Here is a 43,451-nt window from a genome sequence, read left to right on the forward strand (position 1 = left end):
TCCATGGTTTGTTATAACACATTTTTCTATGTTTTTGGTAACAGTTAACCACTCCTCATTGACCTTGATCACATATCCAGCTCATCTTATGCTAAACTATATACCTTTTGACACCTAGCTTGCAACAAAAAAAGCCGCAGTCAATCGACCACGGCTTTTAAGCGACAAACTTATTCTTATAATGAGTTTGTGTCAAGTGTAACACTTGGTCCAAATGTTGATGCCAAGGAAACATGCTTGATGTATGTTCCTTTAACAGCAGCTGGACGTAATTTAGCAATTGTATCGTAGATTGCTTGGAAGTTGCCAACTAAAGCAGCTTCGTCAAATGATACTTTACCAACTGGCACGTGTACGTTACCGTCACGGTCTGTACGGTATGTTACTTGACCGCTCTTAGCGTCAGAAACAGCTTTAGCAACGTCCATTGTAACTGTACCAGTCTTAGGGTTTGGCATTAAGCCTTTAGGTCCAAGTACACGACCTAAACGACCAACTTGTGCCATCATGTCTGGTGTTGCAATCGCAACGTCAAAGTCCAACCAGCCATCTTGGATACGTGCAACTAAGTCATCGTCACCGACAACGTCTGCACCTGCATCCTTAGCTTCTTGAGCTTTAGGACCTTTAGCAAAGACAACAACTGTTTGTTCTTTACCTGTACCGTTTGGTAAAACTAAAGCACCACGTAATTGTTGGTCTGCTTGTTTTGTATCTAAGTTTAAGTTAAATGCAACTTCAACTGTTGCGTCGAAGTTTGCAAAGTCGATTTCTTTAACCAAAGCAACTGCTTCGTTAGCTGTGTAAGCTTTGTCTGCTTCGACTTTTTTAGCAGCTTCTAAATATTTCTTGCTTTTCTTTTTAGCCATTAGTGAGTTCCTCCTTGCAAAATGTGGTCTATCGGATATACCTCCCACTTGACAGATCTGCTTTCACAGAAGTGTCCGTCTGAGAAGCATGGCCGTAGAAAATTAGTCTTCTACAACAAAGCCCATGCTTCGTGCAGTACCTTCAATCATGCGCATAGCAGCTTCTACGTCTGCAGCGTTTAGATCTTGCATTTTTGATTCAGCGATTTCCTTAACTTGTGCTTTTGTAACTGTAGCAACTTTGTTTGTGTTAGGTTCGCCGGAGCCTTTTTCTACACCAGCAGCTTTCTTAAGTAAAACTGCAGCAGGCGGTGTCTTTGTAATGAAGTCAAATGAACGATCTTCATAAACACTGATAACAACTGGGATGATCATACCAGCTTGGTCAGCTGTACGAGCGTTAAATTCTTTTGTGAATCCCATGATGTTGATACCTGCTTGACCTAAAGCAGGACCTACTGGTGGAGCTGGAGTTGCTTTACCAGCAGGAATTTGTAATTTAACAACGTTGATTACGTTTTTTGCCACGGGTCATTCCTCCTTATTCCGTGTGTGGTACGGATGGTCAGCATATTTGACCTCCCACTTCAATATGCTAAAAGCATACTTATAAAATATAACACGCTTTTTTTCAAAAAACAATATTTTGCCCGAAATTTTTTCTGAACTGAGATCTACTTATCCGCAAATGCCTGTAAAGCTTGCTTACCAAATAAAAATTGGCCGATCATCTTATCGACTTGACGATTTTCATGGAGACGTGAATGCGATGCCTTTTTATCCTTCACGATCACTTCATGGTAGACTTGGCGTGGTAACAAATAGCGCAAACTCAAGACTGAATCTAAAGAGACCGAACCATCTGAAGCCGTCCCATTTTCCAGATCACCCGCGATATTCAAAAATTTCGTATCGGGTGAAATGATATAACGATGCTTTTTGATCTTACTAAATAGCGGTGCCATCGTAAGCGGCCCGTACTGAGTCAACGGGCGATATTCGATCTCCTTACCATCCTTGCCGACTTCAGTATCGTTGAAAGGCACACCTAAAGTCACGACTTTTTCCACATGTGGAACACGATCCGAGATCCCAAACTTGCTCAAAAAGTTCAAAACGGTCACGCCTCCCATCGAATGAGCAATGATATTTATCTTTTCGATGCCATAGTTATTTTTCAAATAACTCATCAAACGCCATAACCAGTCAGTCTGATGAATGATCGACATCCGATTTTTATCAAATAATACTTGGATAAAACCACCAGGGATACTAGGGTCGCCCTTGATCTTTAAACGGCCATCGGCTTTTACCACGATCACTGTACTTTTTTGCCCCCACCCATAGTGTTCGAACCGTTTGATCATCAAGCCTGAGGACAAGCGGGTCCCAGCATAGCCGTGAATAAATAATGTCGGGATCTGATTTTGAAGCGTCACTTCTCGATTTTTACTCGGTTCAGCTAATTTATACCACTCAAGCGCCGCTCCCAAAGCTAGACCGCCCGCCGCTATAACTGTTGTCTGGACCAATTTATTAGCATCTTTAAGCATCTCGCATTCACCCCATTTTGAAAAAAGACTACAGTAATTATAACTGTAGTCCTAGATCCTAAACTAAACGCTCAACTTGGTCAAAGTCCAATTCGGCCATTGTTTCACGGCCAAACATATCGATCATAACTTTGACTTTTGACTTTTCAGCATCGATCTCAGTGATCTTACCGACCATGCTTGCAAACGCACCTTCGATGATCGTCACTGCATCGCCTACTTCAGCATCAAAATCAGCTTGATGTTCACTACCTTGAAGTTGGTTCAAGATGTGATCGATCTCTTCATCAAGCAATGGAGCTGGCTTACTACCAGCACCGTGTGACCCAACAAAGCCTGTTACGCCTGGTGTGTTACGTACAACGTACCATGATTGGTCAGTCATCACCATTTCAACTAGCACATAACCTGGGAAAGTTTTCAAAGTTTCAACTTTTTCCTTACCGGTCTTAGTTGTTTCAACTTTTTCTTCTTCTGGAACGACTACGCGGAAAATATAGTCTTCCATCCCCATTGATTGTGCCCGTGATTCCAAGTTAGTTTTGACTTTATTTTCATAACCTGCGTATGTATGTAATACATACCATTTCTTTTCAAATGATTCTGCCATGTTTTTCTCCTTAATTATGCTTATCATTTAACTGCAAAATAAAAACCCCCGAATGCGTTCGAAGGTCCTGTCCTTACTTAATTGTAACAAAAAAAGGCCGGTAATACCAGCCCTTTAAAAACTAGACTAACAAATTGATCACAGCTTGAGCCGCATAATCAACTAAACCAAAGAAGACTGCAAATGCTAATGACATGACTACTACTGTGGTCGTATCACGTCTGGTCTCCTTAGCTGTTAACCAAGTCGTATCCTTCATTGTTTTGATAACACTTTTAATGAATTTCATCTATATTACGCCTCCATGAACTACTTGGTTTCACGATGGATCGTATGTTTGCCACAGTACTTGCAAAACTTTTTAACTTCTAAGCGTTCTGCGCGGTTAACATTTTCGGTGATCGAATAGTTTCGTGAACCACATTCTGAGCAAGCAAGTGCCACTTTTTTCTTCGACATTCTTTTACTCCTTAGATCTTTATCAGTATAACTCTATCAGTAAAGTAAGTTGCTGTCAATTAGTTGAAATACTTAAGATTTTCCTTTGTTGCATCCAAAACTTCAGCTAATTCACCTTGAATGATCGTACGATCGACTTCGCCATCATCACCCGAAGCACAGGTCACCAAAGTTATCATCTTTTTGCCCGGTTCATCATAAATATATTGAACTTCACTCTTGTTAACAACTGTTTTAACAGTAGTCGTGTAAACATATACTTTCTTTTCATCGGTCACATAGATCTTGTCTCCCAGCTTGGCATCAGCTAGCGGACCAAAAAGTAATTTGGCATCTTTCATATGGTGCCCAGCTAAGGCATAGTTGCCTTCTGCCCCCATTTGTTCGCCTTGCTTCATCGTTCCCGCACCACGTACCAGATCTTCATTGTTCAAGCCTTCAAAGATCGGTAATTTTAACCCTACACTTGGCATAGCGATCTTCCCGATGGCATCATTTTTAGCACTCGTGGCCGCACTAACGACCATTTGATTATCGACAGCTTTGATCTTTTTAAAGTTAAAATTTGCCTTTTTGGAGTTTTGATCAGCTTTAACAACTGTCGTGCTGACAGCTGAATTAGTCATATGGTTGACTAAGGCATTTTTGATCTGTTGGTTAAAGATAAGCGCCAATCCTACAACAAGCAAGACTACGATCAAACAATACTTTAAAAATTTTTTCATTAGTATTTAGCCACCTCACTAAAAATTCAACTTGATATAAAACGGTGCAAAGTCACGCTTAGCTCGCTCACCCGCCAATTCAGCGGTCGTTCCGATCAAAAGCTCGGTCCCATCTGGTAGTAATGGAGTCACTTGAGCTGCGATCTGTTGCGCTAAACGCTCTTTTTCAGCACTAGCTACAGTAGAAGCATATTCTAGGGTCACCATATATTCATAGTCACTCTTTCCTGGTAATAAGATCCCCAATAGCCAAGCACTGAGAACATCAGGTTTTGTCTTGACTACCCGTCTGATCTCATTTTCCAACGTCAAAGAAAGCTGTTCGGGCATTGTCTTTAATTTAAAGTCAGCTGCCTTCTTCTTTAAAGCTTGGACCTGAAAAACATTCTCAGCTGGAATGATGACATCACGTTCACCTTCATCAACTAACATTCCCGCTGCTCCAAGCGTTTTTAATTCTTGAGCTAGCCGTTCGAGTCCTAAAGCGACCGTGCTTAACCCTGAGCTTTCAAGGAGCTTAGTCGGTTCTGTCGTATAGACTAAAAGCTCTTTTTTACCATCATTTTCTTTTGTCTTAGGATAGCCGTATTCCAAGATAACATAGAGCTTCACATTGCCCAAACAAGTATAAAAGCGCAACGCTTTAGCTTGATCAGTAACATCTGCCACAAACTCATCTAATGCATCTAGAAATTCGGCTACTTTTTGTTCATTCATCTCATTTGTCATCTGCTTTGCCTCGTTTCTTACTTACATGTCGTGTTGCTTCTGTCACAAAATTCTCAGGTTGGTTAAAGTATGGATAAAAGAAGAAGTCAGAGACCTTTAATTCATCTACTGTGACCTCTTTTTGGATCGCAAGTGAAAGCATATGCAGTGTACCCGCTTGATCTGACCGGCTTGCGATCTGGGCTCCTAAAAGGCGATGATCTTCTTTATGGTAGACCAAACGCAATTTGATCTTGCTATTTTCAAGCATGAATTTTGGTCTTTGCCAAGTCTCATAGTCAACGTATTCATGGGGGATACTATAACGGATGGCTTCATTGACTGTCACACCCGTTGAAAATAGATTCAACCCGTAGACCCGCACCGCATTTGAAGCTTGGGTCCCACTTGAGGAAATATTTTCCCCCGCAATATTTTTGGCTGCAACATAGGCCCCCCGCAAGGCATCCGAGACTGAAAAGTTAACGACTAATTCTTTTAGGATATTTGAATACGAGGTCGAACAATCGCCTACCGCGTAGATATCTGGATCAGAAGTCTGTTGATACTCATTTACAATATAGGCACCATTAGTGTATAGCTCTAAATGGAAACGTCCTAGGGAAGTATTTGGTAAGAATCCCATCGTCAAAATGGCCATATCAGTCGAGTATTTCCCACGGTCAGTAATGATCTGATCGATCCTACCAGATTTACCGACATAGCTTTGGACCTCTTCTTCTAAACATAGATCGATCCCTTTTTCACGCAAGCGTTCTTCGACTAGGCGGCCAAATGGTTCATCATAGTGCGACATCATTAAATGCGGGTTGGCATCATAGATCGTTACATGCTTTCCACGTTTTTGGATCGCTTCAGCCACTTCGATCCCGATATAGCCACCACCGATGATCGCAACATTTTTGACATTATTCAGATCCAAACGCTGATTTACTTCGAGTCCCTCATTTAAATTCTTGATACGATAGATCCCACGTAGATCATTACCATTGATCCCTAGACTAACTTGTGACGCCCCCGTTGCTAAAACTAGCTTATCATACTTGACTCCTTGTAATCCTTGTTTATCCCTAAAGATCACTTTTTTGTTCCTAAAATCGATCGATTCGACAAGTGCTTCTGTGTAAAGGGCTGCAAGCTGCTTGCGTAAAGTTTCATTATCGACATAGAAGAAATTTCGATAATAATTGATCTCGTTTGATAAAAGTAATGGTGTACCACAACTAAGATAGCCTAAATTATCACTCTTATCGATCATAGTGATCTCAAATTCTTTTCCACTATCCATTAAATTCCGAGCAACCGCCAACCCAGCATGGTTAGCTCCCACAATAACGATTTTTTCTGCCGACATTTTTCTTATCCTTTCTTTTTTATCGTTCGAGCCATAATGGTACTAGCTTCATTTATTTTGCCCCCAGTTTAATAACAAAATTTTTATTCTATTCTCATATACTTAATTATACTAAAATCAGCATACGCTGACTACTACATCAGCCCAGAAATATCTTGTTCAAAACAAAAAAGAAGGAGAATAATTCCTTCTTTCTTGTATTCTATTCACTTAAAAATTTAGAAGTTTTTTTCATCCTTCTTTTTAACACCAAAGCCAACTAAGCCTAAAGTAGCTGCAACAATTGCGGCACCGACCGCAGCCATCGTTGTTTCATTTGCATCACCCATTTGTGGTAATTCAGCAGCAGCTTGTGGGGCTTCTTTAGCTAGTGCTGGCGTTGTTGGAACTTCAACTGGTGTATCTTCACCTGGAACACCTGGGGTCACACTCACGATACCTGTTGTGTAACCTGGAACATTTGCCTTATCAGCATAGTAACCTGTGATCACAGGAACTTTGACATCTTTAACGATCTCATCAGGAATGTCTAAGTTAGCCTTGACTGTATCAGCCGCACTACCAACTGTTACACCATTGGCATTTGTTGATTTGATCTGTACTTCATAACCATCGATCTTTGGTATATTTACCGCATCGTAAGCTGTCTTAGTATTGACACCCTCAGCGATCTGCCGACCAGTGATCGCACCACCAGCTGAATAACATTGTAAGTTGATATACAATGGATCTTGAATATCGATCTTAGAGTCAGCAGCCCCAATGGGAAAGAGATCAATTCAGCATAGAAGTTTGTGTTATCATCGCGAATATCGATGATCGCACCTTTTTTAGAAACAAAGCTAGCTGAAGTATTGCTACCACGTGAATCAAGTGAGATCACGTCATCCCAAGGGTTATCGCCACGGTTAGTCAAGATAACACGGAAAGTGGCAAATTCATCAATTAAGATATTCCCGCCTTCATTGACCCCGATGTAATTGTAACCATCGTAAGAACCAGATGTACCAGTTTTACCGTTTGATTCAAATAAAGTATCTGAATGTTTAGAGATCGTAATGTTAGAATCGTTTGCCAAGTCTAAAGCGCCCCCACGACCTTTGTTTTGGAAGTGGACCTTAGAATATTCACCTGAGACAAAGCTTGAGTTATTGCCTAAGATGATCCCGTCACGACCAGTAAAGTTAAAGGTCGAGTTTTCACCCAATTCAACTTTACTTGGGCCAGCATTACGTGATTGACCTGTACCGTAACGTTATGACCATTGCTTCCGATATTTCCATTGCTGGAAGGCGTGATCGCGCCATTAACATTGATCGTTTGGTAATTAGAATACCCATAGCGCTGATCAATTCTTGCCAACTAGAAACATCAGCGATCGTATTGTCTGTATTAGCAGCTAAAGCACAGGCTGAAGTATCGACATTAGCACGTCGGAAACCTGCTGTATCTTGAGGTGTTGCAGCGGTTTCTTCATTGGCTTTTGCTTGACTTTCAGCCGAATTTGCTACATTATTATTGGATAATACCGAATCATTATTTGATTCAGCTTGATCAGTGGTTGTCGCTTCTTGTTTATTGTTTTCTACCTGCGTATTTGTCTGGTTGATTTCATCTGCGGAGGAATCTTGGGCATCGTTGGTGGAAGTTGTGGAAGTCGATGCTTGAGTACTTGTAGCATTTCCAGCTGCTTGCGCTTGATCGGCATCTGTGGTGGAAGTTGATGCTTGATCTTGGCTAGCTTCTTGAACTTTGAGTCGGGAAGAATCATTAGTACTACTTGTATCGGAAGCTTTAACTGCTGTGTCAGACTGTTGCGTTGTTTCTTGTTCTGAATCATTTGCTTGACTAGTAGAACCGATGAAAAAAGTCGTACCTACTAAAACAGAAGTTACACCTACACTAAGCTTTTTGATCGTATATTTGGAGACCTTGTTGGCGGATCTTCTCAAATACAGATCTCGATTATTTTTTGAGACCATTTGTCCTTATTTCTCTCCTTTAAATAAACATTAATGATGTATAGTCTTTGTTGAATTTTTCGAGAATGAATAATTCAACAAGAATTGTAAAAAACGTCATATTTTTTATCTAAATAATTGTATTTTTCAATAAAAATTGCAAAATCGTTGAATTTGTTAACTAGATTAAACGAAAAAAAGTTATAATGTTAATTGGATTAGCCAATTATTAAAAGATCTATATATCAATTTTAATTTATATATGTAAAGAGGTCACGATTTATATGAAAAGGCTAAAAATGATCAAATCTCTGCATATTTGTCTCAGACTTCCAATTATTGTCTTTGACGAAAATTTAGAGATCATCGAAGAGTATCGTTCCAATCAGACAACGGTGCTCTTTAACGACTATGAAAATATTCTAAAAGGAGCTTTGAACTCACACGAGTTGTTCAGCTTCATCAGTGGGGAACTAAACGACATGTTTTTACTCTATAATTTTGAGAATTTTCATATCCTATTTGGTCCCTTCAAATGCAATATCGTTGATAAAACCTTCTTCTATAAGGGAATGAAAGATTTAAAGATCAGCGCTAAAGATCAAGAGTTCCTCTATAGTTATTTAAATGACCTACCGTTATTTTCAACTAGTGAGCTGCGTGATATTTTGATCATGGTCCACTACTTCTTTTCCGGTGAGATAAAAGATCTAATGTCTGATAAGATCCACCTTGAAACAAAGAAATATTCAGCTGAGATCACCGATGAACGGATCGAATATTTAGTTTCTCAAAACTTCGATTCAAATATGTATCTCTATCTCTATGAACATAAGATCTTAGACTATGTGCGCAGTGGTGATGTCAACAAATTACGCGATATGGTCTTCAAGCTAAGCAATGGGGTCATCCCTGCAGTTACAGGCGATACCTTACGTTCAGAAAAAAATTATTCGATCGTGGTCTTTGAAAAACTCTCTCAGGCTGGGATCGAATTAGGGATGGATATCATCACTGCTTATGGTAGTCGTGATCTTTTCATCAAAAAGACTGAACTAAGCAATACTTTAGATGAGATCTTGCAAGTCCGTGATTCGGCGATCGTGTATTACACCAGCGAAGTAAATAAGGTCATCACCTTACACCTATCGCCACTTACAACTTCGATCATTCAATATATCAACACTAATATGTATCGACCTTTGAAAGTCAAAGAGTTAGCGAGTTATTTTAACATCAGTGAATCTAAACTGCGAACACTCTTTAAGACTGAATTAGGTTCAACGGTCCAAGATTACATCATCGATCGTAGAATCGAAGAAGCAAAACTCATGCTCAAGTCAAATGTTACAACCAATGAAGCAGCTTATACCCTTGGTTTTGCAGATGCATCTCACTTCTCTAGGGTCTTTAAAAAGATCGTCGGTAAAACGCCTAAGCATTATCAGCAATCAGCTACTTTAGTCGACTGATCAAAATCAATATCAAAACGAGGTCCCCCTTGCGATGTAAATATATCGCAAGGGGGACCTCGTTATTTATACAACTTTAAAAGTGGATCCTCCGTCAGTACCCACACTCTATGTACTAAAAAAGAGGAGAAAATTCTCCTCTTTTTTAGGCTCTAGAAATTAGATGTTTTCTTCATCTTTTTTCTTTTTGCTGGCAAATCCGAACAAGCTAAGTAAGCTTGTGATCATTACCGCACCAAGCGCTGCGATAGAATTGTTGTCTGCGTCACCCATTTGAGGAAGTTCAGCAGCAGGCTTGTCTGCCTTAGGTTGTTCCTTAGCAGCTGGTTGTGGTTTAGCCTCTGGGGTCGTTGGGGCTGGAGCTGGTGTGCTTGGTCGACCTGGTGTCTTTTCAGGATCTTTTGGTGTTTCTACCTTGTTGTAGACAACTGGTGTGTCTTCACCTGGTATGTTTGGTGTCACACTTACAGTATCAGTTGTGTAACCTGGAACATCTGGGATATCAGTTACGACGACCTTCGTTGGATCGTTAGGATCGTTCTTGTATTGAAGTGTTGGTACACCCGGAATTGGGTTACCTTCTGGATCAACTGGAACGATCTTACCGATTTCGTTGTAAACCACATTTGTTTCGATGTTTTCTTGAGTAGCCTTAGGACCTGGTACATTTGCTTTATCAGCATAGTAACCTTCGATCACAGGAACTTTAACATCGTTGTAGTTGCCCTTATCACTTGTCCATACAGCATCTGGGTTCTTGACCTTACCTGTAACTGTGTCAACAATCAATGTCCGTGTCCATGTTGATGTTTGAACGTCATCATCACGTAACTTGTTGCCGTCTTTATCAACGAAGTGCACTGTAGAAGTAAATTCCTTGGTGTATTCGTCTTTAGCTGGCCATTTTGGTCCATTTGGATCGTTAGGGTTGATCGGTGTACCTGGTTCGTGTGGATCATTTGGTCCAACTGGTGCTTCACCGTGTTTGAATGTTACATAGTAAGTTTGATCCACATCATTGTCACTATTAAAGGCTGCGTCACTTGGGAAACAGTCATTCACTAGAACATAACCTTTAGCAAGCAATTCCTTGATCTTATCAGCTGTGCTGTATGTGATCTTAGAACCTGACTTACCAGTGAATTTCTCTGTTGCTAAGTCCGTATCTGTTGTCACATCACGGAAGATGATCTTAGCATTTTGATCACGTTCATTTGAAATATCTGGTTTCTTAGGATCTTCATTCTTTTCGTAAACGACTGGTGTATCCTTGCCTGGATCTTCTGGCTTAACGCTTGGTACGCGTGGAGTGTAACCCGGAATTTCAGGAACTGGTGTGATACCACCCTTAGTTGGGTCTTTTGGATCATTGTTGTAACCTGGTGTTGGTGCACCTGGAATTGGGTTACCATTTGGATCTTGTGGTGTGATCTTACCTAATGGAGTATAGGTGATCTTTTCAACCAGATTTTCTTGTACCGTTGTCGGGTGTACACTTTCTGGTATGGATAAAAATTCCATACCAGTTTTTTGCGTAAAAAAACACTTCCCACATTTCTGTAGGAAGTGCCGTACGGGTCTATCCATATCGGTTGACGGACACCCATAAAATAAAAATCGTATAAAACCACATCATCATTCTTTTGGTTTCATACGATTTTTTCTAATACATATATTTATTTAGAGAGCTCATCCCGTAATTTAGCTAATGCATTTAATTGTTTATCGCTAAACGGTGAGCGTCTGACCAAGGCTTGGTCTTGATATTGTCTAGCTGCTGCATGGACTTCGCGTTTTGCCCGTTTTATATCTTGGTACAATTCCCAAGCTGGTTTACGCAGGGCACCTTGAGAAAAAACAGTCCATTGTTCTGCTCCATCACTTGTCGCCACTTCAACTTGGGTCAAACGTGTCTGCAATTTTTTAGCCAAGGCTTCGATATAGCTATCTGCAGTTTGGCCTTCATCGGTCCAGACGACTTGGATCCCATATTGCTCATAGCTCTTTGACAAACCTGGCACATACATGGCATCAAAGACAACGATGATCTCCGCGTTACTTTGCTTATAGTAATCTGAGAGAATATATAATAGTTTATCGCGAGCTTCTTCTAGGCGATCAGCCTTTTTCAACTTCTCTAATTCTGGCCAATGCCCGATCATATTGTAGGCATCAACGATCAAAATTCGCTTCTTCATCGTTAATTGCCCCGTGAAGTAAAGCCTTGATAGATCAAAAGACTAGCAGCAACACTAGCATTTAAACTTTGAACATGGCCAACCATCGGGATCGTCAACATCTCATCACAATTTTTCTTAAGTAATGGGGCGATCCCTTTGCCTTCATTACCGATCACCAAAGCAGTCGGTCCCTTGGCACTCCATTTTCTAAAATCAGTCCCATGCATATCAGTTCCAAAGACCCAAACGCCACGTTTTTTAAGCTCCTCAACTGTTTGAACGAGATTCGTTACCCGACATACCGGCACATATTCGATCGCCCCAGTTGAAGTCTTCGCTACTGTTGACGTCAATTGTACGGCGCGGCGCTTAGGAATAATGATTCCATGGACTCCCGCAGCATCAGCCGTTCGCATGATCGAGCCTAAATTGTGCGGGTCTTCGATACCATCTAAGATGATAAAGAATGGATCTTCATCTTTAGCCTGAGCTTTAGCAAATAGATCATCTAAACTCGCATATTCATAAGCCGCTACAGCCAAGACGACCCCTTGGTGGTTTTGACCATCAGCTAATAGATCTAACTTAGCTTTTGGAACTTGATTGACGATCACACCTTTTTTCTTGGCTAAACTAGCCACTTCTTTTAAGGCATCAGCTTTTAGCCCCGATTGTAAAAACACTTTATTGACCGCTTGCTTGCTCTTCAAAGCTGCCACAGCTGGGTGGCGTCCGATCACAAAATCTTCATTTGTTGCCATTATTTTCCCTCCGCTTCAACCGTTTTGATGCACCAAGCTGCCAATTCATCTAGGCGCTCAGTCTGTCCACTTAGGTAAAGATAACCGAACAAAGCTTCAAAACCAGTCGAGATCCGATAAGTCACAACTGATGTGTTCTTCGCCGAAGTATAACTCTTCGCATTTCTACCGCGGCGGAAATACTCTTGTTCTTCTGGTGTCAACAGTTCTTGTTCTTCCATTTTCTTGATCAGCATTGCTTGGGCTTTAGCCGACACATAGTGCGTCGCGCGATGATGCAAACGTGTTGGTTTGGTCATTCCTTCATCTAATAAATGCTTTCTGATATAAACTTCATAGATCGCATCCCCCATATAAGCAAGTGCGATCCCATTTACTTGTTTGTAATCTGCCATTTTACCCTCTCTTCCAGCGTGTCCCTTGTGGGGTATCTTCTAAAATGATACCTTGCTCTTTCAAAGTATCTCTGATCTCATCACTTGTAGCAAAATCACGATTTGCACGCGCCTCATCCCGTTTTTTGATCAATGCTTCGATCTTTTCATCACCGAGCTCTTCATTTTCAAACTCGATCCCAAAAATTTCCGCTAAAGTTGCAAAATTTTGTAAAAGGTATTCTAAAGTTGCACGGTTGACCGCTTCTCTAGCTGCATAAATGTTTAATTCACGCGCTAATTCGTAGACCACTGTGATCCCATTTTGCGTATTAAAGTCATCATCCATCGCTACTTTGAATTTCACCACTAATTCTTCAACTTTTTCTTGGACCTCAGCTTCGAGCGCACCATCACCGGCATCTTCTAAACGGTAACGCACATTTTGAACAGCTGTCTTTAATTTGTTCAAGTTAGCCTTAGCATCATCTAAATTAGCTTGGCTATAGCGGATCGGATGGCGATATTGTGTCGTTGCCATCAGGAAACGAACGATCTGTGGATCGATCTCTTTAACTAATTCATGAACTGTCACGAAGTTGCCTAGTGACTTGCTCATCTTTTCATCGTCTTGACCGATCGTCACAAAACCATTGTGCATCCAATAGTTGGCAAATTTTTGTCCATTTTTAGCTTCACTTTGAGCGATCTCATTTTCATGGTGTGGGAATTCCAAGTCTTGACCGCCAGCATGGATATCGATCGTTTTTCCAAGATATTTTCCAGCCATCACTGAACATTCGATGTGCCACCCAGGACGACCTTGGCCCCAAGGAGAATCCCACGCGATCTCTTCCGGTTTAGCACTCTTCCAAAGTGCAAAATCTAACGGATCTTCTTTTTTGCCTTGGTCACTTGCTTGGACACGTTCACTCGCCCCTTGTTCTAAGGCATCGATCGATTGCCCCGAAAGTTTCCCGTAATCTTTAAATTTACGTGCACGATAATACACGTCTCCTTGCGCCTCATAGGCATAGCCCTTATCTACTAAAGCAGCGATAAAATCAATTATCTCGGGCATATTTTCCATGACCCGCGGATTTTTGCTTGCCTTTTTGATGTTCAAAGCAGCGATATCTTCATAAAAGGCTGCAATGAATTTAGTTGTCACTTCTTGAACCGACAGCCCCGTTTCTTGACTAGCTTTGATGATCTTATCATCAACGTCGGTAAAGTTAGAAATATAATTTACTTCATAGCCACGATATTCAAGATAGCGTCGAACAGTATCAAAAGCGATCGCTGAGCGGGCATTACCGATATGAATATAATTGTAGACAGTTGGCCCGCAGACATACATGCTGACCTTACCATTGACAAGCGGTTTAAAGTCTTCTTTTTCTTTAGTCAAAGTATTATAGATCTGGATCATATTGTAAACCCCCTTTTATTTTTTGAGTGTGGAGCAAAGCGGGGTGCTCCGTACGGATAGCCTAGCAGATCAGATGATGCGCTTTTGGCAGCATTTGATCTGTGTAGCTATACGCTAGGAGCAGCTTTGCGTAGCACGTTATTTTGAGTGTGGAGCAAGGCGTCTTGCTCCGTACGGATGTAAAATAAAAGGGCTGCAACTTTTGTCACAGCCCTGATTAAGCTGCCTTTGCGCAGACTAATGTCTTTTTTATCGCAGCTTGTTATTATATTCTAAGCTTTCATTTCAGCTAAAGTCTTATCCAAATGTTCCAAAACTTTTTGGCGACCTAAAAGCTCGATCGAAGGAGCTAATTCTGGCCCGTGCATTTCACGCGTCGTTGCGATCCGGATAGGCATGTAAAGCTTGCGCCCACGTACACCAGTATCTTTTTGGATCTGACGGATCATGTTTTGGATAGATACAGCATCAAAGATCGGTAATTCTTTTGCTTGCTTAGCAAATTCTTCCAACACGATCGTTGCTGACTCATCTGCTAATTCAGCCTTAGCTTCTTCATCTAACATTGGTGGTTCAGTGAAGAAGATCTCAGCCATTTCAGCTAATTGACCCGTATAAGACATTTGACGCTTATACAAGTTAACTAATTGACGGACCCATTGGATCTTCATCGTATCTGGATCTGCTTCGATCTTGCCCGCCTTGATCAATTGCTTCAAGGATGAATCTGTGATCTCATCACTATCAGCTGATTTGACATATTGGTTGTTGATCCATTCAAGTTTCTTACCATCAAAGGCTGCTGGTGATTTACTCAAACGTTTTGGATCAAACATCTTGACAAAATCTTTTTGTGAGAAGATCTCAGATTCACCCACTGGCGACCAGCCAAGCAAGGTGATGAAGTTAAACATTGCTTCTGGCAAGTAACCTAATGAACGGTATTGTTCGATAAATTGCAAGACAGATTCATCGCGCTTGGAAAGCTTCTTACCTGTTTCGGAGTTGATGATAAGTGACATATGCCCAAAGACTGGAGCTTCCCAGCCAAAAGCATCGTAAACAGCCAATTGTTTTGGTGTGTTAGCCACGTGATCATCCCCACGTAAAACGTGTGTGATATTCATCAAATGATCGTCAACAACTACCGCAAAGTTGTAAGTTGGCATTCCGTCGCGTTTTTGGATCACAAAGTCGCCCCCAATAGTATCGGAGTTGAAGCTAACTTTACCCTTAACGATATCATCCCATTCGTAGACCTTATCATGTGGTAAACGGATCCGGATAACTGGTTTTAAGCCCTTTGCCTTAGCTTCTTCTTGTGAAGCCTTGATCTGATCATCCGTCATACCTTCGTATTCGTAGATATAACGTGGGGCTTCACCGTTAGCCTTTTGTTCTTCACGTTGCGCTTGTAATTCTTCTTCTGTCATGTAAGATTCATACGCTAGACCCTTGTCCAATAATTCTTGGATCAATGGTTGGTAGATATCTTTACGTTCGGATTGACGGTAAGGACCATATTTACCTGGTTTATCTGGACCTTCATCCCAGTCGATCCCTAACCATTTAAGGTTATCGAGCTGGCTTTTTTCGCCGTCTGCAATATTACGTTTAGTATCCGTATCTTCAATTCGTAAAACGAATGTCCCTTTATTGTGACGTGCAAATAAGTAGTTAAATAACGCGGTTCGTGCATTACCGATATGCAAATGCCCCGTTGGACTTGGTGCATAACGAACGCGAATCTTATTTTTTGCCAATTTAAGCGCCTCTTTCTTGTTATTACTTTACATACCCTACAATTTTACAATGAATAAGGTAAAAAATAAACTACTCTAGGCTAATTCCTTAGTTTTTTTCACGTAACTTCTTCTTAGAATGGTAAGGTTTCGCAAAGATCATCCGCCCAGCATCGGTCTGGATCGCCGAAGTAACTTCAACTTCGATCGTCTTGTTCATGTAATAACGCCCATCTTCGACCACGATCATCGTACCATCATCGAGATAAGCGACCCCTTGTTGACGCTCAGTCCCATTTTTGATCACCATGACGTTCAACCGTTCACCTGGGATCACTCGCGGTTTGAGTGACTTAGCCAAAGCATTGACGTTTAAGACCTTCACATTTTGAAATTCACTGACTTTATTCAAATTATAGTCATTAGTTACGATCACCGCATCTAACATCTTAGCGAGCTTGATCAGTTTTGAATCGACTTCTTGAATATCATCAAAATCGCCTTCATACATCTCAACTGGCACGATCTTTTCATTTTGTAACTTGTTCAAAATGTCTAGCCCACGGCGCCCGCGAACACGTTTGATGCTATCACCTGAATCAGCGATATATTGCAATTCATACAAGACAAAGTTAGGTACGACTAAAGTCCCTTCTAAAAAGCCAGTCTTGGCGAGATCATAGATCCGACCATCGATCAAAATGTTAGTGTCTAACAATTTGTATTTATAGAAATTGTCGCCTACTTTACGTTCTAAAACGTTATTTTCTTCGGCTTCTTTTTTCTTAGATCGTGCCGAGAACAACTTCGGCAGATCGCCTAGTCGTGTGCGCCCTACGAACCAGCCGAGATAGGCAAACAAGATCATCACGATCACTGGCAAGATCGTATTGATGAAGAACAGTGGTGATTGCCAGAAAAGCGTTGAGATCAGGACCGCGATCACAAGTGACACAATAATTGCAATACTCTCAGAAATGATCGCTTCGGTCTTTTGTTTAGCCAGTGTCTCTTCGACTTTTTTTAGCGCCCCTTCAAGTGGTTCAGCTAAGATAAATGAGCATAGCATCATTAAAACCAACCCGATAAACATATTTACGATCGGATTATATAAAACTTGTATTTGAATGTTTAATAGGTTCCACAGACCGGGCAAAAAGGAATACCCTGCCCCGATACCGAGGAACGCAAAGATCAATTGGATTATTCGTTTGCGCATGTATTAATTACCCCTTTCTTAAAAAACATGCCGTAAAGCTTCACTGATCGTCTTAACGCCAACCACATCGATATTAGTTGGCAATTCCAGACCATTTAAATTATTTTGGGGAATAAAGACCCGTTTAAAGCCTAATTTAGCTGCTTCAGATATTCTTTGGTCGATCCGGGTCACCCGTCTGATCTCACCGGTCAAACCTAATTCACCGATAAAACAATCATCTGGTGCAGTTTGTTGGTCACGATAACTCGACACCAAACTCATCGCGATAGCTAGATCGATCGCTGGTTCGTCTAATTTAACGCCCCCAGCTGCTTTCAAATAAGCATCTTGATTTTGTAAAAGTAGCCCCGCCCGCTTTTCGAGCACTGCCATGATCAACGAGACCCGATTATGATCTAAGCCCGTCGTTGTTCGCTTAGCATTGCCAAATGCAGTTGGGGTGACTAACGCTTGGATCTCCGCTAAGATCGGCCGTGTTCCTTCCATTGAGACCACGACCGCCGAACCAGTTGCGCCACTCAAGCGCTCTTCTAAAAAGATCTCGGATGGATTAGGTACTTCAACTAGACCACCATCGCGCATCTCAAACACGCCGATCTCATTAGTCGAACCGAAACGATTTTTGACTGCCCGTAAGATCCGGTAAGTGCGATGCATATCGCCTTCAAAGTACAACACCGTATCGACCATATGCTCTAAGATCTTCGGTCCGGCGATCGCGCCACCCTTAGTCACGTGACCAACGATAAAGATCGTGATCCCATTTGTCTTAGCAATTTGCATCAAAGCAGCGGTCACCTCGCGGATCTGCGCCACACTTCCGACTGCTGAAGTAACTTCTGGCATCTGCATCGTTTGCACCGAGTCGATGATGACATAGTCTGGTTTTAAGTCTTCGATATTTTGTAAGATACTTCCCATATCGGTCTCGGGGTAAAGGTAAAATTCACTACCTGAGACTCCCAAGCGTTGGGCACGCATCTTGATCTGGTTGGCACTTTCTTCACCCGAAACGTAGAGCAATTTCCCCCCTTGATCGGCTAAACTTCCCGAAACTTGTAAAAGTAACGTTGATTTACCGATCCCAGGGTCGCCCCCGATCAAGACCATTGAACCAGGAACGACACCGCCACCTAAAACACGATTCAATTCACCGTTTTTCGTATCAACTCTAGGTGTCTGTGAGATCTCGATCGTGTCGATCTTTTGTGGGGTATTCGTTGTTCCTGTCAAAGTAACGCGTGGGGCTGCTTTAACGGTCGCACTTTTTTGTTCGACTTCTTCAACTAAAGTGTTCCATTCGCTACAGTTAGGACACCGCCCCAAATAGCGTGGTGATACATAGCCACAGTTTTGACATACATATCTAGTTTTGACTTTTGCCATAATTGCCCCCCTCTACTTATAAAATATTAGTATACCCGAAAATCATTAAAAAAATTATAAGATATCTTTAAATTCCTAACGTCCTGATGAACCAAAACCGCCAGTTCTCTTAGCTAAAGGCGCTGCTTCATCATCAGCCAAAAGATACGGTAAAAAGATGCCTTGGCCTAATCTTTCGCCCTTTTTGATCACTTTGTCCGTCAGCCCAAAATTGACCAATTGGAAAAAGATCTCGCCTTCATTGTTATCATTTCCATAATAATCAGCATCAACGATCCCGACTCCATTTGGCAAGATCAAACCGTGTTTTAATGGATTGCTGGAGCGGTTGGCCAACATCAAGAACTCATCTGGTTGCATATAAGCCTTGATCCCAGTCGGCACAAGGTATGGCTTTAAGACCTTATTAGCGGCTACTAGATCTTCTTTTGTGTACTCTTTTTGTTTGCGTAACGCATGTAAGACCTTCAAAAAGTTGCGTTTCCAAATACTTGGTAAGACAAAATCTTTAGCTGCACAAAAATCATAGCCCGCTGCATTTTGAGTTGCTCTAACTGGCAACGTCAGATCTTCACCTTCATATTTTGAAACGATTTCAAATCCTCTTTTCATTTCTCAAACCCCATTCATTTTAGTAGTTGTCAGCACTATATTTATGATACCATTAATTTTGAAGGCAAACAGCATTTCACATTATTTAATGTTATGTTTTTTACCGCTGATAATTATTTAATTTGGGGTGATAGATATGGATTTCATCTGGCAAGACGACCAACTAATTTGTCAAAACGAGCAGCAAGAAATGCTCGGTAACATTGGCTTTAAAATGATCAACAATGACCAAACTTATGTTATCGAACGTACTTTTGTCGCTGAACAAGCACGCGGCCAAGGACTTGCAGAAAAGATGACCGTCTTCTTTTTAGAGCACGCAAAGGTGCAAAACAAGACGATCCTACCTTTATGCTCTTACACGCAAAAATATTTTGCAGCTAATCCTGAACTTGAACACTTATTATTCAAGCAAAATAAATAAGTTAAATCTGAAAGGGTCTTTTACATGAATCAAAATGAACTAAAACGTCTGGTAGGCGAAAAATCAGTTGAATGGGTCAAAAATGGCATGATCGTCGGCTTAGGTACCGGCTCGACCGTCCGCTACATGGTCGATGCTTTGGGACGCCGGATCGCAGAAGAAGATCTTCAAATAACTGGCGTGACGACCTCAAGTGTTACGGCTAAGCAAGCAGAATCCTTAGGCATCCCTTTGATCTCAGTCGATGAAGCTGACCATATCGATATCGTGATCGATGGTGCCGATGAGATCTCAAGCGATTTCCAAGGTATCAAAGGCGGTGGCGCTGCCCTTTTGTTTGAAAAGATCGTGGCGGTCAACTCCACTAAAGTCCTTTGGATCGTGGATGAAAGCAAGATGGTCGATAAATTAGGGGCTTTCCCATTACCAGTTGAGGTCATCCCATATGGCAGCCAAAAATTATTCGACCGTTTTGCGGCTAAAGGCTTGAACCCGACTTTCCGCAAACAAGAAAACGGCAGCCTCTTATTGACCGACTCCGATAATTACATCATCGACTTACATCTCGAACAGATCGATGATCCACACGCTTTAGCCGAATATCTCATCCACCAAGTCGGGGTCGTTGAACACGGTCTTTTCTTAGACATGGTAAATGACGTGATCGTCGGCAAACAAGTTGGTCCTGTGGTCTTACATGCTCGTGACTAGTACATTTTACAAAAAGAAGCACATTTTTGGTGCTTCTTTTTGTGATTCAGTTAAAACTTGTAACTTTTATCACCATAGACTAATATTAAAAACTTTAGATTTAATAATTTAAAACTAATTACTTGTTTACTTATAGCTAAAAGAGGACTACACTATTAGTAGTTCATTAAAGGGGGATGATTTCCAGTGACTAAATCAATCAGCACTGCGCAACTTAAAAATTTTAAGAATTTACTTGAAAAACGTAATGATCACCGTGTTCTTGAACGGACTGTAACACAAAACGGGATCTTAGCTTCCAGCCGTGACTACCGGGCAGAAGTGAACACCACACCTGTTTTCTCGATCGATCTTGATACAGGTAAGGTCGCTAATCAGAAACAATCCGGTCGTTGCTGGATGTTTGCTGCCTTGAATACTTTGCGTCATGACCTACGCAATCGCTTGAATCTACCAGATGATTTTGAATTATCGCAAAACTTTACATTCTTCTGGGATAAACTTGAAAAAGCGAATTATTTCTATGAAAACATCTTAAAAACAGCCGGTTTCCCAACCTCTGACCGCAAAGTTGCGTGGTTGTTATCAATGCCACAACAAGACGGTGGTCAATGGGACATGATCATGGGCTTGATCGAAAAATACGGCGTTGTGCCAAAGTCTGCGATGCCAGAGACCCACAACTCCTCAGCTTCACGTGAATTCAACTCACTTTTGAACCTTAAATTGCGTAAAGATGCCGTCTTATTGCGTGAATTGGTTCAAAACAAAGCAATTGAAGCTCAGATCGAAACAGAAAAAGAAAAAATGTTAGCTGAAGTTTACCGTATGGCAGCTTACAGCTTTGGTGAACCACCGGCAACATTTGATTTTGAATATCGTGATAAAGATAACAACTATCACCTTGATCGTAACTTGACGCCAAAAGAATTCTTCGATAAATATCTCGGTTGGGAAACCAAAGATTACATCTCAGTGATCAACGGACCAACAGATGACAAGCCATTCAACCACATGTACACCGTTGATATGTTAGGTAACGTCGTCGGTGGGCGTGAAGTCCGGCACTTAAACGTTGACATGGATACCTTCAAAAAATTAGCTATCAAGCAATTGGAATCAGGCGAAAGTGTTTGGTTCGGTTGTGATGTCGGCAAATCTTCTGACCGCAAACAAGGGATCATGGATACTGAACTCTATCACCGCGATCAACTTTTTGATGTCGATCTGGCAATGTCAAAAGCAGAACGCTTAGATTACGGCGAAAGCTTGATGACCCATGCCATGGTCTTGACTGGCGTTGATCTCGTTGATGGTCAACCTAAGAAATGGAAAGTTGAAAACTCTTGGGGCGATAAAGTCGGGACAAAGGGCTTCTTTGTCATGACAGATGACTGGATGGATGAATATTGCTACCAGATCGTTATCAACAAGAACTTCTTACCTGATGAATTAAAAGAAGTTCTAAAAGAAGAACCTAAAGTCTTAGCACCTTGGGATCCTATGGGTTCATTAGCTTAATGATATAAAAAGATCTCACTGAAGTTTTGAGTATAACTTCAGTGAGATCTTTTTTATAATGTCGTTTTAGAGATGATCTGTAATTTCTCGTCTAATTCATAGATGATCGGCGCTGCATTAGCAACTTCGACCCCATCGATCCCTGTATCAGAGATCGCTTCTAGGTATTTGATCAACGCCCGTAAAGTACTACCATGAGCCACGATCAATTGATCTTTTCCTTGCAGCACTCGCGGAGCAATATGGTCGACCCAGTAAGGGATGATCCGGGCTGAAGCTTGTTTTAAGCTCTCAGCACGGGGGACGATCGTTTTAGGATACCTTTGATAACGGCGATCGCTTTGTGGTTTTTCCAACAAAGGCGGGACAGCATCAAATGAGCGACGCCACAAAGCAACTTGCTTTTTACCATAAAGTTTACGGGTATAGTCTTTATTCAGGCCCCGCAATGCGCCATAATGTCGTTCATTTAAACGCCAAGTTTTGGTGAGTGGTAAATAATTTTGCCCTAACTCAGCTAACACGATATCGGCTGTTTTGATCGCACGTTGCAAAACTGATGTATGTACGTGCTCAAACACGATCCCCGTTTGGCGTAATTTTTCCCCAGCTATTTTAGCTTCTCTGATACCTTGGGCTGTCAAAGGTGAATCCGACCAGCCCGTATATTCGTTTTCTTGATTAGCTAAACTTTGCCCATGCCGGATCAATACTAACTTTGTCATCCGTCGTTTCCTTTCCAATTGATCTTACTTCTACTACTATAACGAAAAAAGAAGCGTCAAAAAAGGTCTGTCGCTTCTTTTTTATTAAAATATCAATCACTATACCGCCATTTTGGATCCGTCAAGATCCGAGCTGCAATCAAGCCCAATGGTAAAGCCAAGACGATCAAGGTCGCTTGGGTCAACCAATATGCCCCCACACTGATCGAATTTAAGCCGATGTTGTACACCGCTCGATACATATAGAGCCCCGGGACCATGATCACGATCGCAGGTACTGTCAAAGAAATGCGAGGGTAACCAGCTTTTTTACCTAAGATCGAAGCTAACAAGCCCGCCAGCAAGGCTCCAGCAAAAGCAGCCGCTGCAGGCGGAACATTGGTAAAATCGACCAATTCCAAACGTAACGTATTCGCCAAGGCCCCGATGATCCCCGCAGTCGAAGCTAGTTTAGGTGAACTATTGAACATCAGAGAAAAGCCAAAGACCCCACAAAAACTAGCCGGTAGTCTTAACGCTAGCAACTGCCAAGAAGTGAGTTGCAAGGGAATGAAATCTTCAGGCTTAAAGTTGATGCTCATCGCAGTCAGCCAACCGACCATCGTAGCAACGATAATGATCGTCAAAGCATGTGCCATGCGTTCCAAGCCTGAACGCATATCAAGTTTAGCGATGTCTAGCCCACTCGTGATAAATGGAAAGCCTGGGATCACAAACAACATTGCCCCAATATAGCCCGCTTCGTGGCGACTAGAAACCGAAAATAGTGCTTCGATCCCCCGAAAAGAGACCATGTACATCAAACAGGCCACTGCCACACTGACAAAGATCCCCGCAAATAAAGTGATCTTGTGCTGATTCATTTTAGCACGCACATAATTACCAAAGCCCGCCCCGATAAAGGCACAGATCATTTCGATCAGACCACCACCAAGCAAAAAGACAAAGGCACCGCAGGCAAGAGCGGCTGCTAGACCTAAAACAGGTGGTTTATATAGGCCTGATTTAGCCCGGATCTGATCGATCAAATAATGGATATCTGAGATCGTCATCTGCCGACCGTGGCGTTCGAATTCTCGCACGAACCACTCAAGATCAGTCAACTTACTCGTATTGACCCCTGAAGTCGCTAGTGCCAAAGTTTGAGTGTAACTCTCATCGAGTTCGACACAGGTGTATTCGATCGAGACTAACCCCACATCAGCCGTACAGGTCAACCCTAGAACGCGGGCAATACTATTCATTGAATTTCTAACGCGCCAGGCCCCAGTTCCACAGGCGAGCATCAAGATCCCGATCCGTCCAACGATCGCAGCTCTCTCCTTTAAACTTGCATCAATTGCCAATTCATCGCCGGCATCTCCGATGAATTCGTCCCATCGGATAGTCATATGGTGATGCTTGGATAATGGCGCACGTTTTCTTTTAGTAGCCTTCTTACTAAAATTTTTCTGCTGTTCCATTTTATCCTCCAAACTATCAATGTAAATTACCGTTTTATTTTCACGGTTTTGTAAACAATATGTAACATTACCGATTATAGCACAAAATCCCTTTATTTTCGGGCTTTTTACGAAAAGAAATATTTGACTTAAATCTTAATTTAAATTAAAATTCCTTCCTAAACCTTATATTTTATGTCCAAACGTGTATAATTCAATTGAGAGAGCATAAAAAATAAGGAGCACCATATATGAATAATGAAATTGAACCGCGATCGAGAAAAAGTTCGTCCTCGCATGTCAAAAAGCGTGATCCCAAATTACGCAAACGGATCTGTTGGACTTTACTGGCATTGACCTTGATCGTTTTTTGGGGAGCTGGAACTTACATATATCACATTCTAAATTCAGCTAAAGATACGTTAGACAAGACCTACAACGGTTCAAATGTAACTAAGAGTCGCGATGTTTCCTCTGTCCTAAAAGACAAGCGTCCGATCTCAATCTTACTACTTGGGACCGATACAGGTGATCTCGGGCGCGATGACACCGGGCGAACCGATACGATCATTGTCGCTACTCTAAATCCCGAAACTAAGACGACTACTTTAACAAGTATCCCCCGCGATACTAAAGTCAGAGTCCCAGATTCGATCAATTCATATGATAAAGTCAACTCAGCCTACACGATCGGTGGGGTCTCAACTGCGATCGAAACGATCCAAGATACTCTTGATATTCCGATCGATTACTACGTGTTAGTCAATATGCGCGGGTTGACGCAGATCGTTGATGCTGTGGGTGGGATCACGATCAAACCACTACTTACTTTCAAGTATGAAGATGCTGACGTAACTAAGGGCAAAACAGTAACGATGAATGGGAAACAAGCTTTGGCTTACTCACGAATGCGTTACGATGATCCGGAAGGTGACTACGGTCGACAAAAACGGCAAAAGCAAGTTATCGAAGCCATCGTTAATAAATCACTTTCTGTTTCGGCGGTTTCTAACTATCAAAAATTACTTAAATCGATCGGAAGCAACATGCAGACCGATCTAACTTATGGCGATATGATCACGATCGCAACTAGCTACAAAGACGCTGGTCAAACGATCGAATCTAACGTGCTACAGGGACAAGATACTATGCTAGATGGACTTTCATACCAAGTCGCATCTGCTTCTGAAAAGAAAAAAGTCTCGGATGCGATCCGTAAACAACTTGGCTTAGATGCTTCGAAGAAGAGCTTTGACGATGAAACGTCTCTCACTAATTCGACTGGTGGTTCTACCTATCAGACCACTGATGATCCAACGACTTACACCAATGACTATGGCAACACTTCTTCTGATTACACTGGAAATTATGCTTACTAATTAATATCTTAAAGACACGCTCCAATAATTTGGGACGTGTCTTTTTGTGTATGCTCATAAACGCTAGATGGTTGCATTTACAAGTGTTTATGAGAGTTCTCAAGGGAGGGGTTAGTCTTTCGTTTATTATAGCTGCAAGACGTATTTGGGCACCTTTTACTTATCTACGCTATATTTTCAGCATACAAAAAAGCTCATTGAAAATGAACTTGTCATTTTCAATGAGCTTTTGAAAACTTATCTTAACGGTGGATGTAGATATAGCTACCTGCACCAGAGATAGTTTGTGTGTTAGGACCAGCTGGATTGCTGAAGCCCATACCGCCTTGGCTGATCGTTACAGAGTTGCCGTTAACAGATTCAACGTAAGCAACGTGTCCGTAAGCACCATCAGCTGTCCATTGACCACCAACGGATTGGCCTGGTAAGAAGACGATGATCGAACCAGCAGCTGGTGAATGGTCTACTCTAAAGCCAGCAGCTGCTGCAGATGAACCCCATTGGCCACCATTGCCCCAGTTATTGCCAGCCCAAGGAGCAACTTGTTTTACGTACCATGTACATTGACCCCATGGATATGTGTTACCAGCTACGATACCATGTGTACTACCATCACCTTGGCTGATGCTACCAGCGTTAGAACTTGTAGCTTCTGGTGTTGCTTTAGTTTCAGTAGCTTTGTTATCGTTGTTGTTTGACTTGTTGTCATCTTTCTTAGCGTCAGCAACTTGTGCAGTTGCGTTTGCTTTATCTTGAGCAAGTTTAACTGTATTTGCAGCTTCTTCATATTGAGATTGTAAAGCAACTAAAGTAGCTTTGTTATCTTCGATCTTCTTGTTCAAGTCAGCTTGTTGTTGATCAGATTTTTCTTTCATTGATTTCAAATCATTTTGTTTTGTTTCAAGTTCAGATTTATCTGATTGCAAGTTAGCCTTTGTCTTTTCTTGTTCATTCAATAATGCTGTGTATTGATCTTTTGCTTCTTTAACATCGTTCAAAGCTTCTTTGTTAGCTTTGTTCAACTTGTTAACTGCAAAAGTACGTGAAACTAAGTCAGAGAAGTCTTCTGAGTTGATCACGAAATCAAGGTAGATGTTACCACTAACTGTATCGCCAGATTTCTTTTGTAAAGCAACTAATTGGCCTTTAAGTGCTTCTGTACGTTTTTCAACTTCGACCTTAGCACCTTCAATCTGACCATTTAACTGGTTGATCTTTTCATTTGATTGGTCGATATCAGTCTTTAATTTTTCGATCTTTTCAGTGTTATCTGAAATTTGTTCTTGTAACTTAATGTTGTCAGCATTTGCTGATGCAATATCTTTTAATAATTTATCTGTTTCGCTCTTATTAGTATTGATCGCATTTTGAGTATCAGATACAGTATCTGCACTCACTGCTGTTGTTGTGTTTAAAACAGACACAGCCAACATACTAAGTGCGACTGTACTTGTGATTACTTTCTTTAAAAACATAATTTTGGATACCTCATCGATTTATTTACTTTTCATAGTATACACTAGTAAGATTACAGAAATGTTACTCTTAAATTACATATTTGTGCTTATTTATCTAGCTTATGTTACTTAGAAACACGAAAAAACCCGTGTTTGTAACATTACATCCACGGGTCAAATACACTTTATTTACCAAATTCACTTAGATCTAACAAGATACTGCCATAGGCTAACCCGGCACCAAAGCCAGTCAGCAAAACTTTTTTCGGCCGTTTCCCCTGCGCTAAAGCTTGCGCCAAGGCTAACGGGATCCCTACTGAAGAGGTATTTCCCGCTTCAGTAACATTGATCGCAAACTTGTCTAGATCCAAAGCTAAATGTTGCGCAATATTTTCGATCAACCGCAAATTAGCCTGGTGCGTGACCACTAGATCAAGGTCAGCTGGCTTAACACCATTATCTGCCAAAAATTCATCGATATGAGCAGTAACATCATTTGTTACAAAATTGTAAACTGCCCGTCCATCTTGATAGAATGCATCCAGCTGTGGATAATTGTCGGCAGCAACTTTTTGGAGCGGTTCAACGCGTCCGCTGTGGATAACCTCAGTGTTACCTTGCGTGGCGAGCTTTTCAGCTAAATAAGCTGTTTGGCCGGCACTTTTTTCTAAGATCACACCCGCTGCGCCATCTCCAAAAAAGACGGCTGAGGTCCGATCGGTAAAGTCCATCATCTTGGAATTAGTTTCCGCACTGATGACCATTGCCCGCTGATACATTCCACTGTGGATAAATTTTTCAGCCGTTGCCAGCGCAAAGATAAAGCCCGCACACGCTGCGGACAAGTCATACGCAAAAGCATTGCTAGCTTGAATATTTTTTTGGACGATCGCTGCTGTTGCTGGAGTTAAAGCATCTGGGGTGATCGTCGAGACGATGATCAGATCGATCGCGGTCGCATCTAACTTGGCTTGTTTCAATAACTTTTGAGCGACCTTCGTAGCTAGATCTGACGTATTTTCAGCGATCGCATAGTACCGTTGCTTGATCCCAGTGTGGGACACGATCCATTCATCGGATGTATCCATCAACTGACTCAATTCATCATTAGTCACTACCTTTTCAGGAAGATACCCCGCACTTGCGGTAATTTTTACGGCTGTCATAGTAGGCCCTCTTTCCAAAATATTTATCATTAGCTTTATCATAGCATATCGTTTTGTGGACAAACTAACTCTTTGCTTTTATCCACAAATGAAAAAACAGGACTGTGAATATTCACAGCCCTGCTTAGTGATGCGGGTAAATGGATTCGAACCATCACGAGCTCAATTGCTCACCAGATCCTTAGTCTGACGCGTCTGCCAATTCCGCCATACCCGCGACAACAGAATTAATTATAGCAGACAAACTAGACCCCTGCAACTATTTTTTTAGATTTTTTTCAAAAGGCGCAACTTCCCGTGACAGCGACTGCAAACAAAACGGTTAATATCGATCCGGCGTTGGCGCTGATATTTTTGCCCGCAATTTTGACAACTGTATGTGTAACGATAATTCTTCGTACTGGCCGGAGCATACCGTAAGCCACCGACCTGACGCAATAATTGCTTGAAATCCTGATCCCGGTGCCGATATCCTTGCCCGGTCAAATGCAGATGGTAGTGACATAGCTCATGTTTGATCGTTCCGATAAGGGTCGCTTCCCCATGTTCTGTCAACATCTTTTCATTGATCTCGACATCATGACTCGTCAGTAAATAACGGCCCCCAGTGGTTTTCAAACGTCGATTGAAGTAAGCGCGGTGAACAAATGCACGTTTGAAATATCTCAATGAGAGCTCTTCAACTAGTGTCTGAAGCTGTTGATCAGTCATCGGTCGGCGCTAACATACTCAACTGGATGCGCCCACGCTTAAGATCGACATCCGTCACATAAACATCAACGATATCACCAACTGCAACGACTTGACTCGGATGCTTGATAAATCTTTGACTCATTTTAGAGACGTGAACTAACCCATCTTGCTTGACTCCAATATCCACAAAGGCGCCAAAGTCGACAACGTTACGCACGGTTCCCTGTAATTTCATCCCTACCTTGAGATCTTCTAAATGTAAGACATCGGCTTTTAGCAATGGTGCTGGCATAGAATCACGCAATGTGCGCCCCGGTTTCTTTAAGCTCGCTACGATATCTTTGACCGTGGCTAGTCCTGCTTGATTGGCTTTAGCAAAAGCTTTCGCATCAAAATGAACTAACTTTTCTTCTGCTAGAGCGGTCCCGATCTCGGCTTGCTCGATCTGTGCTTGAGCCAAGATCGCTTTCGCTAAAGGATAACTTTCAGGGTGAATATCAGTGTTATCAAAAACATTTTTGCCCCCAATGATCCGCAAGAAACCCGCGGCTTGCTCATATGCCTTTTGGCCTAAACGGGCAACTTTTTTGAGCTGGGTCCGCGTGGTAAAGCGTCCATTTTCATCCCGATAAGCGACGATATTTTTGGCAGTCGTTTTATTCAGACCTGAAATATGTTGCAATAAAGCGGCACTAGCTGTGTTCAAATTGACCCCTGCTTGATTGACCCCAGTCTCGATCACCGTTTGGAGTTCCTCATCTAATTGCTTTTCGGGCAGATCGTGTTGATATTGACCGACCCCGATCGCTTTTGGGTCGATCTTGATCAATTCCGCTAATGGATCTTGTAAACGCCGCGCAATACTTACCGCTGAGCGCTCTTCCACATTAAAGTCAGGAAATTCCTCGCGTGCTTGGGCACTGGCAGAGTAAACTGAGGCACCAGCTTCGTTGACGATCACATAATAGACCTTGTGCTTTAACTCGCTTAAAACTTCTGCCACAAAACTTTCCGACTCCCGACTCGCGGTCCCATTGCCGATCGCGATCATTTCAACTTGATATTTTTCAAGTAATTCCAGCAAAATTTGTTTGGCTTGAGCTCGTTTTTTAGGATCTGGGCGCTTGCCTTTAGCTTTTTCATGCGGATAGATCACTGCTTTGGCTAAAAATTTCCCGGTTGGGTCAACAACGGCTAATTTACAACCAGTTCTAAACGCCGGATCAAGGCCTAAGACTGTCTTGCCTTTTAAAGGGGCTTGCATCAATAAATGGTAGAGATTATCACCAAAGACTGCGATCGCACTAGCAGCAGCCCGCGCAGTCAATTCTTTGCGCAATTCGCGTTCGATCGCCGGCCGGATAAAACGTCTATAGGCATCGGTATACGCCTGTTCCACATATTGCATACTTGGCCCTAACTTTTGCCCGATGATCCGTGCATGAAAATAGCGAAGCACATACTCATCGTCAAGCTTGATCTTGACTTGTAAGATCTTTTCCTTTTCTCCCCGATCAAGGGCTAAGATCCGGTGGTCTAAGATCGTTTTGAGTCCCTCTTCAAACGTATAGTAGTCTTGATAGATGCCTTTTTCATCTAAACTTTCATCTTTGACTTTTGCGACTAACTTTCCTTTAGTTTGAGCATGTTTTCTGACCCACGCCCGTAGACTTGCATCCTCACCAAAGGCCTCAGCTAAGATCTCATGTGCGCCCGCCAAAGCTTCTTGTGGCGTATTGATCTCTTTTTTAGGATCGACATATTTTTGCGCCTCGCTGATAACATCGGCTGAGCTATCTGTCAGTAAAAATTTAGCTAAACCTTCTAAGCCACGTTGACGTGCGATCTGAGCCTTTGTCTGCCGTTTTTGCTTGAACGGTAGATAAATATCTTCGAGCTGTTGTAAGGTTTGGGCTTGGACTAACATCCGCTCTAGTTTAGGCGTTAATTTCTTTTGCTCGGCTATTTTAGCTTTAATATCCGCCCGTCTTTTTTCAAGTTTTTCAACTTGCTGATAAGTCGCGGTGATCTCACGCAATTGAACTTCATCTAAGCTCCCCGTCGCTTCTTTACGATAGCGTGCGATAAAAGGGATCGTATTGCCTTCTTCGACTAATTTTAGAACATGCTTGATCTGATCAGGACGATAGGCTAACTGTTGCTCAACTAATTGTAAGTAATCTGCTTCCACATTTTTCCCTCACATTCTATGATTTAACTAGATTATAGTGATTTTTTGGTAAATGAACAAGTTTGCGCTTCGGCTGATAAAAAGCTAAAATCATACGTGACACTATTTTAAAGGGGGCAGCATTTTTTGACACCAACAGAAGCACTTAAACATTACTTTGGTTATACCGAATTTAAAGCCGGTCAAAAAAAGGTGATCGACTTGCTCTTAGGACACAAAAATACTCTCGCACTCTTACCAACTGGGGGCGGAAAATCCCTGTGCTATCAGATCCCAGCACTTTTAGAAGATGGTTTGACCTTGGTCATCTCACCTCTGATCTCCTTGATGAAAGACCAAGTCGATAGTTTACAACAAAATGGGATCCCTGCTGCCCTTATCAACAGTTCCCAGGAATTTGAAACGGCTAAAGCAGTCTTAGCCAAAGCGCGCCGGCATGAATTAAAACTGCTCTATATCACTCCTGAGCGCCTTGAAAATCAATTCTTCCTAGAGTTACTGCAGACCTTATCAGTTTCTTTAGTCGCAGTCGATGAAGCCCACTGTATCTCGCAATGGGGCCACGATTTTCGCCCTAGTTATTTAAAATTACCCGCTTTATTGGCTCAACTGCCCGTCCGCCCTACGCTAGTCGCCTTGACCGCTACAGCTACTCCACAAGTCGCAAAAGATATCAAAGAATTACTTTTGATCCCCGCTGAAAATGAAGTCAAAACGAGTTTTGCCCGCGATAATCTGACCTTCAAGCTCATCAAAGGGACTGATTTTGAACACTATCTTCTCAGCTATCTCAAGCAAAATCCCAATGATTCTGGCATCATCTACGCTTCCACCCGCAAAAGAGTCGAACAGCTAGGCATCATGCTAAATAAAATGGGGATCAAAGCGGGTATTTACCATGCGGGCTTAAGTGAATTACAGCGGCGTGAAAGCCAAGAAAATTTTCTCTACGATCGTACCCCCGTCATGGTCGCTACCAATGCTTTTGGGATGGGGATCGATAAAAGCAACGTCCGCTTCGTGATCCATGCCCAAGTTCCCGGTAGTCTGGAGGCCTATTATCAAGAAGCAGGCCGCGCTGGGCGTGACGGACTACCAAGCGAAGCGATCTTATTTTACAAAGATGCTGACCTGCAAGTCCAACGTTTCTTCATCGACAATTCCCAAGCTGATGAACAGCACCGTGAATTTGACTACCAAAAACTCCAGGCCTTGACCCGCTATGCTAATACCGAAGAATGCTTGCAGCGCTTTTTAGTCCAATATTTCGGCCAAGATTGTCCTGATTGTCAAAAATGTACAAACTGTACCGATACCCGTGAAAAACAAGACATCACTAAAGAAACCCAGATGATCATGTCATGTATCGTGCGTATGCAATCGCGTTTTGGCAAAAAGATCGTCGCTCAAGTTTTAGCGGGCTCTAAGGCTAAACGGATCCTTGAATTGAATTTCGATCAGCTTTCAACTTATGGGATCATGCACCAAAAAACCAAAGAGATCGAAACTTTGATCGACTTTTTGACCGCCAGTGGTTATCTCAAAACGAGCAGTGGGCAATTTCCCACGCTCCATGTGACACAAACAGGGCTGGAAGTCTTACGTGGCCAAGCAAAAGTTTATGCCCGCATCGAAAAAGCCGAGCGCAACAGCGAACAACCGGTGGAAAGTGGCTTATTTGAACATCTCCGTAAATTGCGTCGGCAGCTGGCTGAAGCGCAACACGTCCCACCATTTGTCATCTTCTCCGACCAAGCTTTACAAGACATGTGTGTGATCTTACCGACAAACGAGATGGAATTCTTAGAAGTCAAAGGTGTCGGTCATAGCAAACTTGAAAAATACGGAACGATCTTTTTAGATGCTATTAAAAAATATCAGAGTGCGAGCCAGCCCGGGTAGCTCCGTACAGATAACAAGGCCTCTACCATAATGCGTTTTTTTGCATTATGGTAGAGGCCTTGTTATTTGCTAGGAGTTGGGCTGGCGAGCACGTTTCCACTATATAACTCAGATGCGTTTAACAGTACGCAAAAAGACCACCCAAATTTATCCACAAATTCGAGTGACCTTTATGTAAATATATGTCACAGCTTTTTTATCTGAGTGGTCGTACTAAGCTTATTTCCAAAATGTATCGTAGACTGTGATCGGCAAATGACGTTTGTGTCTTGTCTTAGTAAACCAATTTTCGATCTTTTCAGCTACATCAGGGCGCACTTCTTTACCCTCTAAATAGTCATCAATGTCATCATATGTCACACCTAAGGCTACTTCATCGGGTAAAGCTGGGCGATCTTCTTCTAGATCAGCTGTCGGTGTCTTTTGGTAGAGATGTTCAGGCGCACCTAGGACTTCTAGCATTGCTCGACCTTGGCGCTTGTTTAGCCGCCATAACGGCATGATATCAGCACCGCCATCCCCAAATTTGGTGTAAAAACCTGTGATTGCTTCGGCAGCATGGTCGGTACCTACAACAGCCCCACTATTAGCACCGGCGATCGCATATTGAGCGATCATGCGTTGGCGCGCCTTGATATTGCCCTTGTTAAAGTCACTCACCATCACATCATTAGCTTGAACGGCTGCGACCATCGCATCGGCTGCTTCTTTGATGTTGACCCGCATCATTTCGTCAGCTTGCATAAATTCGATCGCATCCAAAGCATCACTTTCATCGGCTTGGGTCCCATAAGGTAAGCGCACGGCGATAAATTTATAACTATCATCACCTGTCTCGGCACGCAATTCAGTGATCGCCATTTGACATAACTTGCCACATAGCGTTGAGTCTTGGCCCCCAGAGATGCCTAACACAAGGGTCTTTAAAAATGAATGCTTGCGTAAATAAGCTTTCATAAAATCGATCGAGCGTCTGATCTCAGCTTCCGGATCGATCGTTGGTTGGACTTTTAATTTAGCAATGATCTCTTGTTGTAATGTTCTCATTAACTTTGACCTTCTTACTTTTCAAGTTTTTGATTGATACTTTCGCGAACCTCTTTGATGATCTTCATCTTGTTGTCGTAACATTTTTGTGAAAGATCGACCGGATAGTCTTGCGGATTTAGATCACGCTTGTATTCTTCCCACAGGCTATCTAAATGCAATTTGGAATATTCTTTGATCTCCTCTAAAGTTGGTAGCTCATAGACCAACTCACCATCCTTGAAAATATCGCGCAATAAAGGACGCGCGTTAAAGTCAGTCACATCTTTATTGATATACGTATATTGTGGGTGGAACATATAAAGCGATTTTTCTTTACGTGGATCTTCATCCCCGATCGTAATATAATCCCCTTCAGATTTACCATCGGTCTTTTTAGTGATCCGCCAAACTTGCTTGCGTCCCGGAGTCGATACTTTTTCGGCATTGCTTGAGATCTTGATCGTATCTTCAAGTACACCATTTTCGTCCTCGATCGCTACCATCTTGTAGACCGCACCTAGAGCTGGTTGATCATAGGCCGTGATAAGCTTAGTTCCCACGCCCCAAATATCGATCTTAGCTCCTTGCATCTTCAAGTTGGTGATCGTCTTTTCATCTAGGTCGTTTGAAGCATAGATCTTAGCATCTGGAAAACCGGCCTCATCCAGTTGTTCACGGATACGCTTTGAAATATAAGCCATATCGCCAGAATCGATCCGCACTCCTAAGAAATTGATCTGATCGCCTAGTTCTTTAGCCACTTTGATCGCATTAGGCACACCTGAGCGTAAAGTGTCATAAGTATCAACTAAAAAGACACAATCTTTATGCGTTTTAGCATATGCCATAAAAGCATCATAATCATTGCGGTAGGCTTGAACTAACGCATGGGCATGTGTCCCACTGGCTGGGATCCCAAAAATCTTAGCTGCCCGCACGTTGCTGGTCGCGTCAAAGCCCCCGATATAGGCTGCCCGTGTTCCCCACAAAGCAGCGTCAAATTCTTGCGCGCGCCGTGTACCAAATTCAAGCAAGGCATCATCCCCACAAGCCGAACGGACACGGGCTGCTTTGGTTGCGATCAGAGTTTGATAATTAACAATGTTCAAGATCGCGGTTTCGACTAATTGGCAATCTACCAATGGGCCTTCCACTTGGATCAAAGGTTCGTTGTTGAAGACGACTTCCCCTTCAACGACTGAACGGATCGTTGCTTTAAATTTAAAATTGCGGAGATATTCGATAAAATCATCCGGATAGTCACCGATCTCTTTTAAGTAGGCGAGATCATGTTCAGTAAAGCGTAAATTTTGAATATAATCAACGACACGTTCTAATCCTGCAAATATTGCATACCCATTTTGAAACGGTAGCTTACGAAAATAAACTTCAAAAATCGCTTTCCGATCTGCCAGACCTTGACGCCAATATGTCTGCATCATATTGATCTGATAAGCATCGGTATGCAATGTATAACTATCATCTGGATATAATTTAACCATTTTTTTCCTCTTCATTAATCAATTGTTTTTCCGAAAAAATTTTAGCGGATTTGACTACATGTGTTTAATTTTATCACTTTCGAGCCAAAATACCAATCTAACTGCTATAATAATAACAAATCCTTAGATTTAAATGAGGTATATCATGCAAAATAATTTTGAGACTGTAAATGTTTTGGGGCTTGATTTTATCAAAGCCACCCAAGCTGAATTTTTGGAACAACTAAAACGCGATAGCCAAACTAAAGATGACCGTTTTATCGTGACTGCTAATCCTGAGATCGTCTTAGCGGCCAAAGATGATACTGCCTATGCTAAAACGATCCGTAGTGCCGACTACATCACGGCCGATGGGATCGGGATCATCAAAGGAGCTAAGATTTTAGGTGATCCGTTGCCCGAGCGCGTAACAGGCTATGATACACTAGTGGCTCTGTTAGCTTTTGCCAATGAGCATCAAAAGAGCGTCTTTTTCCTCGGCGCTAAACCAGCTGTTTTGGAAAAAGTTCTAGCTAAAGTAAAAACTTCCTATCCTGATCTAAAGATCGCTGGGAGTTGTGATGGTTATTTCAAAGATGAAGCTAAAGTAGCCCGTCAGATCGAACAAGCCCGACCAGATTTTGTCTTTGTGGCCCTCGGCTTTCCCAAGCAAGAATTCTTTATCGCTAAACACCGCGAGCTAGCACCTGCTATTTGGATGGGAGTCGGTGGGAGCTTTGATGTTTTGTCCGGTCAAACAAAGCGTGCACCTAAATGGTGGATCGACCATCATCTTGAATGGGCTTATCGCTTATTAAAAGAACCAAGTCGTTTCATCCGGATGCTCGCTTTGCCCAAATATCTTTTATTAGTCTACCGCAAAAAAATTTTTGGTCGTTGATCAACAAGCCGTTGTTTAACGGCTTATTTTTTTCTATAATGGAAACTGCATTTATAAAAATCAAGGATAACTTGGACTGGTTCGCAAACTTCCCAGGATAAAAAACCAAGGATCTCATTAAGGAGGTTGGAAATTATGGATGCAACAACAACTCAAAAAGTTATCATTGACTGTGACCCTGGTATTGATGATAGCCTAGCTTTAATGTTAGCTTTGGCTTCACCTGAGCTCGAAATTCTCGGGATCACTACGGTCGCCGGCAATGTCCCTTCAGATCTAGGTGCTAAAAATGCACTCAAAATTTTAAATCATTGTCATCGTTTAGACATTCCCGTCTATTGTGGAGCTTCTAAGCCACTTAAACGCACCTATGTCAGTGCCCAAGATACTCATGGCGCTGATGGTTTAGGTGAAAGTAAGCTCCCCGAAGTCTCTCATCCGTATCATTTAGGGGCCAGTGATTTTATCAATCAAGCGCTCTACAACGAACCTGATTTAACGATCATCACTTTAGGTCCACTGACCAATATCGCACAAGCTCATCAAAAAGCGCCCGCAGCTTGGAAAAATTGTGGTCGTTTGGTTTCTATGGGTGGAAATTTCAAAAGTTTTGGTAATTGCTCACCAGTTGCTGAATATAACTACTGGTGCGATCCAGATGCAGCAGCCTACTGTTTTGATAACTTACCCTTAAAGATCGAAATGGCCGGACTCGATGTGACTCGTAAAATGTTATTTACCCCTAATATTTTGGAATTGATCCGCCAAACACGGCCTAAAGAAGCTGACTTCATTCAAAAAATAACCCGCTTTTATTTTGATTTTCATTGGCAATACGAAAAAGTTATCGGTTGCGTCATCAATGATCCGTTGGCTGTCGCCTATACACTTTGGCCCGAACTTTGCCAAGGCTTTGCAGCTCACACTAAGATCGCAACAACTGGGCTTGCACTGGGACAAAGTATCGTTGATGAAAAAAACTTTTGGCAAGCTCCAGCTAACAGCTTCGTATTGACTCAAGTAAATGCTTTAGCAGCTATGAAATTATTTTTAAGTCGTGCTTGTGGCTTAGATCCGGATATGTTGGAACAAACACTACCTCAGATCGCTGATTTGGAGGTGCCACATGCCTAAAAGAACAACTCCACGGTACCTCACCCTATGCGCCTTAGGGATCACTTTGAATATCATTGGAAGTAATTTGGCGCTGTTTTTACACCTGCCACTTTATCTCGACACGTTAGGGACTATGTTATGTGCCACCTTGCTCGGCCCAACTGCGGGTCTACTAGTTGGGGGCAGCACGGCATTATTAGTTGGAATGACGACTGATGTTTTTTCTCTATATTATTCACCGATCCAATTGCTGATCGGTCTGATAGTTGGGTTTATCTTCAAATATCGTACTCCCACTAAAATTTGGCAACTTTTTTTGGCCGCTCTCTTGATTTCTTTACCAGGAACTTTAGCTAGTACTGCGATCACCTATTTTTTATTTAATGGGATCACTAGCTCTGGTTCAAGCATGTTCGTTCAGATCCTAAGTGGAGCAGGCGTCCATCAAGCACTGGCGATCTTTTTGGTCCAGATCAGTACTGACTACTGCGACCGCTTGTTGACCCTTTATCTCATCTGGTTGCTTTATCGCAAATTACAACCGCGTTTTTCTTTTAAAGCCTAATAATAAATAGCGCCCCAAGTTCAAATGAGCTTGAGGCGCTTTTTTTATTTTTCTAGATAAAATTCAAACCGTTCACCAGCATACTGCGTACGAACGTATTCAAAAGGCCGACCATCACCTAATTTAGTGATCTGACGTAGGCGTAAGATCGCTGAACCACGTTTTAACTCGAGATACTCAGCGATCTTTTCGGAAGCCAACATCGAGCTGACCGTTTGTTGCGCATGGCCGATCGTCAAACCATTTTCTTGCAACGTACCATACAATGAATTGGTGATCTGCTTGCGTTGATAATTTTTGATCAGATCATACGGTAAAGTCGCCACTTCAAAACAGATCGGAACTTCATCGGCGTATCGGATCCGCTCCATCCGCAATACTTTTTGACCAGGCCCTAACTTTAAATGCTCACTTTCACTGAGCGAAGGGGCAGTCACCAAATAAGAGACCGTCTTACTGGAAGGCGTCTTGCCTTGCGCTTCCGTCAACGCCGTAAAACTCGTGACCCCAGACATCTTTTCTTGGACCTTTTTACGCGCTACATAAGTACCTGACCCGATCTGGCGCTCTAAGATCCCTTCTTCGACTAGAGTCTGGATCGCTTGGCGCAAGGTCATGCGACTGACACCAAACTGCACCGCTAGATCACGCTCTGATGGGATCCGATCACCGACCGCCCAGCGATTTGCTTCGATCTCCTGTTTGATTTTATTGTGGATCTGAATGTAAATTGGTGAACCCATGACTACCACCTTCCATATTTAGGGTTATTTTTTGAATCGACGTCCAAAACTATAGGTCTCGACTAGATCAAGTTCATGGTCAAAGACGTTAAAATCAGCATCTTTACCCACTGCTAACACACCTTTTTGCGTCAAGCCAAATTCTTTAGCTTGATTTAAGGAAGTCATCTTGATCGCGTCTTCTAGTGAACAACCGGTAAACTTCATAATATTTACAAAAGCGTCTTTATATTGTAAAACACTTCCGGCTAAATTACCACTCTCAAGGCGAGCTTGTTTGTCTTTGACGATAACTTTTTGGCCACCTAATTCAGAGACTCCTTCCGGCATGCCCTTAGCCCGCATCGAATCAGTCACTAACTCGATCTTATCTGGTCCCTTCAATTCATAGGCTAATTTGATCATATCAGGACACACATGGAAGCCATCAGCGATCAATTCACAATAGATGTTATCTTCCAGCAAAGCATGGCCCGTCACACCTGGCTCACGATGTTTAAATTCGCGTTGGGCATTATACAAATGCGTCACGTGACTGGCACGGGAATGTTTCATCTGTTCACGCGTCGCATTACTATGCCCGACAGAAGGCACGATCCCATGTTCAAGACAGTATTGCTCAAATTCAGGCGAAGTTTCATGCTCAGGTGCATAAGTCACCAATTTGATCATATTACCGGATAATTCGTTCCAATGATCGAATAATTTTGTATCTGGAGCTTGAATGTATTCTTCTGGTTGTGCCCCCTTGAAGACTGGTGAGACAAAAGGCCCTTCCAGGTGGATACCTTGGATAACTGGATTCTTAGCTGCAGCTTCTTTGATCGCTGTCATCGCATGCGCAATATTTTCCGGTGATTGGGTCATCGTTGTTGGAAAATAAGTCGTAACACCTTCATAGACCATGTCATCGACCATTTCACTCAACTCTTGGTCATTCCCATCCATGGCATCAAAATTATAGCCACCGTGACTATGCACATCGATAAAGCCCGGTACGATGATCTTACCATCGACATCGATCACCTCTTGATCAGCTGGTGAAACTCGATATTCACTCATTGGACCGATCGCTTCGATCTGCTTATCAAATCGAATATAGGCGTCATCTATCTTATCTTCTCCTGTATAAACAACAGCATGCTTGATAACTTTGCTCATAATTGAACCCGCTTTCTTATTTTAATTACACCTTAATAGTAATAGGTATAGACCAAAATTACAAGCACAAACGCTTATTTTCCTTGATCTTTATTGATCGTCGCATCCATGCCCTTGATCACAGCCGTCATAAAGCCAGCTTCTTCCATGGCAAGCAAGCCGGCGATCGTCGTTCCACCAGGGGAACAAACATCATCGACTAATTGCATCGGTGTCTTTTGATCAGCTAAAACTTTTTGCGCACTCCCTAAAACAGCTTGGGCCGCGATCTTAGTTGCTTGATCTTTTTTCAAACCGTATTTGACCCCAGCGCGCGACATCGCATCGATAAAGAAATAAACATAGGCCGGTGAACTACCCGCTAAAGCGACAAAGGTACTAAAATCTTTTTCGGGTAAGATCTCAGTTTGACCGATCATTTCAAAGAGTCCTTTGACACGCGCAAAATTAGTCTCTGTCACAGCAGGACTTGCATTCAAAGCCGTCATTCCAGCCGCGATCTCTGCATTGACATTTGGCATGATACGGATGATCTCTAAGTCTTCAGGTGTCAGCTCTAACAAATCAGCGATCTCTGCGATAGATACACCTGTTACCATCGAAACGATGACTGGCTTTTTTTCTTGTACCGTCGTTTTGATCTCGTGTAAGACCTCAGCTAACACGATCGGCTTGACCGCTAAGAAAATAATGTCTGCTGTTGAAACGACTTCAGTATTGCTAGCACACGCATGTAGTCCATGTTCTTTAGCATATGGTTCATAACTTGCTTTGCGAGCACTGTGCAAGTAGATCTCTGCTTTTTGCCCTTGACTTAACCAACCATTGATAATTGCCCGTGCCATATTTCCAGCACCGATAAATCCTAATTTCATTTGCTCACCTGCTTTTTTTAAATTAAAAAAAGGTCACGACCTAAGTAAGTCGCGACCTATCAGTCATTGGGCTAGCTGGATTCGAACCAGCGCATGACGGTACCAAAAACCGTTGCCTTACCGCTTGGCTATAGCCCAATATGGTGGAAGGGAGTGGATTCGAACCACCGAACCCGAAGGAGCGGATTTACAGTCCGCCGCGTTTAGCCAGACTTCGCTACCCTTCCGTATTCCATATCTCATATCAGATGACTTAACGCATCCGACTTAATTATGATACCCTGTTTGGGATCAAAATGCAACACTTTTTGAAAACTTTTTTAAATAATTTTTTTCTGACCCTTTTTAAAGCTTTAAACTAATTCCCAAATAAAAAAACTGTACCGCTGATCTGAAGTGATCTGCGATACAGTCAAATGTTAATTAACGTTTTCCATTAGTTTTTTGATACGTGGTGTTAAGACTAAAAGTAATCCACCAAAGACTACGGTCACGATCCCGATCGTTCCAAAGTAAACTACTTCAGTTCCTTCATTGTAGAGACGTACGATCTGTGCATTGAAGGCTTGGGCCACCGCATCACCTAAGAACCAAATACTCATCATTTGAGCTTGGAAAGCTTTAGGGGCTAATTTAGTCGTCACGGAAAGGCCGATCGGTGAGATCAACATTTCCCCGATGATAACTAACGCCCAGCTCATGATCAACCATAATGGGCTGACCTTAGCGTCTGTTCCAAATAAAAGACCTGGTAACATCATCCAGATAAAGGAAGCTCCGGCAAAGAACAGACCAAAGGAGAACTTCGTTGGTGATGATGGTTGTTTCTTCCCTAACTTAGTCCATAATTTTGCAAAGAATGGAACATATAACATGATGAAAAGTGGGTTCATACTTTGGAACCAACTTGATGGGAAGTTAAAGCCAAATAATGATAGACGTGTTTGTTCGTTGGCAAATAATGCTAACACAACTGAGCCTTGTTCTTCGATCGACCAGAAAAGCACAGAAGCGATGAACAATGGAATATAGGCTAACACACGTGAACGTTCAACTTTATCGATCTTGTTACTTGCCAAGATCTTAACGAAGTAATAAACCGGAATACATACCGCAAAGATCGTCAATAAGTTGATGATGTTCATGATCGTAAACATATTGAAGAGCAACATCAAAGTAATGATCAAGGCAACTAAGACAGTCCAAACGGCAGTCTTTTTACCCAAACTCTTCAATTCATCTGGTTCAAGTGGATCAGTTGGATATAAGCTTTCTTTAGAAAGATACTTCCGGCCATCGATCGAGTATTGGATCAAACCAAAGAACATCCCGATCGCTGCCAATGAAAAACCAAGGTGGAAGTTGACTTGTTGTCCCAACCAGCCAACTGTCAGTGGTGCAATGAAAGCCCCCATGTTGATCCCAAAGACAAAGATACTAAAACCTGAATCTCGTCTTGTATCTTCAGGAGCATATAAGCCACCGACCATTTCGGAAACATTTGGTTTAAGTAGCCCCGTCCCGATCACGATCAAAGCGATCGATAAGAAAAGAGCCATTCTGCCAAATGGAGTCGCTAAGACGATATGCCCTAACATGATCAAGACCCCACCGACAAAGACCGTTTTCCGACTACCCCAGATACGGTCACTGACAAAGCCACCGATCACACTGGATAAGTAAACAAGCGAACCATAGATCGACATAATTGAAGCTGCTGTCGTCTTATCAAAACCAAGACCGCCTTGTGAGACGGAATAATACATATAGTAAAGTAAGATGGCACGCATACCATAGTAACTAAATCTTTCCCACATTTCTGTGAAAAAGAGCGTTGATAAACCGCGTGGATGCCCTAGAAACGTGGGCTCCTGTGTTTTATCTGTCATTTAAATTCCTCCAAACAGTGCCAAAAGACATCAATTGTTCGTTACACAATTACAATACATTGAACAAATAATAAGAAAAATGCAATGTATAACAGTACTATTATAAGTTTCAAAAAATGATACGTCAAATCAATATTAGAATAAACTTACTGAATATCCCCCCTAGCTGAGAATAATTACATTATCATATCATGTTTTTTTGCATAAATAGTTAAAATAATGGATAAAAGTCGCTACCTGACTTAATTTCCAACATTTTTCCTCAAATGTCTTACTTCCCAATAATTCGCCTGAGTAAGTTAAAATATTTAAGAATTTCCCTCAGAAAACTCATGTTATTCAGATACTTAAGTATGTTTAATGCAAAAAAAAGATCTAGGAATTTTCCTAGATCTCTTACCGTGTAAAACCTACTGCCGGTTGCAGGATTCGAACCTGTGACCCTCGGTTTACGATACCGATGCTCTACCAACTGAGCTAAACCGGCGAAATAATGATGACCCGTACGGGATTTGAACCCATGTTACCGCCGTGAAAGGGCGGTGTCTTAACCACTTGACCAACGGGCCATGATATAAAAATCAACTCCGGCAGGCGGACTCGAACCGTCGACAGCCTGATTAACAGTCAGGTGCTCTA

Annotated in this window: 42 protein-coding genes, 5 tRNA genes and 1 riboswitch; of the genes, 9 read left to right on the forward strand and 38 right to left on the reverse strand. The window is 42.1% G+C overall.

Annotated features, from left to right (window positions below):
* Positions 1-176: 176 nt before the first annotated feature.
* From rplA to FC30_RS02275, 12 genes are all read right to left on the reverse strand, one after another.
* Complete coding sequence (gene rplA / locus FC30_RS02220; RefSeq protein ID WP_004051393.1) at positions 177-869, reverse strand: 50S ribosomal protein L1; 693 nt, start codon at positions 867-869, stop codon at positions 177-179.
* Between the two features lie 102 nt (positions 870-971).
* Positions 972-1,397 carry a 50S ribosomal protein L11 gene (gene rplK, locus FC30_RS02225; protein WP_004051392.1) on the reverse strand — a complete coding sequence of 142 codons (426 nt, stop codon included), beginning with the start codon at positions 1,395-1,397 and terminating at the stop codon, positions 972-974.
* A gap of 146 nt (positions 1,398-1,543) precedes the next feature.
* Positions 1,544-2,422 carry an alpha/beta fold hydrolase gene (locus FC30_RS02230; RefSeq protein WP_010688515.1) on the reverse strand — a complete coding sequence of 293 codons (879 nt, stop codon included), beginning with the start codon at positions 2,420-2,422 and terminating at the stop codon, positions 1,544-1,546.
* A gap of 58 nt (positions 2,423-2,480) precedes the next feature.
* Positions 2,481-3,032, reverse strand: coding sequence for a transcription termination/antitermination protein NusG (gene nusG / locus FC30_RS02235; protein ID WP_010688516.1), 552 nt, complete (start codon positions 3,030-3,032; stop codon positions 2,481-2,483).
* Between the two features lie 121 nt (positions 3,033-3,153).
* Entirely contained in the window at positions 3,154-3,321 is a 168-nt protein-coding gene (secE, locus tag FC30_RS02240; protein WP_004051387.1) for a preprotein translocase subunit SecE, read from the reverse strand.
* A 20-nt stretch (positions 3,322-3,341) separates the two neighbouring features.
* Entirely contained in the window at positions 3,342-3,491 is a 150-nt protein-coding gene (gene rpmG, locus FC30_RS02245; RefSeq protein WP_005918839.1) for a 50S ribosomal protein L33, read from the reverse strand.
* 59 nt (positions 3,492-3,550) lie between these two features.
* Complete coding sequence (locus FC30_RS02250) at positions 3,551-4,216, reverse strand: class A sortase (protein WP_005918837.1); 666 nt, start codon at positions 4,214-4,216, stop codon at positions 3,551-3,553.
* 18 nt (positions 4,217-4,234) lie between these two features.
* Entirely contained in the window at positions 4,235-4,945 is a 711-nt protein-coding gene (locus tag FC30_RS02255; RefSeq protein ID WP_010688517.1) for an enhanced serine sensitivity protein SseB C-terminal domain-containing protein, read from the reverse strand.
* A complete protein-coding gene (locus FC30_RS02260) occupies positions 4,935-6,299 on the reverse strand; it encodes an FAD-dependent oxidoreductase (protein WP_010688518.1) in 1,365 nt (454 codons plus the stop codon). Before FC30_RS02260 ends, FC30_RS02255 begins: the two co-directional genes overlap by 11 nt.
* A 218-nt stretch (positions 6,300-6,517) precedes the next feature.
* Entirely contained in the window at positions 6,518-7,024 is a 507-nt protein-coding gene (locus FC30_RS09725; protein WP_010688519.1) for a hypothetical protein, read from the reverse strand.
* Positions 6,928-7,506 carry a hypothetical protein gene (locus FC30_RS09435; RefSeq protein WP_235804165.1) on the reverse strand — a complete coding sequence of 193 codons (579 nt, stop codon included), beginning with the start codon at positions 7,504-7,506 and terminating at the stop codon, positions 6,928-6,930. The genes FC30_RS09725 and FC30_RS09435 overlap by 97 nt, the downstream gene beginning before the upstream one ends.
* Positions 7,507-7,528: 22 nt before the next feature.
* Positions 7,529-8,281 (reverse strand): YSIRK-type signal peptide-containing protein, encoded by a 753-nt coding sequence (locus FC30_RS02275; RefSeq protein WP_010688521.1) that lies wholly within the window; start codon positions 8,279-8,281, stop codon positions 7,529-7,531.
* Between the two features lie 263 nt (positions 8,282-8,544).
* Between FC30_RS02275 and FC30_RS02280 the strand changes: the two genes are divergently transcribed.
* On the forward strand, positions 8,545-9,732 hold the full coding sequence (locus FC30_RS02280) for a YSIRK-targeted surface antigen transcriptional regulator (RefSeq protein ID WP_010688522.1): 1,188 nt from the start codon (positions 8,545-8,547) through the stop codon (positions 9,730-9,732).
* Positions 9,733-9,891: 159 nt separating this feature from the next.
* On the opposite strand, the gene FC30_RS02285 is transcribed toward FC30_RS02280, so the two are convergent.
* The 9 genes from FC30_RS02285 to FC30_RS02325 all read right to left on the reverse strand — a co-directional run bounded on the left by FC30_RS02285 (position 9,892) and on the right by FC30_RS02325 (position 19,441).
* Positions 9,892-11,253: a mucin-binding protein gene (locus FC30_RS02285; protein WP_010688523.1), complete on the reverse strand. Its 1,362-nt coding sequence runs from the start codon at positions 11,251-11,253 to the stop codon at positions 9,892-9,894.
* Positions 11,254-11,408: 155 nt separating this feature from the next.
* Positions 11,409-11,930 (reverse strand): NYN domain-containing protein, encoded by a 522-nt coding sequence (locus tag FC30_RS02290; protein WP_010688524.1) that lies wholly within the window; start codon positions 11,928-11,930, stop codon positions 11,409-11,411.
* A gap of 2 nt (positions 11,931-11,932) precedes the next feature.
* On the reverse strand, positions 11,933-12,673 hold the full coding sequence (gene rlmB / locus FC30_RS02295) for a 23S rRNA (guanosine(2251)-2'-O)-methyltransferase RlmB (protein ID WP_010688525.1): 741 nt from the start codon (positions 12,671-12,673) through the stop codon (positions 11,933-11,935).
* Positions 12,673-13,068 carry a Mini-ribonuclease 3 gene (locus FC30_RS02300; protein WP_010688526.1) on the reverse strand — a complete coding sequence of 132 codons (396 nt, stop codon included), beginning with the start codon at positions 13,066-13,068 and terminating at the stop codon, positions 12,673-12,675. Before FC30_RS02300 ends, rlmB begins: the two co-directional genes overlap by 1 nt.
* 1 nt (position 13,069) lies before the next feature.
* Positions 13,070-14,479 carry a cysteine--tRNA ligase gene (gene cysS / locus FC30_RS02305; protein ID WP_010688527.1) on the reverse strand — a complete coding sequence of 470 codons (1,410 nt, stop codon included), beginning with the start codon at positions 14,477-14,479 and terminating at the stop codon, positions 13,070-13,072.
* Positions 14,480-14,751: 272 nt separating this feature from the next.
* Positions 14,752-16,242, reverse strand: a complete 1,491-nt coding sequence (gene gltX / locus FC30_RS02310; protein ID WP_010688528.1) for a glutamate--tRNA ligase — start codon at positions 16,240-16,242, stop codon at positions 14,752-14,754.
* Positions 16,243-16,330: 88 nt separating this feature from the next.
* Positions 16,331-17,440 carry a PIN/TRAM domain-containing protein gene (locus tag FC30_RS02315; protein WP_010688529.1) on the reverse strand — a complete coding sequence of 370 codons (1,110 nt, stop codon included), beginning with the start codon at positions 17,438-17,440 and terminating at the stop codon, positions 16,331-16,333.
* 18 nt (positions 17,441-17,458) lie between these two features.
* Positions 17,459-18,829, reverse strand: a complete 1,371-nt coding sequence (radA, locus tag FC30_RS02320; RefSeq protein ID WP_010688530.1) for a DNA repair protein RadA — start codon at positions 18,827-18,829, stop codon at positions 17,459-17,461.
* A gap of 75 nt (positions 18,830-18,904) precedes the next feature.
* The gene (locus FC30_RS02325; RefSeq protein ID WP_010688531.1) at positions 18,905-19,441 is read right to left on the reverse strand and encodes a dCTP deaminase/dUTPase family protein; all 537 of its coding nucleotides are present in this window, start codon (positions 19,439-19,441) and stop codon (positions 18,905-18,907) included.
* A 136-nt stretch (positions 19,442-19,577) separates the two neighbouring features.
* On the opposite strand from FC30_RS02325, the gene FC30_RS02330 reads away from it, so the two are divergent.
* The 3 genes from FC30_RS02330 (at position 19,578) to FC30_RS02340 (ending at position 22,097) form a co-directional block, all read left to right on the forward strand.
* Positions 19,578-19,865 carry a GNAT family N-acetyltransferase gene (locus tag FC30_RS02330; RefSeq protein WP_010688532.1) on the forward strand — a complete coding sequence of 96 codons (288 nt, stop codon included), beginning with the start codon at positions 19,578-19,580 and terminating at the stop codon, positions 19,863-19,865.
* Positions 19,866-19,889: 24 nt separating this feature from the next.
* Positions 19,890-20,576, forward strand: coding sequence for a ribose-5-phosphate isomerase RpiA (rpiA, locus tag FC30_RS02335; protein ID WP_010688533.1), 687 nt, complete (start codon positions 19,890-19,892; stop codon positions 20,574-20,576).
* Positions 20,577-20,762: 186 nt separating this feature from the next.
* On the forward strand, positions 20,763-22,097 hold the full coding sequence (locus FC30_RS02340; RefSeq protein WP_010688534.1) for a C1 family peptidase: 1,335 nt from the start codon (positions 20,763-20,765) through the stop codon (positions 22,095-22,097).
* A 53-nt stretch (positions 22,098-22,150) separates the two neighbouring features.
* Here FC30_RS02340 and FC30_RS02345 read toward each other — a convergent pair whose 3' ends face one another.
* Together FC30_RS02345 and FC30_RS02350 are read right to left on the reverse strand one after the other, a co-directional pair.
* A complete protein-coding gene (locus FC30_RS02345; protein ID WP_010688535.1) occupies positions 22,151-22,822 on the reverse strand; it encodes a 2,3-bisphosphoglycerate-dependent phosphoglycerate mutase in 672 nt (223 codons plus the stop codon).
* Between the two features lie 92 nt (positions 22,823-22,914).
* The gene (locus FC30_RS02350) at positions 22,915-24,285 is read right to left on the reverse strand and encodes a threonine/serine exporter family protein (protein WP_010688536.1); all 1,371 of its coding nucleotides are present in this window, start codon (positions 24,283-24,285) and stop codon (positions 22,915-22,917) included.
* A 230-nt stretch (positions 24,286-24,515) separates the two neighbouring features.
* Between FC30_RS02350 and FC30_RS02355 the strand changes: the two genes are divergently transcribed.
* Positions 24,516-25,643, forward strand: a complete 1,128-nt coding sequence (locus FC30_RS02355) for an LCP family glycopolymer transferase (RefSeq protein WP_010688537.1) — start codon at positions 24,516-24,518, stop codon at positions 25,641-25,643.
* A 242-nt stretch (positions 25,644-25,885) separates the two neighbouring features.
* Here FC30_RS02355 and FC30_RS02360 read toward each other — a convergent pair whose 3' ends face one another.
* From FC30_RS02360 to FC30_RS02380, 5 genes are all read right to left on the reverse strand, one after another.
* Positions 25,886-27,118: a CHAP domain-containing protein gene (locus tag FC30_RS02360; RefSeq protein ID WP_005917864.1), complete on the reverse strand. Its 1,233-nt coding sequence runs from the start codon at positions 27,116-27,118 to the stop codon at positions 25,886-25,888.
* A gap of 167 nt (positions 27,119-27,285) precedes the next feature.
* Complete coding sequence (locus FC30_RS02365; protein ID WP_010688538.1) at positions 27,286-28,266, reverse strand: beta-ketoacyl-ACP synthase III; 981 nt, start codon at positions 28,264-28,266, stop codon at positions 27,286-27,288.
* A gap of 131 nt (positions 28,267-28,397) precedes the next feature.
* Positions 28,398-28,483, reverse strand: a tRNA-Leu gene (locus tag FC30_RS02370).
* Positions 28,484-28,533: 50 nt separating this feature from the next.
* Positions 28,534-28,977, reverse strand: a complete 444-nt coding sequence (locus FC30_RS02375) for a SprT family protein (RefSeq protein ID WP_010688539.1) — start codon at positions 28,975-28,977, stop codon at positions 28,534-28,536.
* A complete protein-coding gene (locus FC30_RS02380) occupies positions 28,970-31,150 on the reverse strand; it encodes a Tex family protein (protein WP_010688540.1) in 2,181 nt (726 codons plus the stop codon). Before FC30_RS02380 ends, FC30_RS02375 begins: the two co-directional genes overlap by 8 nt.
* Before the next feature lie 126 nt (positions 31,151-31,276).
* Here FC30_RS02380 and recQ point away from each other — a divergent pair, with 126 nt between their 5' ends.
* Complete coding sequence (gene recQ, locus FC30_RS02385) at positions 31,277-33,052, forward strand: DNA helicase RecQ (protein WP_010688541.1); 1,776 nt, start codon at positions 31,277-31,279, stop codon at positions 33,050-33,052.
* Between the two features lie 219 nt (positions 33,053-33,271).
* Here the strand turns inward: recQ and nadE are convergent, their stop codons facing one another.
* Complete coding sequence (nadE, locus tag FC30_RS02390; RefSeq protein WP_010688542.1) at positions 33,272-34,099, reverse strand: ammonia-dependent NAD(+) synthetase; 828 nt, start codon at positions 34,097-34,099, stop codon at positions 33,272-33,274.
* A 14-nt stretch (positions 34,100-34,113) separates the two neighbouring features.
* Positions 34,114-35,583 (reverse strand): nicotinate phosphoribosyltransferase, encoded by a 1,470-nt coding sequence (locus FC30_RS02395; protein ID WP_010688543.1) that lies wholly within the window; start codon positions 35,581-35,583, stop codon positions 34,114-34,116.
* A gap of 145 nt (positions 35,584-35,728) precedes the next feature.
* Between FC30_RS02395 and FC30_RS02400 the strand changes: the two genes are divergently transcribed.
* The 3 genes from FC30_RS02400 to FC30_RS02410 all read left to right on the forward strand — a co-directional run bounded on the left by FC30_RS02400 (position 35,729) and on the right by FC30_RS02410 (position 38,144).
* The gene (locus FC30_RS02400) at positions 35,729-36,463 is read left to right on the forward strand and encodes a WecB/TagA/CpsF family glycosyltransferase (protein ID WP_010688544.1); all 735 of its coding nucleotides are present in this window, start codon (positions 35,729-35,731) and stop codon (positions 36,461-36,463) included.
* 70 nt (positions 36,464-36,533) lie between these two features.
* Positions 36,534-36,578: riboswitch (PreQ1 riboswitch) on the forward strand.
* A gap of 20 nt (positions 36,579-36,598) precedes the next feature.
* Positions 36,599-37,597: a nucleoside hydrolase gene (locus tag FC30_RS02405; RefSeq protein WP_010688545.1), complete on the forward strand. Its 999-nt coding sequence runs from the start codon at positions 36,599-36,601 to the stop codon at positions 37,595-37,597.
* Positions 37,590-38,144 carry an ECF transporter S component gene (locus FC30_RS02410; protein WP_010688546.1) on the forward strand — a complete coding sequence of 185 codons (555 nt, stop codon included), beginning with the start codon at positions 37,590-37,592 and terminating at the stop codon, positions 38,142-38,144. The genes FC30_RS02405 and FC30_RS02410 overlap by 8 nt, the downstream gene beginning before the upstream one ends.
* A gap of 44 nt (positions 38,145-38,188) precedes the next feature.
* Here FC30_RS02410 and FC30_RS02415 read toward each other — a convergent pair whose 3' ends face one another.
* The 8 genes from FC30_RS02415 to FC30_RS02450 form a co-directional block, all read right to left on the reverse strand.
* On the reverse strand, positions 38,189-38,887 hold the full coding sequence (locus tag FC30_RS02415; protein WP_010688547.1) for a GntR family transcriptional regulator: 699 nt from the start codon (positions 38,885-38,887) through the stop codon (positions 38,189-38,191).
* Positions 38,888-38,911: 24 nt separating this feature from the next.
* Positions 38,912-40,048 (reverse strand): N-acetylglucosamine-6-phosphate deacetylase, encoded by a 1,137-nt coding sequence (gene nagA / locus FC30_RS02420; RefSeq protein WP_010688548.1) that lies wholly within the window; start codon positions 40,046-40,048, stop codon positions 38,912-38,914.
* A 74-nt stretch (positions 40,049-40,122) separates the two neighbouring features.
* Positions 40,123-40,923 (reverse strand): pyrroline-5-carboxylate reductase, encoded by an 801-nt coding sequence (proC, locus tag FC30_RS02425; RefSeq protein WP_010688549.1) that lies wholly within the window; start codon positions 40,921-40,923, stop codon positions 40,123-40,125.
* Positions 40,924-40,989: 66 nt separating this feature from the next.
* Positions 40,990-41,061: transfer RNA gene (locus FC30_RS02430), tRNA-Gln, on the reverse strand.
* Between the two features lie 3 nt (positions 41,062-41,064).
* A tRNA-Tyr gene (locus FC30_RS02435) sits at positions 41,065-41,150 on the reverse strand.
* Between the two features lie 192 nt (positions 41,151-41,342).
* Complete coding sequence (locus FC30_RS02440; RefSeq protein WP_010688550.1) at positions 41,343-42,812, reverse strand: peptide MFS transporter; 1,470 nt, start codon at positions 42,810-42,812, stop codon at positions 41,343-41,345.
* Between the two features lie 414 nt (positions 42,813-43,226).
* A tRNA-Thr gene (locus tag FC30_RS02445) sits at positions 43,227-43,299 on the reverse strand.
* A gap of 10 nt (positions 43,300-43,309) precedes the next feature.
* Positions 43,310-43,381, reverse strand: a tRNA-Glu gene (locus FC30_RS02450).
* Positions 43,382-43,451 lie beyond the last annotated feature (70 nt).

Origin of the sequence: Ligilactobacillus animalis KCTC 3501 = DSM 20602 (genome assembly GCF_001434535.1) — a bacterium.
Lineage (GTDB): Bacteria > Bacillota > Bacilli > Lactobacillales > Lactobacillaceae > Ligilactobacillus > Ligilactobacillus animalis.

Bases quoted from the DNA above. Each gene is read 5' to 3' on its own strand.
- rplA (WP_004051393.1), bottom strand. From the start codon at position 869: ATGGCTAAAAAGAAAAGCAAGAAATATTTAGAAGCTGCTAAAAAAGTC.
- FC30_RS02230 (WP_010688515.1), bottom strand. From the start codon at position 2,422: ATGCTTAAAGATGCTAATAAATTGGTCCAGACAACAGTTATAGCGGCG.
- nusG (WP_010688516.1), bottom strand. From the start codon at position 3,032: ATGGCAGAATCATTTGAAAAGAAATGGTATGTATTACATACATACGCA.
- secE (WP_004051387.1), bottom strand. From the start codon at position 3,321: ATGAAATTCATTAAAAGTGTTATCAAAACAATGAAGGATACGACTTGG.
- rpmG (WP_005918839.1), bottom strand. From the start codon at position 3,491: ATGTCGAAGAAAAAAGTGGCACTTGCTTGCTCAGAATGTGGTTCACGA.
- FC30_RS02250 (WP_005918837.1), bottom strand. From the start codon at position 4,216: ATGAAAAAATTTTTAAAGTATTGTTTGATCGTAGTCTTGCTTGTTGTA.
- FC30_RS02255 (WP_010688517.1), bottom strand. From the start codon at position 4,945: ATGACAAATGAGATGAATGAACAAAAAGTAGCCGAATTTCTAGATGCA.
- FC30_RS02260 (WP_010688518.1), bottom strand. From the start codon at position 6,299: ATGTCGGCAGAAAAAATCGTTATTGTGGGAGCTAACCATGCTGGGTTG.
- FC30_RS02275 (WP_010688521.1), bottom strand. From the start codon at position 8,281: ATGGTCTCAAAAAATAATCGAGATCTGTATTTGAGAAGATCCGCCAAC.
- FC30_RS02280 (WP_010688522.1), top strand. From the start codon at position 8,545: ATGAAAAGGCTAAAAATGATCAAATCTCTGCATATTTGTCTCAGACTT.
- FC30_RS02285 (WP_010688523.1), bottom strand. From the start codon at position 11,253: ATGGAATTTTTATCCATACCAGAAAGTGTACACCCGACAACGGTACAA.
- FC30_RS02290 (WP_010688524.1), bottom strand. From the start codon at position 11,930: ATGAAGAAGCGAATTTTGATCGTTGATGCCTACAATATGATCGGGCAT.
- rlmB (WP_010688525.1), bottom strand. From the start codon at position 12,673: ATGGCAACAAATGAAGATTTTGTGATCGGACGCCACCCAGCTGTGGCA.
- FC30_RS02300 (WP_010688526.1), bottom strand. From the start codon at position 13,068: ATGGCAGATTACAAACAAGTAAATGGGATCGCACTTGCTTATATGGGG.
- cysS (WP_010688527.1), bottom strand. From the start codon at position 14,479: ATGATCCAGATCTATAATACTTTGACTAAAGAAAAAGAAGACTTTAAA.
- FC30_RS02315 (WP_010688529.1), bottom strand. From the start codon at position 17,440: ATGCGCAAACGAATAATCCAATTGATCTTTGCGTTCCTCGGTATCGGG.
- radA (WP_010688530.1), bottom strand. From the start codon at position 18,829: ATGGCAAAAGTCAAAACTAGATATGTATGTCAAAACTGTGGCTATGTA.
- FC30_RS02325 (WP_010688531.1), bottom strand. From the start codon at position 19,441: ATGAAAAGAGGATTTGAAATCGTTTCAAAATATGAAGGTGAAGATCTG.
- FC30_RS02330 (WP_010688532.1), top strand. From the start codon at position 19,578: ATGGATTTCATCTGGCAAGACGACCAACTAATTTGTCAAAACGAGCAG.
- rpiA (WP_010688533.1), top strand. From the start codon at position 19,890: ATGAATCAAAATGAACTAAAACGTCTGGTAGGCGAAAAATCAGTTGAA.
- FC30_RS02345 (WP_010688535.1), bottom strand. From the start codon at position 22,822: ATGACAAAGTTAGTATTGATCCGGCATGGGCAAAGTTTAGCTAATCAA.
- FC30_RS02350 (WP_010688536.1), bottom strand. From the start codon at position 24,285: ATGGAACAGCAGAAAAATTTTAGTAAGAAGGCTACTAAAAGAAAACGT.
- FC30_RS02355 (WP_010688537.1), top strand. From the start codon at position 24,516: ATGAATAATGAAATTGAACCGCGATCGAGAAAAAGTTCGTCCTCGCAT.
- FC30_RS02360 (WP_005917864.1), bottom strand. From the start codon at position 27,118: ATGTTTTTAAAGAAAGTAATCACAAGTACAGTCGCACTTAGTATGTTG.
- FC30_RS02365 (WP_010688538.1), bottom strand. From the start codon at position 28,266: ATGACAGCCGTAAAAATTACCGCAAGTGCGGGGTATCTTCCTGAAAAG.
- FC30_RS02375 (WP_010688539.1), bottom strand. From the start codon at position 28,977: ATGACTGATCAACAGCTTCAGACACTAGTTGAAGAGCTCTCATTGAGA.
- nadE (WP_010688542.1), bottom strand. From the start codon at position 34,099: ATGAGAACATTACAACAAGAGATCATTGCTAAATTAAAAGTCCAACCA.
- FC30_RS02395 (WP_010688543.1), bottom strand. From the start codon at position 35,583: ATGGTTAAATTATATCCAGATGATAGTTATACATTGCATACCGATGCT.
- FC30_RS02400 (WP_010688544.1), top strand. From the start codon at position 35,729: ATGCAAAATAATTTTGAGACTGTAAATGTTTTGGGGCTTGATTTTATC.
- FC30_RS02405 (WP_010688545.1), top strand. From the start codon at position 36,599: ATGGATGCAACAACAACTCAAAAAGTTATCATTGACTGTGACCCTGGT.
- FC30_RS02410 (WP_010688546.1), top strand. From the start codon at position 37,590: ATGCCTAAAAGAACAACTCCACGGTACCTCACCCTATGCGCCTTAGGG.
- FC30_RS02415 (WP_010688547.1), bottom strand. From the start codon at position 38,887: ATGGGTTCACCAATTTACATTCAGATCCACAATAAAATCAAACAGGAG.
- nagA (WP_010688548.1), bottom strand. From the start codon at position 40,048: ATGAGCAAAGTTATCAAGCATGCTGTTGTTTATACAGGAGAAGATAAG.
- proC (WP_010688549.1), bottom strand. From the start codon at position 40,923: ATGAAATTAGGATTTATCGGTGCTGGAAATATGGCACGGGCAATTATC.
- FC30_RS02440 (WP_010688550.1), bottom strand. From the start codon at position 42,812: ATGACAGATAAAACACAGGAGCCCACGTTTCTAGGGCATCCACGCGGT.